Source organism: Lysinibacillus zambalensis, assembly GCF_040183165.1.
In the GTDB taxonomy this organism is placed as follows: Bacteria; Bacillota; Bacilli; order Bacillales_A; family Planococcaceae; genus Lysinibacillus; species Lysinibacillus zambalensis.
The window spans coordinates 230685-288355 of the sequence record NZ_JBEGDG010000003.1 but is presented as its reverse complement, the minus strand read 5'-3'; the positions used below and the strand labels follow the sequence as shown (position 1 = coordinate 288355).

Below are 57671 nucleotides of genomic sequence, written 5' to 3'. Positions count from 1 at the left end.
TTTTCAACAAGGCGAGACGATTCCATGTACGGCACATGCGATTGAAATTACAATGAAATGAGGTAAAAGCTATGGTAATGACATTTGTATTTGCATTTATTGTAGGTGGCATTATTTGTGCCATTGGTCAATTACTAATGGATGTTGGAAAATTAACGCCAGGACATACATTGAGTACTCTAGTCGTAATTGGTGCAATTCTAGACGGAATGGGCTTGTATGAGCCTCTCATTGATTTTGCAGGTGCTGGTGCAACCGTTCCAATTACGTCCTTTGGAAATTCTTTAACGCATGGTGCACTTGCTGAAGCAGAAAGGCATGGGCTTGTAGGCGTGTTAACTGGGATGTTTGAAGTAACAAGCTCAGGAATCAGTGCTGCCATTGTCTTTGGCTTTATCGGAGCATTACTTTTTAAACCAAAAGGAAATGTTGACTAGACGAATACCCCACCCATTTTTACAACCAAAACATATTATAGGTTGTAGAAGGGAGGGGTATTTTTATGGGATATCAAGGCTGGGGCTCGTATGGAGGGCACTCTGATGGTTGCTACGGAGGAGATTACGGCGGTTATTATGGCTGCGGATATTATGGCTATGGACATGGTCAGAGTTCAACGTTTGTTCTAATCGTTGTTCTATTCATTCTTCTAATCATTGTTGGTGCTACTATTATTTAGCTTCTTTCAGCTGAAAAAAGTTAAAGCTTTGTGCTAGCGCAAAGCCGATTCCGGACGCAATTATGCCGAGGCATAATTGATTTGACTAATGTGACAGTCGATAAGAGGCTTTAGCTTTTCTTCAGAGTGCTTTATTATCTGAATAAAGTTTAAAGCCTTCACTATTTTTCGAATGTTTTCATAAATTAATAATGGAAATAAATTTTAACTTTAACTTTAACTGATAGGAGGGGGAACATGAATCGCGGATTTTTTAATTCAATTGAACAAAAAACTGGAGTATCGATGGATGAGATCTTCGCATTAGCAAATGCAATTCAACATGCTGATTTTACAAGTGAAAAACAAGTAAGAAAAATCGTACGACGCGTAAGTAAGGTGTCCAATAGACAAATTACGCAAGAGCTTGAAGATAAGTTAGTTCAATCTATTATTCAAGATGGTGCTTCACTAGACTTCGATAAAATCACTAAAATGATGAAATAATTTGATATATTTAAAAGGTTGGTTAAATGGACTTTCATTTAAAAATCAACCTTTAAAGTTTTGTAGAAAAATAAAAAAGGTGTTACGATATGCCGTAGCATTTTCGTAACACCGATTTGTATTAAATCGTTTTTTCCATAGCGCGATGTGGGATACCAGCATCCATAAATTCGGGAGATGTTACCGCATAGCCAAGCTTTTCATAAAAAGGAATAGCATAACTTTGTGCGTGGAGTTTTAGCTTTTTCTTATTTATTGAAATAGCGTACTTTTCCATTTCCCTCATAATTAAAGCACCGAGTTTTTTGCCTCGCTGATCTTGTAAAATACAAACACGTTCAATTTTTGCAGCATCGTCCACGATATTGCGTAAACGTGCAGCACCTACAGGGGCATTGTCTTCGTACATAATAAAATGCGTTGCGGATGCATCCTCAGCATCACATTCTAAATGCAGCGGCACACCTTGTTCTTCAACAAAAACCTGTTTGCGAACTGCGAACGCATCCTCGTGCTCTTTTGCTGTTTCCACAATCTTAACGTTGTACAAGGATTACTCAGCTCCTGACAATCGGAATGTTTCATATGTTGTCCACGAGCCATCTTCCAATTGGTATAAAAGATGAATACGATCAATTGTATCTTTTTCGTCAACGCCTGTCATACGTAGTTGGCCAAAAATGTCATCATGCTCGGAAGCTGTCATTTTTTGAGCAATCGTGATATGTGGTACAAATACATGTTTTGACTCACCAAAAGGTACTTTTTCTTCAAGTGCTTGATGGAATGCTGTTAATTGTTCAGTTGGTTCAATGCGGAAATAAATCGCATTTGTTGTAGGGAAAAATGAACTTATACGTAATGCATGAATGTTTAAAGGTGCATAGTTGGCAACAAGTTCATCTAATTGCTTTATAATAGTTTGAATATCATCTTCTGTCGCATCAAAGCTGTCCTTTAATGTAAGATGCGGAGTAATTTTCGCATAATGAGGATCGTATCGTTTACGATACGTATTCGCTAAATCTTGCAATTTTTTTGATGGAAATGCCACAATACCGTACTTCATAGGCCATTACCTCCCGAAAGTAAACAATTTTTTATTTAAGTATAACAGAAATTTCCGATTTCGTAATTTGATTCGTCTATATTAATTGAAATTTTCAATTAATGCGCGACGAAGATCAGGTTTCCAATATTTCCATGTATGATTGCCATTAAATTCTTCATAGAATATAGAAAATCCTTTGTCTAACATGAGATTATGAAGCTGACGATTTGGTGTTAAAAAATCTTTAATGGTTTTATCCATTGTGACAACTTTATCTTCTTCTTTTCCAACAATATGGTAAATGGAAATTGCGCCTGGATCTTTAAAATTCTCTACGGCTTGCAAAACATCTTCATCAACATACGGTGATTGTAAAATAACCTTTCCGAAAATACTTGGATATTTTAATGCGGCCATTAAGGAAGCGGTAGCAGCCATCGAGTCACCGATAACTCCACGACCCATTCCCATTTGATAGGTTGAATATTCAGCGTCTAAATAGGGCACAAGCTCGTGTGCTAAAAAACGAAGATATGCTTCATGTTGCTCTCCACTTGGAATATATTTAAGACGTCGATCCTTTATGTCCTTATAAGGAACGAATGCAATGATTAAATTTTCGATTTCATAGTCATCGATAAGTTCATCAGCAAGTTTTGTAATACCTCCAAGCTGGAAATAATCTTTGCCGTCTGATGCAATTAAAATATTATATTTATATAGTGGAGAATAATTTGCAGGAACATAAATATAGAGCAATAATTCCTCCTGTAAAGCTTCACTATAGAACTTTAAATCTTGTACAGTTCCCTTATCCAATGATGACACTCCTTCTCATGTTTGTATCGAAATTGTACCATATAGCTAAAGTAAAGGTATAATAGGTTGGGCTAGCACTATTCTAGCAATCAAATCGAAGTGAGGGATAGTTATGCATGATAAAAATACTCGCATACACTCTGATGAAGTAGCGAAGGCAGCTCAAGCTGCACTCATTCGTCGTGGTGTATCGCTAGAGGATATTGCTAAAATCGTTTATGAAATGCAAAAATCCTATAATGAAGGTTTAACATTAGACCACTGTGTTCATTCTGTTGAGCGTGTATTACGTAAGCGTGAAGTTCAACATGCTTTATTAGTAGGAATTGAATTAGATGAACTTGCAGAGAAAAAGTTATTGTCGGCACCGTTACAGCAAATTATTGAATCCGATGAGGGTTTATTTGGTGTGGATGAAACAATCGCACTTGGATCTGTCTTTACATACGGTAGCATAGCGGTAACAACCTTTGGCCACTTAGATAAGCAAAAAATCGGTATTATTAAGAAGTTGGACACAGAACCAGGACATCATGTAAATACATTTTTAGATGATTTAGTTGGCAGTATTGCTGCTTCAGCCGCATCACGTATTGCCCATCGTATGCGTGATTTAGAGGAAGAGGGCGAGACATTTGCAGACATTGAACCCGAAGATCTAGGACCAAAACCAAAATCACATCATGAGATTTAATAAGTATTAATAAAGATAACAGAGCCTTTTCCATGAAGGCTCTGTTTACGTTGTAAATAAAATAGGGCTTTTTGGCAAAGCGAGGGGTTGATTTCCGTTCCGACTGAGCGCTTTCCTGGGGGCGTCCGATGAGCCGCTTCACTTCGCTGCAGGGTCTCATCTGTGACGCTGATCCCCGAGGAGTCGCTCAGTCTCCACTCCAATCAACCACTTCACGCAGCATGTACCTTATGACGCATCTCTCAATTTTAAAGTGATAAATAAAACGGGAATTACAGGATAACATTCTAAAAAATTTATTAATCATTTTTCAACAATATAAACAGAGCCTCCTCGATAATATGAGGAGGCTCTACCTATTTAATGTCTATGAATCGTTTTGTATACCGTAATTAATCGTTATAGGCTTTTAAATATTCTTTTACCTTTTTACTGTCTGCTTCAAGCTTCAATCCAGTATTAATGAGTGGTGAAACAGTGGATACAGCAGTTTTTTTATTGCCTTGATAGTAGCTAATAAATTCATCTTGATTAATAGAGTAAAGAATTGCTTTACGTAGATCTACTGATTCTGAAACAGGGCGACCAGATGTATTCATTTGTAGATATGATACGGCATTACTATCAGCAGTATTTAACGTTAGTTTCGTATCAGATTTTACAATGTCTAGCTTTGTTTCTGGTACTGACTGGAGAACATGAATCTCACCATTACGTAATGCTGATAATGCACTATCGTTATCAGCGATAAAACGAACATTAATTTTTGCGATCTTCGGTTCATATTCACTACCTACACGGTAGGCAGGATTTTTCACAAATTGTGCTTCATAATCATTTTTCTTTATAAGAATGTAAGGACCGCTAGCGTAAAGATGGTTGTTGTATGTTGCTGTGCCTTCCGTCACGGTAGCTTGATCACCATAGGCGATATCCTTGTCTGGATTATAGGCTGCTACATCATATGTGTTAATGCTTGTTACTTGTTTTTCAGAAACGATACCACCAGATTGGTGCGCTAAATAATTTAACACTTGTGGGAATGGTGTTGGTGTTGTAATTTTAACAACTTGGTATGCTCCAGTTGCATTATTCACAGTCCCTTTGTCTTTTGCTAATTGCGTTACAGAAGCAGGGAGGTTTTGGGATAATGCATCTAATACAGACTGATCAGAGCCTGCAACTTTTTTCTTTTGTAATTCAGCTAAGTCAGAAACGATTTCGACTGTTTCAATATTTTCATGAAGACTATATGTGCGATGGTCTGGAACTGACTTTGAATCTTTTGCACGATTTAATGAGAATACAACGTCTTCTGCTGAAACCAATTCACCTGTATCAACGGCAGCACCATCTTTTACAGCAGCGAAGTTAAGATCATCACGTAAAATGAAATAATATTCTTGGTTCCCTTCAGCAATAGCATGATTATAAGATAATGAACCATCAGAAACGACTTCATCTGTATCTGTTAAGTTTACAAGTCGTACATACATATTCGTATTTAATGTATTAATAGAACCGTCATTCCCTTTAATAGGATCAAGAGATGTTAGCGAATCAATTGTTTGATGTAAAATCAACGGTTCAGTTGCATTTTTGGATGAATCATTGAATTCGATATTTTCCCATACTTGCGCACGGGATTTTGGTAGATGTACAGTTTTTGGGTTTACTAATTCAGAGTATATGCCTTGATATTTATTTGAAATATATAAAGGCGCAATATAAGCTTGATCGAATACTAAAAGCTGTTCTAATTCTTTATATTTTGCAGCGGCTTCATCACCTGTCAACGTACTTGCTTCCTCGATAAGCGCATCTAAACTTGAATCAGATACAATACTATAGTCACCGCCCGTTTTAAACAAACCACGAACAGCATAATCAGGATTCCCTGTTACTGTTGTCCAGCTAGAAAGAGCTAAATCATAATTGCCAGCATCTTTTTGTGCTGAAAATGAACCATAATCAGGTTGAATATTTAGTTTAACTTCAAAGCCATTTTTAACTAGTTGGTCTCGAACAATATTCATATCTTCCTCAGAAGCGGCCATCCCTAATACTTCAACTGTCTTTTTACCTTTCTCTTTTGAATCTTTACTACCTTCTACTTCAGTTTTTGTCTGTACACAGCCTGCTAATGCTAAGATGGCAATGAATAAGAATACAAGTAATCTTTTCATGTAAGAACCTCCATTATTAATTTGATTTTGGATCTAAAGCATCTCGTAACCCATCTCCTAAGAAATTAAAGGAGAGAACGAGAAGCATAATACAAAGACCTGGGAAAATAGCGACATAGGAATGTGTTTCCAGGTACGTACTACCGACTTTTAGAATATTGCCCCATTCAGGAATGTGTGGCTCAATGCCAAGCCCTAAAAAACTTAAACTACTTGTTGAAATTACAGCACCACCAATAGTTAATGTTGCTTTGACAATCATTGGTGCTAACGAGTTAGGGACAATATGTTTAAAAATGATTGCAGCATCAGATGCTCCTAATGCTCTTGCTGATTCTACGAATTCGAAATTAGAGAGCTGCATTACATTAGCGCGCATAGTACGAGCATAAGTTGGAATGGCTCCAACACTTAGTGCGATGATTAAATTCATCGTATTGGCACCAAACGCTGCGATAATGGCAATAGCTAGTAAAATTCCGGGAATGGCATATAAAATATCAAGACTTCGCATGATTATGTTGTCAGTCGCTTTCCCGTAATAACCGGAAAATGCTCCAAGTGCTCCGCCGATTAATGCAGGTATAATTGTTGAGAAAAATCCGACAATAAGCGATATTTGTGCACCGAAAACAATGCGAGAAAATAAGTCACGCCCGTAATTATCGGTGCCTAGTGGATATTCTAATGAAGGTGTTTGTAACAGTGCCCCATAGTTATTTTCAATAGCGAAGTCATAGTCAAATGTCCAAGAGCTTGTTACGGACAAAGAAAACATAAGCACTATGAAAAATAATCCGAAGACGGCCATCGTATTGCGTAAAATCTTTTCCCAAATTCTTTGCCATTTTTCAATTGTAGAGGGATTTGCCTTTCGAGCTTTTTGAATAAGGCTATACCCTAGCAATGTTGCAAATAGATTGCCAGTCAATGAGGCAATAAGCAGCAAAATGCCAGGTAACAGCATCCATTTTGGCGCAGCCTCGGAAGTCACAAATTTTGTACATAGCATTAACATCACGATAAAAAAGATTGCAAGGAGTAAGAAAAGACCCATTGCAAGTAAATAAGTATCTGTGACGTACGCTTTAAATAAGTTCAGTGCTGAAATTCCGATAATAAAAAGCTGAGTGATCAATGCATAAGCAGCAAAAGTATATTCAGCTGTCTTACTTTTTGAAATAAGTAAAAAAGCAAAGGATGTAGAGAAAATATTACCTGAAACGATTGTCAATAACAGTGGATAACCAAGTAATCGAGTGCTTTTTCGTATGTCACTATAGCTTGCTAAATCCTGTTTAATGCGTAAAGTTAGGAAACCAACATAAGCTGTGGTAATTGCATAAATGACAAAAAAGATTAAGACGATTGGTCGCCAACTTTGAGTAGAAAAATTATAGCTATAAGCTAGAAATAATAAAGAAAATAGAAAGGAAAAGACAAGTGTAAAATGTGAATTGACATATTCCTGTGTTATCTTCAAAAGTAGTTTGACATGTAAGCTGTTTTTCACGGGTGATCCCCCCTTTAAGACTTCTTCATTTTCGAGCGAATGCGTGGATCGAAAAAGGCATACATAATATCGATGAATAAATTTACAATTGAAATTGTAATAGCAATATAGACGACCCCACCGAGGATAGCTGGAATGTCCGGAATAAACTGCTTATCAACAATATAGCTACCGATACCACTAATATTGAAAACTTTTTCTGTAACAGATGCCCCGCCTAACATTCCACCAAAAAGAAGTCCAATCACTGTAATAATAGGAATCATAGCATTGCGAATAGCATGCTTTGAAATCACTTTAAATTCATTCAAGCCTTTAGCTCTCGCTGTAATAATGTAATCCTCATGTATAACCTCAAGCATACTGGATCGGGTCATACGGGCAATGGAAGCCGTAATGGATGTTCCTAAGACGATAATTGGCATTATTAAAGAAAGCCAGTTTTGAGGATTATATGTAGCTGGGAACCATTGCAGCTTTAAGGCAAACGTTAAAATAAATAGTAAGCCTTGCCAAAAGCTTGGAATGGATAATCCAATCAAGGCAATGAACATAAATGTATAATCCAAATATGAATTTGGACGAACAGCGGAAATAATGCCGACCGGAATAGCAATAGCGATAGCCATTAATAGTGATAGGATTGCTATTTCAAGTGTGACAGGAAATTTGTTTACAATGCTATGTGTAATAGTTTCTTTCCCTGCAAAGGAAGTACCTAAATCAAATGTGAAGAGACCAGATAATGCATTCCATAATTGAGATAAATATGGCTGATCCAAACCATGAATATGATTAAAGTTAGCAATTTGCTCAGCCGTTGCCGCAACACCAAGTAAGTTTCTCGCTGGATCGAATGGCGACAAATACAAAATTGTAAACACTAGTGTCGCGACACCTACAATAACAATGAAACTTTGTAGTATTCGTTCAATGATAAATTGTAGAAATGGATTCGCACACAATAGAAGGACTACATAAAATAAAACAGCTGGTAAAAAAGTAAGAGCAACGAAATTTTTATTTTTAAGTTGCTGACTAAAAAATTGTAAATAGGATGGATCTTCTAAACCATCCTTTAATAAATCTTGCTCTACTAACTGCTGTATTTTTGATTCTGTTAATTTCGAAGCAGTTTCCTGTAATTGTTTTTCTGAGACAAATTCATGAAAGAACTTAGCTTTGGCTAATTCTTGCTCAGCAAATTTAAATTGCCATTGTGCGAACAAACCCTTCTCTTTGTAGTACTGACTTCGTAGCTCAAAAGCTTGTCGGTATTGATGTGAAGGTTTTCTTTTCCGATAAGATAAGTATGTAAATGGGTGTACTAAAATACTTAAAAGAAAGAGTAGTACATTGTAAGACTTATGGTGCATGAGCTTTTGATAAACTGAAAAAAAGAATACATGTTCCTTAGTTGTAGAACGATCTTTTGAAATAACCATGCATTTCCTCCAGACATAAATAAAATAATAGATTTCAAAATGTGGACAAAAAAACATCAACACACGCGTAGTAGCTGACTCATTTTTGTAAGGCCCTATTGAACAGATTGCAGGGTGAAAGATTCAACTTCTTTCAGTAGAAAGAAGTTAAAGCCTCCGGCGGATGTCACGGAAATCGGAAAGGAGTTCAATAGAGGATATTAGCCTAAAATCATCGCATCCATGCGATAACGGCTAACTGACCTGCATCGGTAAAAACACCACGTCCTGTGGCATTACCGAAATGACCGACATCGTGTCGGCCCTCACGCAGGCCTAAGCACAAAGCCGATTCCGGACGCAATTATGCCGAGGCATAATTGATTATAATTATATTGTATAATTCCTATCAGTATTGTAAAGTATGGATTATACAAATAATTAAGTCAATCACAAAATTTACAAAAGGATGGATTGAATGAGTGAAAAGCTTCTAGAAATAAGCGATCTTCGTGTATCTTTTATAACGGGAGAAACAGAATTTGAAGCCGTTAAAGGCGTTAACTTTCATTTAAATAAAGGTGAAACACTCGGAATTGTAGGAGAGTCAGGTAGTGGAAAAAGTGTAACGGCTCGTTCAATTATGCGTCTATTACCATCACCACCTTCATTTCTAAAGTCAGGAAATATTTTGTTTAAAGGCCAAGAAATTACTTCATTGAGCGAAAAACAAATGGAGACAATTCGCGGACAAGATATTAGTATGATTTTTCAAGATCCAATGACATCTACAAATCCAACTATTCGTATTGGAGATCAAGTAGCTGAAAGTTTAATAAAGCATCAGTCAATGTCCAAAGCTGAGGCTTATAAGCAAACAATAGAGTTATTAAAGCTTGTAGGTATTCGAAATGCAGAAGAACGATATAAACAATATCCGCATGAGTTTTCAGGAGGAATGCGCCAACGTGTGATGATTGCCATGGCACTTGCTTGTCAACCATCTTTACTAATTGCAGATGAACCGACTACAGCCCTTGATGTAACTATTCAAGCGCAAATCCTAAAATTAATGCGAGACATGCAAAAAAAGATGGGCACCTCAATCATATTAATTACTCATGATTTAGGTGTTGTTGCTGGCATGTGCGATCGAATTATTGTTATGAAAGAAGGGGAGATTGTTGAGCAAGGTACAACAGAGGAAATCTTTGAAAATGCTCAACATCCTTATACTAAAAAATTATTGAATGCTTTACCAAAGCTCCATGAGAAAAAGCAGCCTAAGCAAATTACGAATGTACAGCTTGAAATAGATAAAAATAAACCACTAATCGAAGTGACACATCTTTCAAAGGAGTTCGCATTAGGGCATGGTCAAACGGTAAAGGCTGTCAACGATTTATCGTTCCATATATACCCAGGAGAAACATTAGGTTTAGTAGGTGAATCGGGCTCAGGAAAATCTACGACAGGTCGAACGATTTTACAGCTTCATCAGCCTACGAATGGTGAAGTTTTATATCAAGGTGTACCAATTACAAGACTAACGAAAAAGCAGCTTAAAGCAATGCGGCGTCATATGCAAATTATTTTCCAAGATCCATATTCCTCGTTGAATCCTCGAAAAAAAATAGTAGATATTATTGGGGAAGCTCTAGATATTCATAAACTCGTTAAAACGAATGAAGAGCGTCATCAGCGTGTGGAGGAATTACTTGAACTTGTAGGCTTAAACAAAGAACATGCAATGCGTTATCCGCATGAATTTTCAGGTGGACAACGCCAACGTATTGGCATCGCAAGAGCTTTAGCAGTGGAGCCAAATTTTATCGTTTGTGATGAACCACTTTCAGCCCTTGATGTTTCTATTCAAAAGCAGATTGTAGACTTGTTAAAGGATTTACAGCAGCGCCTAGGATTGACATACTTATTTATTGCTCATGATTTGTCTATGGTTAAACATATTAGCGATCGTGTAGCTGTCATGTATGGTGGGAAGATTGTAGAGCTTGCAGAAAGTGAGGAGCTGTACGCCAATCCACAGCATCCGTATACACAAGCTCTATTACACTCAATACCAATTCCGGATCCTTCGATAGAGAAGAAAAAATATATGGATACCGAACATATAGACAAACAAACACACTATGAGATAGAAAATAGTCAGCTTGTTGAAGTTTCTCCAAACCATTGGGTTGCTGTTGCAACTACATAGCTTGAATGTAGTAGCCTGATATTTTACAATAGAAACATCGTGAAACTTTTAGGACTTTTGATGAGTTAAGGATTTCTTTTAGAAGCTTCCTTAAAGTGTAATGAAGATGAATAGTTGTGAGGGACCTACTACATGAAAATGCAAGATATAAAAACGTTAATTACGAGTGGTACAATCATTCTTGCCGTTGCATTGTATATGATTTTTGGCAGATCACCAGCTCAAGACAAGGATACAATATCTACTGACAAGAATGGAGCTATTTCGATTGAACATGTCGAAGAAAAAACAGGAAACAAACGCTTTGATGTAGATTATATTAAAGCATATGATGGTGATACAATTCAGGCGACAATAAATGGCAAGAAACAAAAAATTCGCCTATTGATGGTAGATACACCAGAGATGAATTATAACAAAGGTGAGGCACAGCCTTATGCTAAAGATGCGCGAGATTATACGATTAAGTTGTTAGAACACGCCAAAAAGATTGAAGCGGTTTACGATGTCGGACCAGAAACAGATAACTACGATCGTTTATTAGCTTATGTCTTTATTGATGATGTAATGTTGCAAGAATCATTATTAAAAGAAGGACTTGCAGCAGTGCGCTTTATCCATAAACCAAACAATACGTTTGAGGATGAATTTAGAGACATTCAGCAAGATGCGGAAAAAGAAAAATTAAATATTTGGTCACGTGAAAATTACTTCCAAAAAGATGGCTTCCATCCGGAAGTATTAAAATAAAGGTTAAAAAACAAGGGACTGTCCCAAAAGGCAATAAAAATGCCTTTTGGGACAGTCCTTTCTTTATTCAAAAATATAGTTGTAAACAAAGTGTATTTATTGAGTTCGTCAAAAGGCTTTTATAAGCAATGTAATAATGCTTTTCGTATTTTTTACTTTTGAAAAGAAAATACAATGAAAATTCGACTTTTTGAGTTTTGTGAATTGGAGAAACATGAGATTTGTGATTTAACAATCTCATGTTTTTTCATTTCAATAATAATTCAGCTTGAAAATACATATGTTTTCGTATATATTGTTCATAAAGTATATATACAATATTTAGCACTGTGTTTATAGACACACTTTAAGCAATGTAAATAAATCAATTAAAATGCTTTAAGGGGGAAATTCATATATTGAAATGGATACTTTATGTACTCACCGGCTGGTCAACGTTAGTCACTGGTCTGTTCCTAGCTTCTCTTTCCAGTAATCATTTGATTCAGGGTCTTGTGATGAGTGGATTGGTTATTCCTATTATTCTGTATTTATATCAGCATGTTTATCGACTGACTGGAGTTAAACCAAAGGCGCCGGTATATTCTTGGAAAAGGCTACATCATTTTATTTCTGGGGTTATCTTGGCGATTGCACTGGCTTCATTGGGCTTCTTCATAGGCAATTTTCAAGGGTGGATAGACTTTGAAAAATGGCATCCCTCCGAACAGTGGTTTATTGCTCTAACCTTGAATATTTTATTTGCTTTTTTTTATGAAGCTTTACCAGAGGAATTTGGATTGCGAGGTATGTTATATGATGTCTTACGCTATCGATTCACCGCTTGGTTATCCGTATTACTTCAAACCTTACTTTTTGTAGCATTCACTATAGCAGTTGGTCAGATTCAAGTGCTTTTTGGACTTGCTCCAGGTGTATCCATTAACGTCTTTTATATCATTTTAATTTTTAGCTTTGGAATATGTTTGCAGTTGCTCCGTCTATGGACAGGAAGTCTCTGGACATCAATTGGTTTTCACCTCGCCTACTTAGAAATCATGAGATTTGCTGTTTCGCCACATCTAAAAGGCGTACCTCCAATCATTACCTACCACGAATCAGTGCCTGAAATCGGCCTCTTAATCTCTATTTGTATGATGATTATTGGGGGCATCATTGTATCACTCGTTATATTAGGTGTGAAGCATTTTAGACGGAAAAGTACATGATTTGAACTAAATCGCTTTCATAAAATATGTGCTCCATGCTCAACTTCTCACACAATTGCGATATAAAACAAAAAAAGTCGATTCCATATAGTACTGGAAATCGACTTTTTTAGGTAAAATCTGCAAAGGAAATGGGTTTTGACGTTTAACCTAATTGTAAAGATAGAATCTTTATGTTCCTATTATCATCAACTAAAGTGCAGAAGGTATTGTTGTTTTAACTCTATTCTTCATATGTAAAATCGCTAGACGCGTTTATAAAACTTGCCATTTGTACTATTTTACATCTTTTGTCCATTCTGAAACTTTATCTTCATTGTCTTTTATCCATTTTTTTGCTGCCTCTTTAGGATCATCGCCTTTCATAATATCAAACATAACACGCTCAATATCTTCTGGAGTCCAGTGGAAGTTTTTTAGAACACTATACGCTTCGGGATCATCTTCTTTCAATCCGTTACGTGCAAATGTACCAATATATTCTTCAGTTCCGTATATACCTTTAGGATCGTCCAAATATTTTAAATCAAATGCGTTAAACTTCCAGTGTGGAGACCAACCTGTCACGATGATTTCTTCATTTTTCGCAATCGCTTGAGTAAGAGCTGCTGTCATTGCGCCTGCAGATGAGGTAACTACATTCCAACCTTCTAGGTTTTTATATTCTTTATAAGCATTTTCTGTAGTTGCTGTCATATTTGCTCCTGGATCAATGCCAGTGATCGTTTTACCAGCTTCATCTGTTAAATCTTCGATAGAATTTACGTCCATATAACTTGGGACAACTAAGCCAATTTTTGCACCTGCTAGGTTTTCACCTAAGTCGTCTATTTTATCCTTATACTTCTTAACTTGTGGGGCATGTGTTTGTGGTAGCCAAGCTGACACCATACCATCGACCTCTCCTTTAGCAAGAGCCTCCCACATAATTCCGTTATCCAGTGGTGTTAGTGTTACATCATATCCTAAATCTTCTAGAACTTGACCTACTACGTTTGTAGAGGCAATTTCAGTATCCCATTCAACATAGGCTAAGTTCACTTCATTTTTGTCTTTATTTTTCGTGCTTTCACCTTCTGAGCTACAAGCAGTTAATACTAACATGACTGCTAAAGCCAATCCTATCTTCAATAATTTACTGAATCGCATAAGATCTCCCTTTCTTTATTATAGGATGATATGTATCTAAAAATTAACAAGTAACAACTTAAAGTTATCAAAAGGTTGTTACTTTTGTCAAATTGACTTCAAAAGGATGATATATCAAATATGCATAGGGATAATCGCGTCAGGAATGGGCTTTGTACTTAGGCAGAAACGATGTCGGTCATTCAGTAATGCTACAGAAGCGGCGTATTTACCGATTCAAAAATTATTTTATGTAAATTCCTATGTGTGGGATACATTTCAAGATACTGAGGTAAATTAAATACTTTTTGAGTACATAAAGTATGGTTTTGAATGAATTTAAATTTGCAATAAAAAAGATTATCAAAATATGTTGGAAAACTAACAAAAATTGATTTTGACAATTTTATGGTTAGTGCGATAGTTTCGATGTCGAATTTAAATATAGGTATATATTCAAAAAAATCTTTGTAATAATTAATAACGTAACACGCGCACAATTTACAGCGTTCATATATTGAGCGCTTGCTTTATAAGGCTTACCAAGAAGAGAGATGTATCTTAATTTGATACATCTCTTTTTTTGCTTTAAAACGAGCGGGTGAAAGCCTTTTGTATATTCAGGAACTATTTGTGTAGCTCTCTTCGAAAGTGCTTAGGACGTTCTATTCTACAATAGCTTTGTAAAAGTCTGAGGGGGGTTCGCTAGTGAAATTTCAGGTAAAAGTGTTGAGAAACACCCACTTACGATGAAATCCAGTAGATGAGCTTGTATGTAGATGAAAAAATAGATTTTGACCCCCTAGAAAAGATAGGTGTTTTGAATGGATTTTATCATTATCAAAATATGTTCAAAAACGAACAAAAACTGATTTTGCTTGTTATAAAATGCCTGTTATAGTGTAACTATCGTTGAAAACAAGAGGCTTTTTTCGCGATTATATAAAATGAGTGAATTTGATGAAAATAAGCCGTATTTGTTGTTTAAAAGAGTTTATAAAGGGTTATAAAGGAAGCGGAATATTCAGTAACACCTTTCTGATTGGCAGCTTTTGATCTGGAGTAGTTATAAAGTATTGAAAATAATGCTCTATCGTGTTTAATGTCGTAAAAAACGGGAATAGAATGTATTGATAAGAAATAAATAAGCTTATCTAATTTCAAATAAATGGTTAATTTTTATGACGCAGCTAGGGTTTACTGGTGGAAGACATTGAGGTGTTTTTATGTATAATTTCTTGGATCGATTACCTTTGCAAAAGGTGAATGTTTTACATCATATTTACAATGAACAGAGGCTATTTTCAAGTTTAGAGTTATCCCAAATGATGGAACTGTCTGAAAGGACAATTTTGAAAATAGTAGATGAGATAGCAATTGATTTAGAGTTTATTACTGAATCTGCTGATATCCAAAAAGAAGAGCAAAAGTATTTTCAACTAAATTATAAAGATAATTTTTCAATGAAGACTGTTGAAAGATATTATTTAAAAAACTCGTTAACCTATAAAGCTTTTAACGAGATTTTTTACAATAAATTTTATGATGTCAATACGTTTGTTTTGGAAAATTTCACAAGTGTTGCATCCATGTATCGAAGAATAAAAAAAGTTAAGCCTTTGTTAGATCAGTTTCAATTGAAGTATACATCTTATGAAAAAGTCAGCCTTGAAGGGACAGAAAAGCAATTTCGTTATTTTTACTTCTTGTTCTACTGGAATTCGTATTGGGGAGAAGAGTGGCCATTTACGCTAGTTTCAAGAGAAGAAATACTAGATTTAATGAAGGAAGTAGACATAGCTTATTCCGAACAAGTTTTATATTGGCTGGCCATTTGTTTATCACGCGCAAAATTAGGGTGCCTAATCGAATATCATCCAATGTATGCAAACTTTACTAAACATCATCATAGCTATGAGCGATCATCGAAAAAATTAAAGCATATATTTAGAAAATTTACTGATTTATCAAATGAAGAAATTGAATTAGAAACAATGTTTTTATTTTCTATCATTAGCTGTATGCGTCGTTATCATAAAACGGATAATGCGGTAAGTTTATTGATGAACTTTGCACAGCACCATAATCAAGAATTGTTTGTACAAGCAACGTTATATTGGATGGAAACATTTATCGAGCATTTCACAGTTACTTTAGATGTAGAAGAATATGGGGCACTCTTTATAAATTTATTGCATCTTCATTATTTTATTTTATCCTTTGCTGGTCCAGCTACTTTATTTAAAGAAGATCTTTATCAAAAGAGATTGGAAATGCATGAAACGGCTCAAATAGAAATTATGAATCAGTTTTATGATCGTCTAATGGAAAATCAGGCCTTCGCTATCGTATTTGAACGCAGAGAAATATTAATTGGCAGATATCATAAATTACTAAAACAAACAATTGATATTGCCAATAGAGATACTATTAAAATAAAAATATTCTCAATGATAAATGATGATCCTTATCTATTCAGTCAAATAAAACGTCTTTTTATCCATGTTGAATTGTGTTCTAAAGATGAAGAGGCGGAGTTAATTATAACGGATCGCTTATACTTAACTATTAAAAAAGACATCAAAGATATATTTGTATGGAATTCAGTCCCTTCAAAAAGCGATTATGATAGGTTATCAAAAAGACTACAGGAAATCTATTTTACTAAATATCAACAGCAAAATAAGTTATTATTGAAAACTTTGCTAAGTGAAGTGTAAAGAAGATGTTGGAGGTTGATTCATGTTTTTGAAAAGAAAAAAAGAAAGAGATTCATATAAAAATGGATAACGTTGTAAATGAATGAGGTAAAGCATTTGAAGAAGTTACATTGTCGGCTAACCGACTTGCTAGTTGCTAAAGAATTAAACAATGGATAAGGGGTCTTCTAAATGTGTAAAAAAATACCGAAGGAATTAACATACTATTTAAAATTAGGTGATGCTGTTGTAATCATTGATGAAAATCAATTAATTATCGATGTGAATCAACAATACGAAACGATCACCGGCTATAAAAGAGAATTTCTTATTGGATTACCAGTAGAAAGTTTAAAATCGAGTGTAACGCCATTTGTTATGTATAAATCATTAAAAAATACATTAAAAAAAGGACAACCATGGTCTGGGACAATGGTTCATGTCAACAAATCATTAGAGCTAAGATACTCATTTATAACGATTACGCCAATTGTAATAGAAGGAATTACTTATTATGTAGGAGTCATGCGCTTAGCAGAACAACTTTTGATAGATGAAGTAAATCAGAAAAAAGTAGAGCAAAAGGAGCTATTTCAGTTGTTAGCTCTATTAAGTGAAATGCGCGATGTAAATATAGCAGAACATCTTTTGAATGTGCAAAATTTGGCTGAGGAATTATTGCTAAGCCTCTTTGAAGATAGAACTCATCATTTATCGTTAGAGTATGTTAGTAAAATTATAGAATACAGTGTTTTACACGACATTGGAAAATCGGGAATTCCCGAGTCAATCCTGTATAAAACTGGGCCACTAACAGTCTATGAGAAAAAAATTGTGAAGATGCATCCTCTTATGGGTATAGATGTATTGAATAAACTATCTAAAGAAATGAACAATAAAGTTTTTGCTGACAAAAAAATAGCTGAAAATATTATTAAATATCATCATGAAAATTGGGATGGAACAGGATATCCAATGGGGTTAAAAGGAGAGGAAATTCCTTTTGAAGCGAGGGTAATATCTATAGTAGATGTTTACGACGCTTTAGTTAGTGATAGAGCTTATAAAAAAGCTTGGACAAAGGAAGAAGCTCTTTCTTATTTAAAAGAACAGAAGGGTATTAAGTTTGACCCTAATTTAGTAGAAGTGTTTATTGAAAAAGTTATTCAAAAAGATAGTATTTTTCTATAATCCAATTCCGATATATAGGAGTAATATAATATTTGATTTCCGTAATTAAACATTTTTGTTAAAATTAATTAGGTCGACGAAAATTTTAGATGCCATTTATATAAGTTGATTTTCGTTACAACTAGGCGACTCATTGGGAATTAATAGCGGAACGAAAATCAACCTTAGGTTATGGCGATAAACCGATTTTATTATCAATTTAAATTAAATGTATTTAAGGTGGAGAGATAAATGAAGTTTTATAAAAACGTATCTTTGGTCGGGAAGTTCGGAATTTTAAATACCATTATGGTGATTGCACTGGTCATTATAGGGTTTACTGGCATAATGGGTGTTGAAAAAATGAATAATAATGCGACATCTTTATATGGTGAAAATTTAACTTCTATCTATTTATTAAGTAACATTTCAACGAATCAGCAAAAAATAACGAATCTAAAGTTCAAAATTTTCTTTCATTCGCAAGATATAGATGAAAAAGTTCAATATTATGAAGAAATAGCAACTATTGAAGAAGAAATAGGTCAATCCTTTAAAGATTTAAAAAAAGTAAACATGGGAAGTGAAGAAAAAAAGTTACTAAAGTATTTGGAAGAAGTAAATCAAAGTTATGAAGATATATTAGAATCCAGTTTTCAACAAGTTACCTCTGATGCGACAGAAGTGGATGCCAATGTATTATTAGAACCGCTATTTGAAAAAGAAAAGCAAAGAGATGATTTGATGGAGCAAATAGAAACAACAACTATCAAAAGTGCCGAATTGAGCAATGAAAAAAATAATGGTACATATAAGAGAACATTGTATCAAAACGGTATTATTATGGTTATTGCTCTACTGTTTAGTATAAGTATTCTAATCTACTTAAGTAGGTATGTTAAAAAAGCAATCTCCAATATTCAGGATGTTGTATCTGGGGTTGAAGATGGTGATTTAACGCGACATGCTGAGGTATTATATCCGGATGATCTTGGGAGAATTACGCAAGGTTTGAACAATTCTGTTACACATATTCAGGAACTTGTTTCTAATGTAAATAGTACCTCAACACAAATGGGAAGTTTAAGTGAAAATTTAAGTGCAACTATTGAGGAAATTACTGCTTCAATGAATGAAATTGATACTACCTCAAAGGAAGTTGCTATGGGAAGTACTACACTAAGTGCAACAACTGAGCAATTAAACGCGACTGCAATCGAAGTGCTTGATAGTACGGAAAAATTAAATGAGAAAACCAAATATAGTCTTAATTTCTCAGAAAAAGTAAAAGAGAGAGCTATTGATATTAAAGAAACAGCTATTCAAGCATTTAGTACAGCTCGTAATCTATATGATGACAAACAAAAGCTAGTTTTAGAAGCGATTCAAGCCGGACAAATCGTATCTGAAGTAAAAGTAATGTCTGACACAATAGCAGATATTGCAGATCAAACGAATTTGTTAGCATTAAATGCAGCGATCGAGGCTGCCAGAGCAGGAGAGCAAGGTAAAGGTTTTGCTGTTGTTGCTGACGAAGTACGAAAATTAGCAGAACAATCATCTGAAACCGTACAAAGAATACAGATTGTTACAAGTGACGTAGAAAAAGCATTTAAGAATGTGTCTACTAATGCTCAAGAGCTATTACACTTTATAGACGATAAAGTTACACCTGATTATGAGCTTTTCCAAAACAGTGGAATTCAATATGAAGAAGATGCTATGTACTTTAATACATTAATAACTGAAGTGACAACATTTGTAGGAACGATGAAGTATTCTATGCTAGAAATACAAAAAGCGATTGAAAATGTATCTACTGTCGCGATAGAGTCATCAGATCATTCAAATGAGATAGCAAATAGTATTTCAGAAACATTACAAGCTATACAGCATGTAGCAGAATCATCTGTTCAAACTGCTAGTATCGCTGAAAAAATTTCTCAACAATTAAATAATTTTAAACTATAGAATAGTAAATAGTATCCGCGTGGCAAGACGTTGAATAAGTTAATTTAAGTCTTCCACGTGTAATCCCGTTCCTCCGTAAGCAATTCCATTCAACGTATGAATGAACAAAAATTTTTTCCTTTCATATCATATGTGAGAATGGAATTTACGTTATTGAGGAGGAAAGGAATGCATTGGATAGCCATCATTCTTATTGGGATAGCTGCCAACTTAGATAATTTAGGAATTGGTCTCGCTTATGGTATTAAGCGAGTTAAAATACCCGTATTATCCAATGCGGTTATTGCCCTTATTTCAATGATCGTCACATACGTTGCAGTTACAGCTGGGAGCGTAGTTATTGATTATGTCTCTCCAGATTTCGCAAATTTAATAGGAAGTCTTTTGCTTTGTGTTATTGGGATATGGACTTTATTATCTAGTCGCTTGTCTAAACAAGGGATATTAGAAAACCCTGAAGTATTTGATGAGGATAAAAATTATATCATTTCATTTCGAGAAGCAATGACGCTCGGCTTTGTCTTATCAGCCAACTGTTTAGCCGGCGGAATAGCACTTGGAGCCAATGGTATTTCTGCAATATGGACAGTAATTTCTATCGGTTTCTTTTCGTTCATAACAGTAGGTGCGGGTGTTCACTTTGGAGGTTTACTGACAAAGACATTCATAGGAAAACACTCAACCGCTATTTCGGGGTGGTTACTAATTCTTATAGGGATCATTGAAATAATTTCTTGAATATACTAGATTTCTAGTTGAGATTAATGAATAGAAAGAATGCTTTTCTATTAAAAATAGGAAATATCACATGTTTTTCATGTGGTATTTTCTTTTTTTAAGGTAATTTTGACATATTGAGGACAAGTTTGGATTTGTGGTTGACATTCACTGGCATTAACACGTATTCTTGGTAATAGAGATTCAATTGAGAATGATTTTCATTTCAAAGGGTGCATTCAATCATGTTTTTATGGAATTGAATTTTTCTATTATTTTAGAGGAGGCGTACAACACATGAAGAAATTAATGATGTTCGTTATGCTTATAACTTTGTTTGTATGTAACTTTGCATTACAGCAAGCGTCTGCCCAACTAGCTGACGGCACACATTCGATACAATATCAGGTCAATAAACCTGAAAGTAACTCTGTATCCATTGCGAATGATTATTTTCTAAAACCAGCAAAGGTCACATTGAAAAATGGGACAGCTACTGTACAAATTACATTGAAAAATAGTGCATGGATTACAAAGTTCCAACCACCAGGTGGAGCAACTGTAGTTAGTGAAAATAAAGCAGCTGATACTCGTACCGTACAATTTACAGTGAAAGATTTAACGAAACCAGTTGTAACTGCTATGAAAATTGATATTGACGATATTAATTATCATCACGAATACAGCGTTTCACTAGTATTTGATGCGGCATCTGCAGGAAGCGCAACAGTAGCAAAAGCATCTGAAATGAAAACGACTGATGCTTCAACGAAAGCATCTGATTCGAAAACGACTAATGCTCCATCAAATTCTTCTGAAAGTCATGTGCCGAATCCACAAACAAGCGATGCAACACCATATGTATTGATTGTTGCATTAGTTGGATCAGCATTTTTACTTTATAGAAAAAAACTACAAACAAAAACGGAGGGTCAATAATGGCTAAAAAACGTCAATCACGCGCAACAAAAATAGTACTAGCTTCATTGTTAGCAGCTTCACTTTCAGTACCATCATTTGCATCTGCAAAGGTTGCTGAAGTAACGACTACAAATACTGAAGTAAAAGCAGAAGCTACTAAATCTGAGAATACTGGTACTATTGTAGATTTCCAAACTTTTAAGCCTGGAACAACAGAACCACAACCTGCAATTAGTTCTCATCTTGTAACACAAGGTACAATCGTTGAAAAGGATGGGAAATTTGAGGCGAAATTAACGGTAGCAGCAAAATCTGCCCCAATGATCGCAGGTTTACAAACGAAGCAAGGTGATAAGTTTGTAGATGCTACTGAAGTGAAAAATGCAGATGGAACAATTACATACAGTTTTCCAGTTGTAGCTGGAGAAGTATTATCAGCGAAAATTCACGTTGTCGTAGCTTCAGCTAATATGGACAAGTGGTATGATTTTGATTTAAAAGCAGTAGAAAGTGGTAAATCTGAAGAGGTTAAAGAAGAAGTCAAAGTAAATGAAGTGGCTGTCACTGTTTACAAAAACGGTACTTCTGAAGAGTCGATTATGAAGCAATATATTAATTCAAAAGTAGACGTATCAGTAGTAAATGGTAAAAACATAGTTACTATGACGTTCCCTCAAGGTCAATATGTTAAAGGATTTAAAGTAGAGGGAAAAGAAGCGACTTTAGTAAGTAAAGACGATGCAACAAATACAAGTAAGTACTCATTTGAAGTGGCAGACTTAAAGAAACTTGTGAATGCACAGCTGCATATTGTTGTAAATGAGCCAGACAAAGGCGTGAACTATGATTCGAATCACCAAGTTCAATTTAGTTTTGCTGTGGAAGGCGCAGTGAAACCAGTGGTGAATCCATTTAAGGATATTAGTAATGATGCTAACAAAGATGCAATTCTAGCATTATATAGCAAGGGAATTGTTAAGGGTCAAGATTACTTTAAACCAAATGACAATATTACACGCTCTCAATTTGCATTAATGATTGCTCGTTCATTAAATGTATCTTCAACAAAAGATGCTGGATTTAAAGATACAGCGAAACTTGATGCAGAACGTGTACAAGCAATTAATGCTTTAACTGAAGCTGGAATTGTTATGAAAGCTGAGAACTTTAAACCAAATGATACACTTACTCGTCAACAAGCTGCAGTGATGATTTACCGAACAGTAACGCATGTTGCAGGAAAAGAAATGAACTATGGTGATCCAAGTTTGTCTTATTATGCTGATGGTGCAACTGTTAAAAGTGAAGAAGCGAGAAAAGCATTTGCGTTTTTATATGCAGGTAAAATCATGACTGGATCTGTCGATGCTAAAGGTAAAACTGTTATTAATGCAAGCAGTCCATTAAAACGCGCACATATGGCAAAAATTTTAAATGGCTCATTACAATACATGAATAAATAATACGGTTACAGCAACTTCCTTTCTCACTTAATCGAGGAAGGAAGTTACTGTGTTCTTAAAGAATTTGGAGGAATTTACACAGTGATTAACAATAGAAAAATATTTCGAGTATTCGTGTTGAGTACTATTTTACTGATGTTTCTCCCTCCATTTGTATGGCTTCAGGCAAAAGCTGAAGAATCTGTATTAGAAAATGGGAGCTATCAAGTTGAACTAAGTTTTTCATCTCTAGATGGAGTGAAAGACAATATTTTTAGTGAATTGGCGACAATTGATGTGAAGAACGGTCAATATAGCTTGAATTTAACTATTAATCAGCCATTGAGTATAAGAGATATACATATCGAACAGCTGGAAAATGAGCTTTCGTCAAACGTTCAGACTGAAAATTTAGTTCAATTTGATGTCAAGGATTTACATCAGCCTATTATCATTAAAGGCAAGATGGCACTTTCATCCTCTGAAGAATATCTCCCTTTTTCCCAGGAGCTTCAATTACAATTAACAACCCTTTCAATAATTGGACCTAAGGATGAGGAAGTTATTCCGGAAAACGAAAGTAAAGAATCTCCTTCAGAAGAAATCTATGATAAGGAATGGTCAATGAATTACGTATTATTAGTAGATGGAAAAAACGAACAATCCATTATGAATACGTATGTAAATCCTGTTGCGAAAATAAAAGAAAAAAACGGTAAGTATTATGCCCACATGACAATTTTAAAATCTAATTGGATAACAGGATTAACTGTAGATCAACAAGGAAACCAAGTGGAACCAAAGCTTATTTCACTTGTAGACAATACTAGAATTGTTGAATTTGAAATTAGTAATTTTGAAAAGCCAATACGTATGTGGGTTAAAGTTGATATACCTGATATTTCTTATCACCATCAATATTTCGTAAATCTAAAGTTCGATCAACAGCAAGTAGCAAAGTTGTTAAATAAGCCTTCTACAAAAGAACCCTCTAAGCAAGTAGCGAGTGAAAAGCCACCTGTTATTGTTAAAGAGGAAGTAAAAAAAGCACCTGTTATTGTTAAAGAGGGAATGAAAAAGGTACCAGTGGTAACACAATATGAGACTGCGGTCAAACAGCCTCAGACGTCACGGCCACTGCCATCATTTCAGCCTGCATTAACTGTGCCTAAGGAGGAGCGGTTAGCATTTGATCGTACGCTTGATGCGCCTATTGAGGATGAGGAAGACGACAAGAAAGCTGATGTTAAAGAAGAAACTTCAAAAAAAATAACGAAGGATTCTAAAGTCGATCAGCAGCTTGCTCAGCTGAACATTGTAAAGATAGTATTGCTAGTAGTAACTTGTCTTTTATCGGGCTTATTGCTCGTTCGCCGTTTTAAAAATTCAAGAAAAGATGTGACGGAACAGAAATAAGTAGGAGATGACTTTATGCGAAAGAATTGGAAATGTAGGTTGCTCATAATGGCGCTTATGACATTACTTTTGGCAGTCGCTGGCTGTAGTGATGGAAATAAGCAACAAAAGTCAGAGACACCTACGGAAAAAGCACAACCATCAGCTGAAACAACTGATGAGAATGAACATCGTATTATTGCAGGAACCGTCGTTATTGCAGATATTTTAGATAAGCTTGAATTGGACGCTATAGCAGTGCCTGAAACAGAAAAAACATTAGCAAAACGCTTCAATGAACTGCCTACTATCGGTAATGCAATGGAGCCAGATATGGAGATTGTTAAATCATTAAATCCAACAGATGTGTTATCAGTTTCAACGTTGGAGTATGATTTACAAGATAAATTCGAGCAGTTAAAAATACCGGTACAATTTTTAAACTTTCAAAGTGTTGATGCTATGCTATCCGAGATTAAAACCCTTGGCGAACGCTATAATCGTATAGAACAAGCCGAGACGTTAGTGAATGGATTACAAAAAAATATTGATGCTGTCCAAACAGTTGCTGAGAACAAAGAGGGACCTCGTGTATTAATTTTACTTGGCATTCCGGGTAGTTATTTAGTTGCAACTGAAAACTCCTATGCAGGAGACCTTGTGAAACGTGCAGGTGGTATTAATGTGATGGAGGGGCAGGACGCTGAATACTTGTCTTCGAATACTGAGTACTTGCATAGCAGTAACCCTGATATTATTTTACGACTATCACACGGTATGCCAGATGAAGTAGTAAAAATGTTTGATGGGGAATTTAAAACGAATGATATATGGAAGCATTTTGACGCAGTAAAAAACGGCAAAGTCTATGATTTAGAGGAAGAATTGTTTGGTACTACAGCTTCATTACAAGTGCCACAGGCTTTAGGACAGCTAATGGAAATCTTCTATCGTAAATAGAAATTAGAAATGTCGCTCGTATCGCAAGCATAGCCTTGTTATAGAGCGCTTTTCTTATATATGTTTTAAGCAAAGTTGTAGATGTACATATAACATGATGGAATTTGAAAAGAAAAGGGAAGTCCGGTATGACAAAAAAAATTGTAAGCTTTTCAATTGTAATTGTATTATTACTTGTCTCAGCAGTTTATGCAGCAACAACAGGTAGCATTAAAATGGGCTTTTTTGAATTTATAGGTGCATTATTTGATGAAGGAAATAGTCAAATGGAGGCTATCCGGGATTTGCGATTTCCACGAATCATTGTTGCGTTATTTGCTGGTGCAGCACTTTCGGTTTCAGGGGTACTATTACAATCAGTGATGCGTAACCCTTTAGCGGATGCTGGGGTTATTGGTATATCTTCTGGAGCGGCATTTGTCCAGCTCTTTATTATTTCCTTCTTTCCAGCACTATTTTTTATGACACCTGTATTAGCATTTATGGGTGGGGCATTTGCCTGCACACTCGTCTTTGCGTTGTCATGGAAGTCAGGCTTAAGTCCGTTGAAGCTTATTTTAGTCGGGATTGCTATTAATGCAATGTTCACGGGGTTAACAGAAACTTTCATTAGTTTAGGTGGCTCATTGAATACTTCAGCTTCCAGCGTTATAGGTTCAAACTTAACGATGCGTACGTGGAAAGACGTATCAACAATTGTTACTTATGGTACTGTCGGATTACTAGCTGCCTTTGCGTTATATAGTTGGTGTAATCTCCTAGTATTACAAGACAAAACAGCAAAAAGTCTAGGCTTTCATGTAGCTCGTGCTCGTCTATTAATAGCTGCTGTCGCGGTACTATTATCAGCTGTTTCCGTTGTCGTTGCAGGAGTTATCTCGTTCGTCGGTCTGTTAGTGCCACATATTTCTCGTCGATTAGTTGGACATGATCATAAGGTGCTTATACCTTTTACAGCATTAGCTGGAGCTTTATTAATATTAGTGGCGGATACGATTGGTCGCACAATGGCTGCACCACTTGAAATACCAGCTTCAACCATTATGGCGATTATCGGTGGACCATTCTTAATATTCCTATTACGAAAAGAGTGAGGAAACATGGAAATACAAGATATTATCGTATCGCATGATAATACTCGAAATCATTTAGATGGTGTATCGACGACAATTAAAAAGGGCAAAATCACAACGATTATCGGTCCAAACGGCTGTGGAAAATCAACATTATTAAGTGTTATGTCTCGCAACAATATACCGATATCAGGGAATGCATCTTTAGAAAACAAGGATTTGGTACTGTACAAGCAAAAAGAGTTTGCAAAAAAACTCGCGATTGTCTATCAGCAAAATGATGTGCCAAAAGATTTAACAATAGAAAAATTAGTGAGTTTTGGACGTTTACCATATCGTACAATGTTAAAAAGAAATGAAGAGGAAGATGCCAAAGCTATTGAATGGGCACTTACTTGCACAAACTTACTAGAAAAAAGAGATACCTATTTAGAGGCTTTATCAGGTGGAGAACGTCAGCGAGTGTGGATTGCTATGGCTTTAGCGCAACAATCTGAAATTTTATGTTTGGATGAGCCGACAACATATTTGGATATTTATTATCAAATTGAGTTACTGGAGCTTGTAAAGGCGTTAAATGAGGAACATGGCTTAACAATCGTTATGGTACTTCACGATATAAATCAGGCGATTCGCTATAGCGATCAAATCATTCTGATGAAAGCTGGACAAATAATAGCTGAGGGAGCACCACGTAACGTTATTACAAGGGAAGTTATTAAAGAAGTCTATGGTGTTGAAGCTATTTTCAATGAGGATGAGCAGCATGGATTTTACATGGTCCCTCTTGGAATATAACTGGTGATACGATGAAAAAATGGAGATCTAAGTTTTTAACATTTATATATTTAGCAATATTCTTATACTCAGGCTTTGCATTAACCAAGTATTTATACACGTACTATGAGACTTCAAAATCACTGGAAGAAGCACAAACGATTTATCAATCAACATTGGCTTCTTTAGAAGATGAAGTGGAGCAAAGCTCATCAACGCCATTTACAATCCGTCCACAATTCAATGATTTACTATCGGTAAATAAAAATATTGTTGGTTGGATTTCTGCAGACGGGACAAAGCTCAATAATCCTATCCTACAAGCTGAAAATAATGATTTTTATTTAGATCGTAATTTTAAAGATCGAGAAAGTCGTGCGGGCAGTGTATTTATGGACTATCGTAATAATGTGCAGGATATAAACAAAAATACTATTTTGTACGGCCATGCCATGAAGAATAGTACGATGTTTGGGAGTCTTAAGAATTACTTAAATCAGCAATATGCAAACGAACATCCTGTCATTTATTTAGACACTCTGTATGAAGGCTATGATATCGAAGTGTTTGCTGCTTATGAAACGACAATTGATTTTTATTACATTGAAACAGAATTTACGAGCGATGATACATTCCTAAAATTTATAGATGAAATTCAAACACGCTCTGCAATCGAAATGAATGTAGAGATTGGACCAGAAGATAAAATTCTTACGCTATCCACTTGTAAAGATTCTGTCATGAGTGACGACCATCGTTTTGTCGTCCAAGGTAAATTAGTGAAACGCTGAGATAAGGAGCTTCCCATTCATGGGGAGGCTTCTTTTTTATTTATCTATTTCCAGGCTGGAGAAATCGCTCATGTAATACGAAGAACCGCTAAGGAAGAATAATCTCGAAAAATAAATTACTTAACTCAAAAAAAGTGATACCTCGAATTTTAAAAAAAATTTCAAATAATAACTTGACGTAATTAAATTATTAATGTACAGTAAGTTACATAAAGTAATTGATTACTTTTCGTAACTAATATGTACGGAAGAAGTAACTACAAATGTTTATCCGTTAAATTTTGGGGAACATAATTAATGTAGTTGCTTCATATTTTAACATATATCTCGAAATCGAGATAAAAATTATTTTATTGGAGGAATTTAAAATGGCAAAATGGAATATTGATTTAGGACACTCAGCAATTAACTTTCAAGTAAAGCACATGATGGTATCAAAAGTAAAAGGTGTATTCGATACTTATTCAGCAAATATTGAAGCGGCAGATCTTGCTGATTTAACAACAGCAAACATTAGTTTTACAATTGATGCAGCTAGCATTAACACACGTAGTGAAGATCGTGATAATCACTTAAAAGCAGCGGATTTCTTCGATGCTGAAAAATATCCAACAATCACATTCAAATCAACAAACATTACAAAAAAATCGGATGATGAATATGCGATTACAGGTGATTTAACAATTAAAGACGTAACGAAATCAGTAACATTTAATACTGAATTTAATGGTAAAGGTACAAATCCATGGGGCCAAGAAGTTTATGGCTTCGAATCTGCAACAACAATCAATCGTGAAGAATTTGGCCTAACTTGGAATGCTGCTTTAGAAACTGGCGGAGTTCTAGTTGGTAAAGACATCAAAATTACAGTTGAACTGGAAGTAAACCCAGCTTAACTTCTTTCAGCTTAAATAGAGGAACTCAGTCTAAGAACGCCAAGTCCTGTAGCAATTTATCTGTGCGAAAGCGAAGCGACAGCAACAAGGTATTATCTGTGCGAAAGCGACAGCAACAACAACAACAACAACAACAACAACAACAACAACAACAACACAAGACTGAGTGATCAACATCACGTTGGCCCAAAGCCGTTTCTGGATGCAATTATGCCGAGGTATAATTGAGTTTTGTAAAAAATGCTCGATACGTATCGGAGCTCTGAAAAACTTACGTTTTCATAAAAGCGAACCTTTTTCAGATTAAAATAAGGCACTTCTTGTTCAATTTTGAACAGGAAGTGCCTTATTTCTGTCTCTATTCCTTATTTATTTTCGTTTAGTAGCTTTAATATCCGTTTCAAATTAACAGCGAATATCGTTGTAGCACCTAGAATTTCCACGCTAAATAGACCCGCAGCCGATGCCGTACCATACCCGTGTCCGTTTTTTAATTCACTATTCTTCGCTTCTACTTTGTAGCGATTTGCGGTTAATTGCTTAAATGCTTCCGTATTTTGAAATGCCTCTTGTTCGGCATGTGTATCCGACTTAATTGTGACAGAATATGTTTTACTTTTTGCGCCTTCTTTATAACAGCCCTCTCTCATTGGACATACTTTGCATTTTTTAATGTCAAAGTAATATGTCTGACTTTGACTCTTACTCGTTCCTTTTTTACCCGTACGTGCTTTTTTTGTCGCGAGATGACCGGCCTTACAAACAAACATTCCAGCGTCTTTATTAAACTCAAACTTGTCTTCTTCTTTTCGTGGTCCTTGTGTAAGAATAGGATTCAACTTTGCCACGAGCGCGATTTTCTCTTCTTTTGTATATTCGATATTTGCCTTTTCAGAGTAAGCTGTGTCTCCAATAACTGTATTAATTTTCATACCTGCTTGTGTGCTTTTTTCAATTAACTCCTGAAGATATTTTCCATCGCTTTTTTCACCTGTTGTAATGACAGCCACTGTAATAATACGGTCATCACTCAACGCGATATGTGTCTTATACCAGAAGAAAGAAGATTCCGATGTCTTATACCCTTTTCGCGCATCCGCATCAGAAGACTAAAATGAATGGAAAATCAACAAGTTCATTGATTTGGCGAAGTATATTATCTTTTGGCACAGGGTTTCTTGATTTGAAATCATCAGGGGCACCACCTGCACATTAATTCTTTTATTATAAAGGAAAGCGTGACTAAAATAATACTGTGATACAATGCGTTGCTTGGAGAAGCATCGCTCGACTCCTGCGGGAAAGCGAGACAGACGAGACCCCGCACGAAGCGAAGCATAGGAGGAGGCTCGGCGCTCGCCCGCGGAAAGCGAGCGGAATGCTTCGGAAAACAACAGTAGAGTCACAGTGCCAAATGAAAAAAGCGAGGTATTCAACGATTTAATCGTTGAATACTTCGCAATGTGAGAAGATATAGACTTTTTCAGTGCCCTCATACGTATCGGGCACTTTTTTACATCTACATGAAAACCCCTTCCAAAAAATAACACGACAAATAAGTTACTTGCATAATTTTAGTAATTACTGCATATAAAACATCATATAGTTTTTGGGGGCGATGGGATGAATGTATTAGTGACAGGTGGATATGGTTTTATTGGTAGTGCAGTCGCAAGACGTTTTTCTAAAGAAGGTGCAAATGTTTATATTATTGATAATTTAAGTACAGGCCATTTACGTAATGTCGACTTTGAACATAAATCTTATCTTTTGAATGTAGAAGATGAAGTTTGTGAGCATCTTTTTAGAGAAACATCATTTGATGTGGTCATCCATTGTGCAGCGCAAACGAGTGTCCAAAAATCGATACAAGAGCCAGTAAAGGATGTTTTATCGAATATCGTAGGGCTTAGTCAGATGCTCTTCTTATCGTCAAAATATAAGGTAAAGCATTTCGTTTTCGCCTCGTCGGCAGCTGTTTATGGAGATAGTCACTATCCTCCAATAGAAGAAACAGATGTTAGTGAACCGATATCGATGTATGGATTAAACAAAAGTATTGGTGAGTCATACTGCGAAAAATGGCAAAAAGATTACCGTTTACCAACATTAATTTATAGATTTGCTAATGTTTTCGGTCCAGGACAACGTATGCAGAGCGAAGCAGCGGTTATTCCTTGTATGCTAAAAAGCAGTATAGAAGGAAAGCCCTTTACAATTTATGGAGATGGAGAGCAAACAAGAGATTTCATATATGTAGAGGACATTGCGGATGCTATTTATGCCGGTGTACAGGCTAGATTACAAGGCATTTATAATGTATCAACGAATGAGGCATGGTCGATTCATCAAGTCATTTTATTATTGCAGCATTTAAATCATCCTTTAGAAATTCAATATGCTCCTGCAAGAGAGGGAGATATTGAGCATTCGTTTTTAAATAATGAAAAGTTAGCAAAAGCAATAGGGTGGAGGCCAAAAATTTCATTTGCTGAAGGTATAGAGCGTACATTGCAAGCGTTACAAGATGAAAAGATAGTGGAAATATAAAAAATAAAGGCGATTTACTCTTTCATAAAGGGAAAATCGTCTTTTTATATTTTTAATTACTGATGAAAACTTATCCTTCATCCTAAAGTGTGCATTTTATTATTGGAATTACGCAGGGGCATTACCGAAATGTGTGGTTGATTTCCGTTCCGGCTGAGCGCTTTGTTGTTGCTGACGCTACGCTTTCGCACAGTTAAAATAATTGCTGACGCTACGCTTTCGCACAGTTAAAACATTTGTTGTTGCTGACGCTACGCTTTCGCACAGAGCAGAGCTTCCTGGGGGCGTCGGGGCAACAGGATGTTGGTCACGAAGGCGTTATCACAGGACGTGATGCCTTTAGCCTCAGTTCCTCTATTGCTAATCCCCGAGGAGTCGCCCAGCCTCCACTCTAATCAACTATTTACGTATCAGACGTTTTAACAAAAGTCATCCACAACTTTTGGTGATGAACCACTACACGGAGTCATAGGTGTTTTTTTACGGCTATAGTATAATTAATTTTTAAAAGGAATGTTGTGGAATTGAACGGAGGCTTGCAAATATGCTAGTAGATTTTAGAGTGAAAAATTGCCTGAGTTATAAAGATGAAACACTATTTTCAATGGTGGCGGGAAGCCGTATTCGTAAATTAAAGGACACACATACGATGAAATTTGACTCGTTACGCCTTGTAAAAAGTGCCTTTATTTTCGGACCAAATGGAAGTGGAAAATCGAACTTATTCACGGCCATAAAAATTTTACGTTCTTTATTGTTTAACTTTGAAAATCTGAATAATGTTAAACAACTACGTTTGCCCTATCAGCCGTTTAAGTTAGGAGGTCAGCAAGGGAAACCGACAGAATTTATGATTTCATTATTCCTAGATGGGGTACTGTACGATTATGAGGTTCAATATAATGTTTCACAAGTACTTTATGAAGGGCTAACTAAAACGACAAAATCTTTGAAAGAGCGGCTCTTTACTAGACAATGGGATGGGACAGAATATTTGTATGAAACTGCCGAAAGCACAGCGCAAGAGCTGACAAAATATACGCGTAATAATACAGCGTTCTTATCAGTATTAAATGTCTTTAATGACCCAGATGCTACGAAAATATTTGATTGGTTTTTACATAAAATATTGTTTTTAGATGAAGCGAATCGGTTATCAAGTCATCCACTTATTCGTAAACTTGAAGAAGAGCCCTTTAAAAAAGAAGTGATGAAGTTGCTAAAGGTTGCAGACTTTTCTATTCAAGATGTGACGGCAAGACGCGTTGAGCGTAGAGAGAAAAATACGATTGGCTATGATTTTGACACGCCAGAGGTTATTCAAGAAGTGGACATCGATTTGCACTATTTATCGTTCGATGAAGCAGGTGCGCCAATAGGGACAGAGACGATCAATTGGACGATGGATTCGAAGGGGACAGTCCGTATGCTGCATTTGGCATGTGTCATGGTAGATGCATACAATAAGGGGAAGACTATTTTTATAGATGAATTTGATACAGCATTTCATGTGTCCATCTGCGAATTTTTAATGGCCATTATGAACAGCAAGCGTAATATTACGAATCAATTTGTTGTCACAAGTCATGAAATTGATTTATTAGACCAGCCACTTCGTTCCGATCAAATATGGTTTGTGAATAAAAGCTTTAAAAATGAATCCGAGTTATACTCCTTATTCGATTTTGCAGATTTGCAGAAGAAACGTGGAGATATTTCCTATGCCAAGCGTTACTTAAAAGGAGAATTTGGGGCTACACCGGTTATTAATGAATATTTATCAGATCAATATTTAACTTCTTTCAACGGGTATCCAAACACCCCGCTAAAATAGAGGAATTCAGCCGAAGAACGCCAAGTCCGGTGGCAATTTATCTGTGCGACAGCCGAGGCATAATTGATAGGAAGTGGGAGGTGTCTGAGCAGTGAGAGTACGTCAGCAAGGGAATCGAACACTGCGTAAAACCATTTTAATTTATTGTGAAGGTGAAACCGAACGCATTTATTTTGAGCAACTGCGGATTTTAAAGCGCTCCAAACTGGTAAGTGTCAAAATAAAAAACGTTAAACGTTCGGCTATTAAGCTTGCTCAGCATGCCTATCGAGATTCAAGCTATCAATATTTTGATGAGGTTTGGATTGTTTTTGATAAGGATGATTTAACGGAAAAACAATTAGAGGAAGTGAATGACTTTTGTGAGGAGAATAATATTCATATTGCCTATTCAAATGAAGCGTTCGAATTATGGCTACTATTGCATTTTGAAGAGGTCGATATGTCTGAAAAGTATCCTCGTGCAGTATTAAATGACAAGATGGAGCAGCATCTTGGTATAACACGTTATATTCGTCATAAAGCGGATGAATCTGTCATTGCACCTATCGCACTTCGACATGAGGTTGCTATTAAAAATTGCACAGATATGATGGCACTTCGCAAGACGGAAAGCCGTGATAATCCTTATTGCAACATACATGAAATGATACAATACATATTTTAACTTCTTCAGCGGGTGTTCATAAACCTGCTGTTTTTATATTTCAACAAAAGAGGTGGGAATAACAATTATTAAAAGTATGACATATATTAAGTTGATCTTCGTTACGACTGGGCGACTTCTTCAATGCGACAACGTCAATTAAGATTTATTTATCCATGATTCAAAATGTAGATAAATAAATTTGTTGTATTGGGGAATAAATAACACCAGAAGCCATGACAATTGAACAGTACATATGAACGTTCTAAACCTATAAATGATTGAAAAGGGTATTTTGTATTTGTATGATTTAGTCTATCGAACTTGCCTTTTCTTTCTAAACACATTACAATGAAGTTAAGTTAATATAAGGTTTGAGCGATTGAGAGACCATTAAAAACATATGTACATTGCGTACATGTGCTTTTAGTGGTCTCTTTTTTTCGTTCTTAAAATTAAGGAGGAATTTTATTATGAGTACGGCTTCAGCAATACAACGTCAACAAACGATTGAAGAATTACAAAGTAAAGAATACGATTTATTGGTGATTGGTGGAGGTATTACAGGTTGTGGTATCGCACTTGATGCAATTGCTCGTGGACTATCTGTAGCGTTAGTTGAGATGCAAGACTACGCTGCTGGGACTTCTAGTCGTTCGACAAAATTAGTGCACGGTGGACTTCGTTATTTAAAACAATTTGAAATAAAAGAGGTTGCAGAATTAGGGAAAGAGCGTGCAATCGTTTATGAGAATGGACCACATGTAACAACGCCAGTTTGGATGCTACTTCCATTCCATACAGGTGGCACATTTGGTAAATTCTCAACGAATGTTGGTTTACGTGTTTATGATTTTTTAGCAGGGGTTAAACGTTCTGAGCGTCGATATATGTTAAACGCTGCGAAAACAATGGAAAAAGAACCTTTAGTCAAAGCTGAGGAATTACGTGGCGGTGGTGTTTATGTAGAATATCGTACTGATGATGCACGTCTGACAGTTGAAGTTGCCAAAGCTGCCATCGAAAAAGGCGCTACACTCATTAACTATACAAAAGCAGAAAACTTTTTATACAATGACGAAAAGAAAATTAATGGTATCGTAGCACTAGATTTGATTGCCCAAAACGCATTTAATATTCGTGCAAAAAAAGTTGTAAATGCTGCTGGTCCGTGGGTAGATGACGTTCGTACTATTGAAGGGAAACAAAATGGTAAGCATTTAATTTTATCCAAAGGTGTGCATATCGTTTTTGATGAATCTAAATTCCCACTACGTCAAGCTGTCTATTTTGATACACCTGATGGTCGTATGGTATTTGCAATTCCTCGAAATGGGAAGACATATGTTGGAACGACAGATACATTTTACGAAGGCGATGCGCGCGAAATGAATATTCATCAAGAAGATCGTGATTATATTATGAAGGCTATTCATTACATGTTCCCAAAAGTAAAAGTCACAGATGAAGATATCGAATCAAGCTGGGCAGGTGTTCGCCCATTAATTCATGAAGAAGGTAAAAATCCATCTGAAATTTCTCGTAAGGACGAAGTATGGGAATCTCCTTCAGGTCTTGTGACAATCGCAGGCGGTAAATTAACTGGTTATCGTAAAATGGCTGAAACAGTTTTAAATAAGATTGCACAAGATCTAGAGCAACGCTTTAGTATTTCATCAAAACCATGTCATACAAAGAATATTCGTATATCTGGTGGAGATGTTGGCGGCTCTGAAAACTTAGCTGCCTTCGTATCAAAACGCACAAAAATGGGTGTCGATATCGGATTATCGGAAGAGGAAGCAAAACATTTAGCGCATCATTACGGTTCTAATGTGGACACTGTTTTTGAATATGCTAAAGAACAGCATCCTATTTTACCTCAAGGGTTATACGCTCAACTACTGTATGGTATCCATCATGAAATGGTTGTTCATCCAAACGACTTTATGATTCGTCGTACAGCCTATATGTTCTTTAATATCGCCCTTGTTATACAATATAAAGGTGCAGTATTAGATGAAATGGCAAAACAATTAAATTGGTCTCCTGAACAACGTACACAATTTGAAAAAGATTTAAATTTAGAAATAACAAGAGCTACAACTGCATTATAATAAAAAGGAAGGTCGTCTTAATGGCGACCTGACTTTTTAACTTCTTTAAGCCTCTGGCGGATGTCTTAGAATCGAAAAGGAATTGTTAGCCTAAGATTATCGCATCCTTGCGATATCGGCTAACTGACCTGCGTCGGTAAAAACACCACGTCCTGTGGCATTACCGAAATGACCGACATCGTGTCGGCCCTCGTACAGGCCTAAGTAAAAAGCCGAAGCGATTATGCCGAGGCATTATTGATTTATATAAAGGGGAAATCAAATGAATTTCAATAATCAACAAATTATTCCCGCTGCACGAACAGTAAAGCAATTTGATGAAATATTAAATAGTCGATTCGAATACATTGTTCTATTAGAAGTGCATATTAGTTTGCTCATGTCAATAAAACGAGAGGCGGATCGGAACGGTAAAAAATTAATTATTCATGCAGATTTAATTCATGGCTTAAAAACGGACAACTTTGCAGCAGATTTTTTATGCAATGATATCCGTCCGGCAGGAATAATTTCCACGCGTTCTAATATGTTAATAAAGGCAAAAGCTCGTGGGATTATTGCTATTCAGCGTGTCTTTTTAATTGATACGATCGCGCTTGAAAAAAGCTTTTCAATGATTGAATCAGCAAAGCCAGATTATATTGAATTATTACCAGGTATTATTCCTTCTATGATTTCAGAAGTGCACCAGCGTACAAAAATCCCTGTTATTACAGGTGGGCTAGTTCGCACGGCTGAAAGTATAGAGGAAGCGTTATCAGCTGGAGCAGTAGCGATTACGACATCAAATAAGAAGTTGTGGGAAAATTTCCAAAAATATTGTTGACTATGTATATTATTTTCTCTACAATGTACATAAGTTAAAAAGCGCGTGGTTAGGAAAAGGAACCCACATTTATTCATCTGCATTGAAACGTGCAGCTTGTTTAAGTGTGGGTTTATTTTTTTGCTAGGTGTACTATTTACAAAGGGGGCTTTTTGTATGTCAACATTTACAGCTGAACTTGTCGGCACGATGATTCTTATTTTGTTCGGTGGTGGCGTTGTTGCAGGTGTATCACTGCACAAATCGAAAGGTTTTGGCGGTGGATGGGTAGTGATTACATTCGCTTGGGGTCTAGGTGTAGCTATGGCTGCATATGCTGTTGGTGGTATTAGTGGGGCTCATTTAAATCCTGCTTTAACAATCGCGCTTGCTACAATCGGTAATTTCCCATGGGAAGACGTGCCTATGTACATTACCGCACAATTGATTGGTGCATTTTTAGGTGGGGTACTCGTTTATTTTATGTATTTACCACATTGGAAGGGTACGAAAGATCCGGAAGCGAAACTAGCTGTATTTTCTACAATGCCAGCTATTAAACATCCGTTATCAAACTTAATTTCAGAAATGATTGGTACATTTATACTTGTTTTAGGTATTCTAGCATTAGGAACAAATACAATTACGGATGGCTTAAATCCATTTCTAGTTGGTATGTTAATTGTAGTCATCGGTATGGCATTAGGAGGTCCTACTGGTTATGCAATAAACCCTGCGCGTGACTTAGGTCCACGTATTGCGCACTTTTTCTTACCAATCCCAGGTAAACGTGACTCAGGGTGGTCATACGCATGGATTCCAGTTGTAGGTCCAATTATCGGTGGTACGTTCGGTGCCCTATTTTTCCAGCAAATTTTTGAGGGAGAAAATAATATCGCATTTTGGGTATTAGCTATTATCGTAGTTATTATTTTTATCAGTGCTCAAATGACAGTGAATAATATTAAAAGTGAAGAGTAGTAAGAAATTAAAAAAATTGGAGGTATGACCGATGTCAGAAAAAAAATATATTTTAGCTTTGGACCAAGGTACAACAAGCTCACGCGCTATTTTGTTTGATGAAAAAGGGAGCATTCTCCACGTTGCACAACAAGAATTCCCGCAATATTTCCCACAATCCGGATGGGTTGAACATCATGCAGAAGAAATTTGGTCATCTATTCTTTCTTGTATCGCTACAGTGCTTTCTGCAAAAAATATTGAATCAAACCAAATTGCTGGGATCGGTATTACGAACCAACGTGAAACAACTGTTGTTTGGGATAAACATTCTGGGGAACCAATTTATAATGCGATAGTCTGGCAATCACGCCAAACAAACGCTATTTGTGAGGAACTGAAAGAAAACGGTTACAATGACTTATTCCGTGATAAAACAGGTTTATTAATCGATGCCTACTTCTCAGGTACTAAAGTAAAATGGATTTTAGACAATGTTGAAGGTGCCCGTGAAAAAGCTGAAGCAGGCGATTTATTATTCGGTACAATTGATACTTGGTTAATATGGAAATTAACAGGTGGTAAAGTCCATGTTACTGATTATTCAAATGCTTCTCGTACACTAATGTACAACATTTATGATTTAAAGTGGGATGAAGAACTTTTAGACATTTTAGGCGTTCCTGCTTCTATGCTTCCTGATGTTCGTCCTTCTTCAGAAGTGTATGGCTATACGGAGGAAGCTCTGTTCTTCGGTTCTGCTGTTCCAATTGCAGGGGCTGCAGGTGATCAACAAGCTGCACTATTCGGTCAGGCTTGTTTCGAGGAAGGTATGGTGAAAAACACTTACGGTACGGGCTGCTTTATGTTGATGAATACTGGTGAAAAAGCAGTGAAATCAGAAAATGGCTTATTAACTACGCTGGCATGGGGCTTAAATGGCAAAGTAACGTACGCCTTAGAAGGAAGCATTTTCGTAGCTGGTTCCGCGATTCAATGGCTACGTGATGGCTTACGAATGTTCCGTTCTGCTTCAGAATCTGAGCAATATGCTGCGCGTGTAGAGTCAACTGAAGGTGTTTATGTAGTTCCTGCATTCGTTGGCCTAGGAACACCTTATTGGGATTCAGATGTACGAGGTGCTGTCTTCGGTTTAACTCGTGGTACTTCTAAAGAACATTTTGTACGTGCAACATTAGAAGCGTTGGCGTATCAAACAAAAGACGTACTTGGTGCGATGGAGGCTGATGCCAATATACCGTTGTCGAAATTACGTGTAGATGGTGGGGCTGTTGCAAATAATTTCTTAATGCAATTCCAATCAGATTTATTAAATGTACCTGTTGATCGTCCAGTCGTTAATGAAACAACAGCTTTAGGTGCTGCGTACTTAGCAGGTTTAGCAGTTGGCTTCTGGAACTCGACAGATGAAATTAGTGAGTATTGGAATTTAGATCGTCAGTTCACACCTGATATGGATGACTCACATCGTGAAGAAATCTATGCAGGGTGGAAAAAAGCTGTGGCTGCTGCTCAAGCGTTTAAATAAAGATAACTGAGTAGAGACGAAAAAACCTTGATAGGCTGATTTGAAGAGGATCCTGGTTGTTAGATAAAATCTAACTGGGGCCACTTCACTAGCCTATCAAGGTTTTGTTATAGGGAAATGTTTAAAATGTGTATAATAAATTCTTGATATGCACGATGACTATACAAGAAAAAAATAATAAGCATGAATTATGATTTTTCACTAACATTTGCGTTATGTGTAATAACACTCCATTCAAATTTGATGTCCAAACTAAACAAAAAAAAAGCCTCGATGTATGTATCATCGAGGCTTTTTTCTCTTTCAAGGATGTTTTAAATTACGATTCCTTCATGTTTTCAAATAAACGATATAAAAACAGAGAAAAATGTTCACGGCTTACTGGTTCGTTTGGCATGAAATTACCGTAACTACCCTTCGTAATGCCATTTGATGCTAAAATTTGAATATAATTATAAGCATAATGCTTTGACGATACATCGTTAAATTCTGTTGAAGTCCCCTTCATTTTTAAATCAAACGTATTCACTAAAATTTTCGCAAGCTGAGCACGTGTTAAGTTACTGCTTAAATCCATTTTTCCATTTGAGCCATCAACGATCCCTGCGCTATAAAACGGTAGAATAAGCGTATAATCCGCACTAAAACGTATTATATCTTTGAACTGAATCATTTCACGTATTGGTGTTAAATGTAAATCATTATAACGAGATAGCATTGTAAACACTTGTCGACGAGTAATCGAATTTGTTGGTTTAAACTGTCCATCAGTATACCCTTGAATAATCCCCATAGTTGATAGACTCATAATTTCGCTATAATAACGATAAGTTGTAGGCACATCGCTATACGTTACTTCATCAAATTGAATGGTATAATTCACTTCATTTTGTTGTTGCCAACGCGTAGACGGCTCAATTTTATAATTCCCTGCCTGTAACAGTGCCGTAATAGTATATAGCCCTTGCTGTTGCACATACTGATAATCTATAATTTGTCGATATTCCCCGCTTTCATTAGCTTTTTCAAGGATTGCGCTCATTATTTCCTTTGAATCGGTCGTAATTGTAAACTTCACCTTTTGATCATGATCTAAAGTAAAATAGTAATCATCGTTACGCCCTAAAAAGCCACGAATCTTTTTGCCAGCTTTAAGTGTCGTACCAAAAATACTATTTTTATAGGTCTCAGGGTGATCAATAGCTTCAGTCTTTACTATAAATTGATAAGTCGGATTATACCCAGAAGTGCTCGCACTCACTTTTAACGTATACGTTCCTGGTGGTAAAACTTCCGTATCCGATTTGGGGAAATCAGGAGTTGTCGTCGTCGCTAAATAACGATGACCTTTATTGTCATCAATATCTACATACAATAATTTAACTGAATCGAATGATTGCAGATTAAATTTTTCTGTTCGTAACGTTACTTTACTAGTTTTATCCAATGTAAACCTATAATAATCATCGAAAGCATCGATAGTCCCTACACTTTTAATTGGTGTATTAAGTGCAATTGGGTTTGCTTCCTGTACCTTATTGTTCGGTTCTACATCAATAGGCGACTTTAGTGGTGCAACCGTGTATGTCGCATTGTACGGTTTTTCCTCAGGTCCATCAATTCGTACATAATACAAACCGGCACGTAATTGCAGCTGTTGAACTGTTTTATTTTTTTCCCCGTCATCTTCCGTAGTACGGATAAAGGCAAAGCTTCGTCCGTTTTCAGAGCCATCATCTTGCAATAACGCAACTAAAATGGAACCTTTACTTGGATCATCAAATGTAAAGGTCACAAGTGAATCCTCATCTAACTGCATGCGGTAATAATCATAAGAATAGTCTGGTACTTTTTCAATTCGTGCATTTACGGGCCAAAACGGCGCATCTTTCATAAACTTATCAAAATAAGATATCCTGGACGCTTCCGCTTTAAAATCGACCGATAACACCATTCCTAAAAATACGCTTAATAATAACCATTTTTTCAATAGCGGTTCCTCCATGTTGAATATTCATTAATTATTGTACAGTATTATTATTTATTGGCTAGATTAACCGGAGAACAATTACTAAATACCTATATATGATTGTGAGTAGATAGAGCAAATTATATATGAAAGATACTCTGTTGATGAAGTTTATAGTAGCTATTGTGAAGAGTGAAAATTTATCTAGTACTTTTCATTGAGCGATGATTGCGATTGGCGTACATGGCAATAGTCGGAGTAAGAGTGTTAAAGGGTATTGCGATAAATCCCAGTCAAATCAGGGGCTGAAAATTTCAAATTTTATTGTAAAATAAGAAAAAATTGATATTATTCTTTCATAGAAATACCTTAAAGCATGTTTATTCTATAAAAACATATAGTATATATTGAGAATTATGAGTATTGGAATGAAAGGGGATTGCGTGGATAAATCTAAGTCGAATCAGGGCAAAAATTTAGATGAGAATTCGAAAGATCAGCAGCTAGAGCAGTTTCGTGTCGATAATGAAGAAAAAAAGATGACGACGAATCAGGGGCTAAAAGTTTCGAATGATGAGGATTCGTTGAAGGCTGGCGTTCGTGGGCCAACCATTATGGAGGATTTTCACTTTCGAGAAAAAATGACGCATTTTGATCATGAGCGTATTCCAGAGCGTGTAGTGCATGCGAGAGGTTTTGCGGCACATGGAGAATTTGAGCTGTACGAATCGATGAAAGAATATACTAAAGCAGGCTTTCTACAGGACCCTAATAAGAAAACACCTGTATTTGTCAGATTTTCAACTGTAGTTGGAAGCTTAGGATCGATGGATACTGCACGTGATGTACGTGGTTTTGCGACGAAGTTTTACACCGATGAAGGCAATTATGATTTAGTTGGAAATAATATACCTGTCTTTTTTATTCAGGATGCAATTAAGTTTCCTGACTTAATTCACGCGGTAAAGCCTGAGCCACACAATGAAATGCCACAAGCTGCCTCAGCCCACGATACATTTTGGGATTTTGTGGCGAACAATCAGGAAATTGCGCATATGATTATGTGGCATATGTCTGATCGTGCAATACCTAGAAGTTTTCGAATGATGGAAGGGTTCGGTGTTCATGCTTTCCGTTTCGTCAATGACAAAGGAAAGTCGAGATTTGTGAAATTTCATTGGAAGCCTGTGTTAGGTGTACATTCACTCGTTTGGGATGAAGCGCAAATTATTGCTGGAAAGGATCCGGATTTTCAGCGACGTGATTTATGGGAATCAATTGAGATCGGTGATTATCCAGAATATGAGCTTGGTGTACAAATGCTTGAGCCGGAGGACGAGTTTAAATTTGATTTTGATATTTTGGACGCAACTAAGCTTTGGCCCGAGGAGATAGTGCCAGTTAAAAAGATTGGAAAAATGACCTTGAATCGTAATGTAGATAATGTTTTCGCGGAAACAGAGCAAGTCGCCTTCCATCCAGGAAATGTTGTGCCGGGCATAGACTTTACAAACGATCCACTTTTACAGGGCCGGCTATTTTCTTATTTAGATACACAGCTAATTCGTCTGGGAGGACCAAACTTTGCAGAAATACCGATTAACCGACCTGTTTGCCCAATTCATAACAATCAGCGCAATGGCTTTAGTCGACAAACAATTAATGTAGGAAAAGTGAGCTATCATAAAAATTCTTTGGCCAACAATTCACCTTCAACATCAACGGCAAGGGAAGGCGGCTTTGTTCATTATGAAGAAAAGGTTGAAGGACGTATTACACGAGCACGTAGTAAATCGTTTGATGATCATTTCTCCCAGGCAAGACTATTTTGGAATAGTATGTCGCCCCCTGAAAGACAACATATCATTGACGCCTTTAGTTTTGAGGTAGGGAAGGTGAAAAGTAAATCAGTTCGACAGCAGGTTGTCGATATGTTTGTTCGTGTTGATAAAGCAATGGCGACGACTGTGGCCGATAATATTGGTGTTAATCGTCCAAAAGGAGAGCAAGTAAATGTCACGCTATCATCACCTGCACTTAGCCAGGCGAATACAATAAAAATGCCACAAACACTTAAAGTAGGCGTGCTTATAGGTGATGGATTTGATGCAAATGAAGTTGGAGAAATGCTGAAATCTTTAACAAGACAGGGTGTTCGATACAGTATTATTTCCGATAAATTAGGGGTTGTCACTAGTAGTGATGGTGTACAATTAACAGCAACTGACACATTTATAACTACTGATGCGGTACTATTTGACTCGTTATATGTTGTTGGCGTAAAAGCAAAAAATCAGGCAAAGTTCAATTCTTATATTGTTAATTATATCAATGAAGCGTATAGACATTACAAACCAATTGGTATTGCTACAACCGGAACGACATTTTTTAATATGTCCAATGCCAATGTCGGGCCAGGCATTGTGTTGGCTACTGGTGACAAAGACTTCGCTAAAAAATTTGTCAACGCCATAGCTCAACAACGCTTTTGGGAACGCAATATTTATTAACTAATATTATTTTGATCGTGTGTCTAGGGGATATCCGCGGGAGTGGAGTGAATACCCGCGGAAGGCGAGTGAATACCCGCGGAAGCAAAGCGAATACCCGCGGAAGGCGAGCGAATACCCGCGGAAGGAGGGTGAATACCCGCGGAAGGATGGCGAATACCCGCGAGCGGAGTGAATACCCGCGGAAGGCGAATGAATACCCGCGGAAGCAAGGTGAATACCCGCGAGCGGAGTGAATACCCGCGAAAGGCGAGTGAATACCCGCGGAAGCAAAGCGAATACCATGCACACAACGTATAATGAAAAACTCTCCTTTTTCTATTAAGAATAAGGAGAGTTTTTTTGCTTACTGCACGTAAAATTCAATTGTAGCGGATGGTTTGTACTCCGTTTTTTGTTCATTAGGGTTTTCTGTGTAAAAGTCAGTACTTCCTTTTACGATATAATGTCCTTTTGGAAAATGACCTTTCATTGTTTGTTTCATAAATTCAACGAGTTTAGGTTCTGAAAATTCGTTGTAACCGCCACCGCTTGTGTAGAACTCTTCGTATGGCACATTTCGCTCAAGAATACGTGTAATTAGTGGAGTATCCATTGCACTAGGTATTTCAAAATTTCGTGTCGTCTCCTGTAAATTAAATCGAAATGGGGAACCTCCATGGTAAATAGTTACGTTTTGTGCCGGACCTACATATGTGAGTTTAGCTGTTATCTTTATGGGTTCTCCCACTGTGAATGTAGGTTTTGCAATAGAAAGTTCATAAAGAAAGTCTTCCTGTTGTGTAGTAGCCGATTGTGAGTAGTTCTTACTTGGTGGGGGTATTAATGCGTCTTTGTCCTGACAGGCGGCAACAAATAGTAGCATAGAAAACAGCAGTAATAATGTTTTAGGCATACAATCCTCCTTTTACAGTAGCTGACGCTGGGGCAGACGAAATGTTACTAAAATTCTTGTAACATTTATGGCATTGCATTCAAATTTTGTAAATGCTATGGTGGTAAATGAGGTGATTTTTCGTGGAAAAATTTGATATTGCAATTATTGGTGCGGGGCCTGGGGGCTATGTAGCAGCTATACATGCAGCAAAAAGTGGCAAGAAGGTCGCTTTAGTAGAGCGCGATAAAGTTGGAGGGGCTTGCTATAATGTCGGCTGTATTCCTTCGAAAATTATGTTAGAGCACAGTAAGCTTATTCAAGAAATAAACCGTGGTAATGACTGGGGCATTGAAACTCCTACAGTAAACGTGAATTTTCCACGATTGATGCAACGTAAGGACGCTATTATAGACGAGCTTTTAACAAATATTGAAGGCTTTATTTTGAGCAAGCAAATTACTTTTTATCGAGGAGAAGCGGCAGTATCTAGTGACTTGACTGTAACCGTTGATAATGATGTATTTACAGCTACGGATGTTATTTTAGCAACTGGAAGTAAACCATTTGTACCACCATTTGAAGGATTAGAAACGTCTTCTTACTATACAACGGATACATTTTTTAGTCTTGAAGAACTGCCGAAGCAATTAACAATTATCGGTGGTGGTGTTATTGCAGTCGAGATGGCATTTAGTTTAGCGCCACTTGGAACAAAGGTGACGATGCTAAATCATAGTGAAGATATTTTACAGACGGAAGAGCCAGATGCGCGACCACTTATTCGTGAACAGATGAAAAAGCTTGGTATTGAGCTTGTAACGGATTTCCACTTTAAACATTTTAATAGCAATGAGATTCATACCTCTAAAGGAATTTATACATATGAAAATCTTTTGTTTGCAACAGGTCGACGTCCAAATACAGAGATAGCTCGGCAGCTTGATCTAGCATTTGATGGTCGATTGATTGCTGTCAATGAGCATCTTGAAACGAGTCAGCCACATATTTATGCGATAGGTGACTTAGTGGGTGGTTACCAGCTAGCTCATTCAGCGAGTGCAGAGGGAATGCACGTTGTGGAGCATATTATAGGGAATAAGCCCGCGCTGATTGATCAAACTTCGATTCCTCGCTGTGTTTATACACATCCTGAAATTGCGACATTTGGTTTGCTGGAAGAGCAGGCAGAAGAACCTTATACGGTTACGCAAATGCCTTTACATACAAACTCTAAGGCATTAATGGAAGGTAATACAGTAGGCTTTATAAAGCTTATTGCGACGAAAGAGGAAGGACATATTTTAGGGGCTTGTGTTGTTGCTGATGGGGCAACAGAAATGTTAAATGCTATTTTAGCTACTAAAAATGCTGGCGGCACTGCCAAAACTCTCGCAAATATGATTTTTCCACATCCTACAGTATCAGAGCATATAGGGGATGCGGCCAAAGCTATTTTTGGTAAAGCCATTCATCAATAAAGATTTCGAAAACTACATTCATCAGCGGAAGGCTACCCTTTTCGTTGAGGGAATGTATTTTTTTCTTTTCATTAAAGTATCCATAACAATACTGTAAAGCCTAATATCATTAGTCCAAAAAAATGGAGAGCGTTTTAAAAATAATAATATGATACTTTTAGGCGCGAATTTTTCGAAAATTAATAATACAACAGCTAATACCAAATCAATTAAAAAGAATGTTTCCGCCCCCGAAAAATCATCATCTTCTTCGTACTTTTTAAAAGCAATATAAAAAGCGTTCCCAGCAAAAAATAATAAAACTAATGAGCATGCAAACAGCATTAATTTACTCATACAATTACATCTCTCCTAATGATTCAGCTGCACAATAAAGGCCTCAATCCCTTCTTTGAAGCGAGTTTCTCTCATGTCATTGTACCAATAAAAGGCCACCTGCCAAATGTTTGTTCTTTTGCTGATTATAATAAGCATTCGTACAGGCTTCAAATAGCGGAATTTACTCTTAACAGAACAATCTAAAAATTCTGTTGACTTTGTGTTTTATTATGTTATGTTAATTCTATAAGAATACTTGGTTTTAAATTCGAGTTGACTAGAAGGCTTCTTTTTACGTAACGAATATTCTACGAATTAAAACATAGGAGCTTTTTATCTTGATGCTGTGAAGATTCATAAGGACTTAAGGAGGATGGGAAATGAGATTAGGATTTTGGTTACCGATTTTCGGAGGGTGGTTACGTAATGTAGAAAATGAGAATATGCCTGCGACATTTGATTATGCAAAACAGGTTATTCAAACAGGAGAAAAACTTGGCTTTGATGCGACGCTTATTGCAGAGCTTTATTTAAATGATATTAAGGGCGTGAATGCTGATGCGCTTGAGGCGTGGTCAACCGCAGCAGCTTTAGCAGCAGTTACTGAAAAGATTGAAATAATGGCTGCAGTTCGACCTGGCTATCATAATCCTGCGGTAATGGCAAAAGTAGCCGCAAATATTGATCAAATTGCTAATGGTCGTTTTACTTTAAATGTAGTTTCAGCTTGGTGGGAAGAAGAAGCAAAGCAATATGGTGGTTATTTTACAGAGCACGGAGAACGTTATGACCGAACAGAGGAATTTATTGATGTTTTAAAAGGTTTATGGACAGAAGAAACGTTCAGTTATGACGGTAAATATTACAAAATAGAAAATGCACATTTATCTCCTAAGCCAGTTCGAAAACCATACCCAAGACTTTACGCAGGTGGGGAAAGTGATCGCGGTAAAGAGGCAATTACAAAGTCATGTGATGCCTATGTGATGCATGGCGGAACAGTAGAGGAAGTTGGAGCTAAAATTAAGGAAATGCTTGATCGTCGAAAAGCAATTGGAAAAGGACCGTTCGAAACTTTCGGGATGGCTGCATATGTCATTGTACGTGATTCAGAAGAAGAAGCACTTTCTGAACTAGCCCGAATTACCAATGTAAAGGATGCGGCAGGGTATGCAGGCTTTAATGACTTCACTAGTAAATCAAAGTTAGAGCAACAAATTACACTACAAGATTATTCAGTTTCAAACAGAGGGCTAAGACCAAATTTAGTAGGCACACCTCAGCAAGTGGCTGAGCGCATTTTAGCTTATGAAGAAGTGGGTGTAAATCTTTTGCTCCTTCAATTCTCTCCACATCTAGAGGAAATGGAACGTTTTGCAAAAGATGTTATGCCTTTAGTGAAAATAAAATCAGCCATCATACAGTAAGGAGCGATACTATGACTGCGAAAATTTATATTATTCATGAAAATGATGAATGGACAATTCATTTAACAAATCGTTTAGAGGAACTAAACCTACCTTATGAGATTTGGCATTTGGCGAAAGGGTTGATCGACCTATCAAAAGAGCCACCACAAGGAATTTTTTATAGTCGTATGAGTGCTTCATCACATACGAGGGGGCATGAATTTGCACCTGAATTAACGGAGGCAGTGCTCGCCTGGTTAGAGTATCATGGTCGTCCGGTTATTAATGGAAGCCGTGCCTTAAGATTAGAAGTAAGTAAGGTCAATCAATATTGTGCACTTGAAGCTGTTGGCATTCAAACACCTAAAACGATAGCGACAGTTGGTAAATCGCAACTAATAGAAGCGGCAAGAACAATTGGTACTACACCATTTATTACGAAGCATAATCGAGCAGGAAAAGGACTTGGGGTACAACTATTTTATTCAGTTGAAGCGCTAGAAGCATATGTAAATAGTGATACTTTTGAGGCGCCTATAGATGGTATTACGCTTATTCAACAATATATAAAATCACCTGATTCTTATATAACACGATGTGAATTTGTTGGTGGTAAATTTTTATATGCAGTTCGTGTAGATACATCTGAAGGATTTGAACTTTGTCCTGCTGATAGCTGTCAAATAGTGGATCAATTTTGCCCAGTAGGGGAAACAGCAACTAAGAAATCAAAATTTCAAATTATAGACAGCTTTTCAGAGGAGCTTATAGGGCAATATGAAGAATTTTTAGAGAAAAATAAAGTAAGTGTCGCAGGGATTGAGTCGATTATCGATGAAGAAGGTAATATTTTTACATATGACGTGAACACCAATACAAACTATAATGCAGAAGCCGAAAAAGCTGTAGGAAAATATGGCATGTTAGCTGTGGCCAAATACTTAGGTGCTACATTACGTCAATATGAAAAGACATTGCAATTTTCGTAAAGTATTTTTGTAGTCACTATGTAAAGGAGAGTGGTTAGTTTGATAAAAGCAGTTATTATTAATGGCAGTAATTCGAGAAATTCACGCGTGACAGCTATTCATGATAAGGTGGAAAACTCTTTAAAGGTACAAGGAATAGGAGTACACACAAATTACGTACATGAACTGCCAGCTGAGGACTTAATTACGGCTAATTTTGCAAGTGAGGCCATCATTTCAGAAAATAAACAAGTTGAAGAAGCAAATATTATCGTACTTTTGACGCCTATTTATAAAGCCTCATATTCAGGAATACTTAAAACTTATTTGGACTTACTGCCGCAAAAAGCATTGCAAGGAAAAATTATCTTACCAATTGCTGTAGGTGGTTCTATCGGGCATTTACTCGCATTAGAATATGCATTAAAACCAATAGTAGCTGTATTAGGGGCTACAAATATCGCACATTCTGTCTACATTGTTGATAAACAAATTATTCGGCTTGAAGATGGAAGCTTTGCCATCGAGGAAGAAGCAATTAACCGACTTGATGTAGAATTAAAACAATTGCAGGAAATTGTATTGGTAAACTGAGGAGCCGCCTTTATATTCCGATCTACCTTCAATGAATTTATAATGACATCCACAACGTTTGGTGATGAGACATGAAGTACAAAATAGCGCATTATAGGAAATAACCACCTCCTATAACGCGCTATTTTTTAATTAGCTTCAGGTTCTTCTTTTTTCTCAATCGGTGCTGTAGAAAGATATAAGAAAGCCTCATCTTGCAATAGCAATACTTTTTCTTCACAAATACCGTGCGCTAATGGTCCAGAAAAAATTGACTCCCACCAAGTTCCTGTTGATATTGTCATTCATCTACGCCCCCGTTTCAAATTTTCAATATGTAGTTGTAAGTTTCTTGAAGTCACAAAACCGTCTACAGTTCTAACATTCTTTACACATCCCTCATTTAGAAAGAGGAATTTTGGTTGTCAATGTTGTATCGTATAGACAAAGATAGTTTGTTTCGAAATGAAAAAACTATGTATGCCATTTTAAAAAAAGGGGTGCTTTTATTATGAATTTTACGACACAAGATGTAGAAAATATGATTACAGAGCAACGTCAATTTTATTTTTCTCGAACGACGAAGAGTACAAAATTTCGAAAAGAGCAATTACTAAAACTCAAGAAAACGATTTTAAAATATGAAAAAGAAATTTTGAATGCTCTATATTTAGATTTACGTAAGAGTGAGTTTGAGGCATATGCAACAGAAATTGGCATTGTATTAGATAGTATTTCTTATATGGTAAAGCATGTTGAAGAGTGGATGAAACCTGAAGCTGTAAAGACACCGATTCAATATCAGGTGGGAAAAAGTTTTATTGTAAGAGAACCATTTGGCGTAACATTAATCATTGGTCCTTTCAATTATCCATTTCAACTTGTTATGGAGCCATTAATCGGTGCAATTATTGGTGGTAATACGGCTATTGTAAAACCATCAGAAACATCTGTGCATACAGCAGCAATCGTTAAAAAGATAATTGAAGAAACATTTAATCCTTCATACGTGCGTGTTGTAGAAGGAGAGAAAGATGAAGTGACGGCACTTATTCATGCGTCCTTTGACTATATATTTTTTACAGGGAGTGTGGCAGTCGGCAAAGTTGTGGCAAAGGCAGCGGCAGAACGATTAACACCAATTGCCCTCGAACTTGGTGGGAAAAGTCCTGCAATTGTCGATCAAACAGCCAATTTAGAAGTAGCCGCGAAAAGAATTGCATGGGGAAAATTCACAAATACCGGACAAACTTGTGTAGCACCAGATTATATCCTTGTCCATAAAGAAGTCTATGACCGATTTATGAAAATATTGAAAGCAACTATTCGATCTTTCTATGGTAAAAATGCAATAAAAAGCCCTGACTACGGCCGTATTGTCAATCTAAGACAATTTGATCGGCTACAGCAAATTATTGTAGAAGAACGTGATGCCATAACATTTGGTGGTAGAACAGATCGTGATGATTTGTATATGGAGCCTACTATTATTGAATATGTGAAATGGTCAAGTCCTTCGATGCAGGATGAACTATTTGGTCCCATTTTACCTGTGATGATGTATGATGATTTACCGCTAGCCATTCACCAAATTCGTCAGTTACCAAAGCCTTTAGCGGCGTATTTTTTCTCCGAGCATGAGAAAGCTATTCAGTACTTTTTAGAGGAACTACCATTTGGTGGCGGGTGTATAAATGATACGATTACACATGTTGGAAATTTACATTTACCATTTGGCGGTGTCGGGTCATCGGGGGTAAAAGCATACCATGGGAAAGCAAGTTTTGAAAACTTTACTCATCCCAAATCAATATTAAAAAAATCTTCTAAGTTAGAGACGAATGTTCTCTTTCCCCCTTATAAACAAAAGGTTAAGCTTGTGAGAACTATAATGAAATAGTAAAAGGAGGTGTCGAATCATTAAAGATTCTTGACACCTCACTTTTTTTAGGGGAAATGTAGTTGTCGATAAATGTCGTTTTTTTATAAAGTAAGTACATTTCGAGCATTTAAACCATATATAAGCTGTTTGGAGGGAAAGCACGGGTTGAAAATTTTTAGAGAGCGCAGAAATGGAACGAAGGCTAAGAGCAACTGATAATGCTCTTTTGACTAGCTCGATGGTACAACTGCGCCTTGCTTCAAAGAGTTCATCGATGTTCCGAGTAGACACTCAGCCGGATGGAAATCAACACACCCGATGATAATGAGCGAAATTTTATTGAAATATTAAAGATATATTAAAATGATAGCGTTTTCATCGGAAAAACGTCCTAACAAGCATTTTCTTTATGGGCGAATAAGTAGTAAAATAAATTCAATAGATTGTGGGGGACTCATCTTGTCATTTATTGTCGAATAAACAACGAATGATGAAATGAATGTAGAGATTGAATGGAGGACTATGAAATGTATGCAGAGGAATTGTTGAATGCATTACCTTTGAAAAAAATAATTGGAGTGCTACCTGATCAAGTAACTGATATTGTAATTGATTCACGTAGTGTGCAACCAAATAGTATGTTTGTTTGTATTAAAGGTTATACGGTAGATGGTCATAACTATGCACAGAAAGCTGTTGAAGGTGGCGCAACAATTGTTGTGACAGAACGACAGTTACCATTAGAAGAAACGATTGCGCAAGTCATTGTGAAAGATACGGATCGAGCAGTTGGCTTGTTAGCTGCAAAGTTTTTTGACTATCCATCAAAAGATATGGCGATGATTGGTGTAACCGGAACAAATGGAAAAACATCAGTAACAGGAATTATTCAAAACATCATGCATGGTATGGGCGAAAAATCCGCGCTATCAGGGACAATCGGCTTTAATTTAAATGGTATTTTATATGAATCAGCCAATACTACAAGCGATGCATTATCGACACAACAAATGATATTCCGTGCAAAAATGGAAGGTTGCCGATTAATGACTATGGAGGTATCTTCACACGGTTTAGCACTTGGACGTCTAGCTGGCGTAGAATATGATGTAGCTATTTTTACAAATCTTACACATGATCATCTTGATTTCCATGGAACGATGGAGGAATATGGGCATGCGAAAGGCTTATTATTCTCTCAACTCGGACAAGACTTAGAAAAGAATAAATTTGTCGTATTAAATGCCGATGATGCTTGGTCAGAACGCTATGCAGCGATGACACCATTTCCAGTATGGACATATGGTTTGAAAAATGAAACAGCAGATTTCCGAGCTATTAACTGTGAGTATCATGATTTCATGACTTCTTTTGACGTTGAAACGCCAGAAGGAATATACCGTGTGAAAATGCATTTACTTGGGGAATTTAATATATACAATGTACTTGCTGCTATGGTTGCTTTTTATGGACGTGGTTATTCAATTGAAACAATTATTGAGCAAGTTGAGCAAATACCACCAGTAAAGGGACGTATGGAGAAAGTTTGCTCAGATTTACCGGTGCAGATGTTTATTGATTATGCACATACGCCTGATGCAATTGAAAAGGCGATTTCTTCAGCTCAACCATATAAAAAAGGTAAGCTTATTTTCTTAGTTGGCACAGGTGGCAATCGTGATAAATCGAAACGTCCAACAATGGCAGAAAAGGCATCAGCTGCTGATTACGTTATATTAACGACAGATGACCCGCGCTATGAAGAATACGATAGTATTACAGGTGATCTTGCCAAAGGGATGTTACATGAAAATTATGCATGTATAGGCGACCGTGCTGAAGCCGTGCGCCATGCTATTGAGGTTGCTGAACCAGGAGATATCATTATTTTTGCTGGTAAAGGACATGAAGATTATCAAATTATTGAGAATACTAAATATCCACATAGTGATGCGGATATTGCAATAGAAGCTGGCCAACTAAAATTTGTATAATATATGATCTCCAATTAGGATGTTAGAGTGTACGATAGTGTGAATAAAAGCATGTAGTCATGCGATAAGTTCACCATACTTTGAAACCCCTTTTAGTCTAAGGGGTTTTCTTTTTGGGTTAACATGAAGGTGAATGTATGGAAAGAAAATGATCTTCATCGGAGTGTTTGATGAACTATCTACATTGGACCTAGCTAAGTATTCTTTGGGGAATTCATGTAAAAAGGTTGTAAGAAAGGCAAGTCTTCTTTTATTATTAGTAAGTATGAAAAAAGGAGAATGACGAGATGAATTCAAATTTAGAAAAAGATATATTATCACGTCGAACTTTTGCCATTATCAGTCACCCTGATGCTGGGAAAACGACGATTACAGAAAAGCTTTTACTATTTGGTGGTGCGATTCGTGATGCCGGTACGGTAAAAGGGAAGAAAACAGGTAAGTTTGCAACATCTGACTGGATGGAGATTGAAAAACAACGTGGGATTTCTGTAACTTCTTCAGTTATGCAATTCGATTATAATGGATCACGTGTCAATATTTTGGATACTCCAGGTCACCAAGATTTCTCGGAGGATACGTATCGTACATTAATGGCGGTGGATAGTGCTGTCATGGTTGTAGATGCTGCCAAAGGTATTGAAGCACAAACTTTAAAGCTGTTCAAAGTTTGTAAAATGCGTGGTATTCCAATTTTTACGTTTATTAATAAACTTGACCGTCAAGGGAAGGAGCCACTTGAGCTGATAGAAGAGCTTGAGGAGGTATTGGGCATTAACGCTTACCCAATGAACTGGCCGATCGGTATGGGTAAAGAATTTTTAGGTATTTATGATCGTTATAATAAACGTATCGAGCAATTCCGTTCTGATGAAGGAGAACGTTTCTTGCCAATTGATGAAAATGGGGAACTTGCAGTTGAGCATCCGATGAAGGTGACTTCTTATTATTCACAAGCAATGGACGACATTATGTTGCTTGACGAAGCGGGTAATGAGTACTCAGAAGAAAAAATTCGTCGTGGTGAATTAACACCTGTTTTCTTTGGTTCTGCTTTAACAAATTTTGGTGTACAAACATTCCTTGAAACATATTTACAATTTGCACCGACACCACAGCCTCGCATTACTGAGAATGAATTATTTATTGATCCAGTTGAGCATGAGGAGTTTTCAGGCTTCATTTTCAAAATTCAAGCGAATATGAACCCTGCACACCGTGACCGTATTGCCTTTGTGCGTATCGTATCGGGTAAATTTGAGCGTGGCATGAACATGACTTTATCTCGTACAGGTAAATCATTCAAAGTGACACAATCTACACAATTCCTAGCGGATGACCGTGAAACAGTAGATGAAGCAGTAGCTGGTGATATTATCGGTTTATATGACACAGGTACTTATCAGATTGGCGACACAGTCGTAGGTGGTAAAAAGACATTCCAATTTGAAAAACTACCACAGTTCACTCCGGAGCTATTTGTGCGTGTAACTGCGAAAAATGTTATGAAATCTAAGCAATTCCATAAAGGGATTTTACAATTAGTGCAAGAAGGCGCTATTCAATATTATAAAACATTGCATACAGAAGAAGTTATTCTTGGAGCAGTTGGTCAATTACAATTTGAAGTTTTTGAGCATCGTATGAAAAATGAATATAATGTTGAAGTGAAGATGGAGCCAATTGGTTCGAAAATTGCAAGATGGATTGAAAATGAAGAGGATGTTAAAGAATCAATGTCTTCAGGTCGTTCAATGCTTGTAAAAGACCGTTTTGATAATCTTGTTTTCTTATTTGAAAATGAATTTGCTATGCGTTGGTTTGCAGATAAAAACGAAAACATTAAATTGTATAGCCTTTTATAATAAAAAGCAAAATTGTCAGGGTGATTTCCGTTCCAGTCTACCTGCTTTCCAACGGGAGTCGAGTAGCATTCCACTCCAATCAACAATAGCGTAGAGCTTTTATCATTTTTAGGCATTTCAAAAGTGAACAAACTAACACGAATCGACATGTTGCGATTCGTGTTTTTTTACAAGGAAAATTAGAGCTATATGTAGAATATATACAATATTAGGAAATGTAAGGTTAGGCATCATAACGTGTGGTTGATTTCCGTTCCAACTGGGCGCTTTGTTGTTGCTGCCGCTACGCTTTCGCGCAGAGCAGAGCTTCCTGGGGGTGTCCGATGAGCCGCTCCGTTAGCACTACGCTTTCGCGCAGAAAACATCCGCTGCGCTCCAGGGTCTCGGGCCAACAGATGTCTTTTGCGCGAAAGCGTGAGTGCAACGTAGCGGCAGCGGCGGGTTTTGTTTTTGTTTGTGCGAAAGCGCAGCGACAGCAACGGCACGATGTTGGTCACGAAGGCGTTATCACAGGACGTGATGCCTCTATATTGCTAATCCCCAAGGAGTCGCCCAGTCGGAACGGAAATCAGCTTAAATAGGGTATTCGTTATAACCTCTTTCAGCTGGTATCCAAACACCGCTGAAAGAAGTTAAAGCCTCCGGGCGTAATTATGCCGAGGCATAATTGATCAAATTGCAATTCCTAATTTTCGCGTTGTGCTATATATTAAACCTATAATACATGGAGGAGTTTTCAAATTTATAAAATATTCGCCTTTTCGGGTATTATAGAAGGGAAGAGATGGAAAAGGAGCTTGTAAAGTGAATATTAGTAATTTTTCTATTAAAAGACCTGTTTTTACAATAGTTACAATGATATTAGTCATTATTTTAGGTGGCGTTTCATTATTAAAAATACCAATTACGCTTATTCCTGAGTTACGTCCACCAATTGGCATCGTTGTTACCTCTTATCCTGGTGCAAGTCCGACCGAGGTTAATGAGAAAATAACGAAGCCCTTAGAGACAACGCTTGCCACCTTACCAGGGATTAAAAAACTACAGTCTACCTCTCAAGAAGGATCCAATTTAATTGTTCTCGAATTTGATTGGTCAATCAATATTGAAGATGCTCAGCTCGATATTTTACAACGCATCGACATGACCCCTTTACCGAATGATGCTGAGAAACCTAGCTTTTTAAAATTTGATCCATCTCAGTTTCCTATTATACAACTTTCACTACGGGCGGAAAATGACCATGTAGATGTGCGTTTACTGGCAGAAGCTTTGGAAAAGGAACTTCGTCGAACTGCTGGGGTCGCGAGTGTAAATATTTCCGGTAAGCTAGTCGAAGAAGTTCAAATAACTTTAGATGAATCGAAGTTAGTTGAAAAAGGATTAACTCAAGCAGATGTTATTCAAATTATTCAATCGAACAATGTTTCTCTTCCTGGAGAACCCGTATTAACAGCAGATGGAAAGATGTTAACAACTCGTATTTTAAGCACATTAAATTCACCTGAAAGTATTGCAGATTTAATCATTTCGGTAAATCCACTAGATGGTAAAGCATTAACCGTTGGAGAAGTAGCAACTGTTGAACGCGCGGAACAAAAATCTATAACTACGACACGTGCAAATGAGCATCCTGCAGTATTAATGTCTGTATTACAGGAATCGGGCGCTAATACGGCAGAAGTATCTAAAGCTTTCAAAAAGGCTTTAGATGAATTATTGACGAAGAAGCAATATGAAGGAATCGTTGCAGACGTGCTAGTGGACCAAGGTAATTACGTAGATTTAGCGATTAGCAATATCGGAACTTCTTTACTTTTAGGTGGATTATTCGCAATGTTCGTGTTATTTGTCTTTCTGCGAAGTGTGAAAAGCCCTATTATTATTGGAATTGCGATTCCATACTCGGTTATTGTTACATTTGTTTTAATGTTTTTCGCCAATTTCTCACTCAATATTATGACATTAGGTGCGTTAGCACTTGGCATCGGTATGCTTGTTGATAATGCTATCGTTGTAATTGAAAACATTGAACGACATTTAGGACTTGGCAAGGACCCTATCGAAGCAGCTAAGGAAGGGACAAAGGAAGTGGCACTTGCAATTACGGCGTCCACGCTCACAACAATTGCTGTATTCATTCCTGTAATGTTTATTAAAGGATTAATAGGGCAAATTTTCACAGAATTTGCTTTAACTATTTCCTTTAGCTTAATCGCTTCTTTAGTCGTTGCGTTAACGGTTGTCCCAATGCTTGCAAGTCGTCTTTTAAAAATGAAATCAATCAATGTTTATGAAAAACGAAATGAATCATCCTTTTACAAGAGCTACAAAACATCAATTATTTGGGTATTGCGTCACCGTATGCTTGTACTAATCTCAACAGTTGTCTGTTTTGG

At 36.6% G+C, this 57671-nt stretch carries 48 protein-coding genes and 1 pseudogene (2 of these 49 cut by a window edge); 36 read left to right on the top strand and 13 right to left on the bottom strand.

Annotation, left to right across the window (positions count from 1 at the left end; translation table 11 throughout):
- The 4 genes from ABNX05_RS07015 to ABNX05_RS07000 form a co-directional block, all read left to right on the top strand.
- On the top strand, nucleotides 1–61 hold the 3' end of the coding sequence (locus tag ABNX05_RS07015; protein ID WP_349659076.1) for a stage V sporulation protein AD. 935 nt of this gene lie to the left of the window's left edge; the window shows 61 of its 996 coding nt (coding positions 936–996); the start codon falls outside the window, past its left edge; the stop codon is at nucleotides 59–61.
- A 16-nt stretch (nucleotides 62–77) separates the two neighbouring features.
- Nucleotides 78–437 (top strand): stage V sporulation protein AE, encoded by a 360-nt coding sequence (gene spoVAE, locus ABNX05_RS07010; protein WP_349659103.1) that lies wholly within the window; start codon nucleotides 78–80, stop codon nucleotides 435–437.
- 65 nt (nucleotides 438–502) lie between these two features.
- Nucleotides 503–679, top strand: coding sequence for a YjcZ family sporulation protein (locus tag ABNX05_RS07005; RefSeq protein ID WP_079559577.1), 177 nt, complete (start codon nucleotides 503–505; stop codon nucleotides 677–679).
- Nucleotides 680–916: 237 nt separating this feature from the next.
- The gene (locus ABNX05_RS07000; protein WP_079559578.1) at nucleotides 917–1165 is read left to right on the top strand and encodes a stage VI sporulation protein F; all 249 of its coding nucleotides are present in this window, start codon (nucleotides 917–919) and stop codon (nucleotides 1163–1165) included.
- Between the two features lie 121 nt (nucleotides 1166–1286).
- Here ABNX05_RS07000 and ABNX05_RS06995 read toward each other — a convergent pair whose 3' ends face one another.
- The 3 genes from ABNX05_RS06995 to ABNX05_RS06985 form a co-directional block, all read right to left on the bottom strand.
- Nucleotides 1287–1715, bottom strand: coding sequence for a GNAT family N-acetyltransferase (locus tag ABNX05_RS06995; protein WP_349659075.1), 429 nt, complete (start codon nucleotides 1713–1715; stop codon nucleotides 1287–1289).
- Nucleotides 1716–1718: 3 nt separating this feature from the next.
- Nucleotides 1719–2234: a YjcG family protein gene (locus ABNX05_RS06990; protein ID WP_349659074.1), complete on the bottom strand. Its 516-nt coding sequence runs from the start codon at nucleotides 2232–2234 to the stop codon at nucleotides 1719–1721.
- Nucleotides 2235–2315: 81 nt separating this feature from the next.
- Nucleotides 2316–3035 carry an alpha/beta hydrolase gene (locus tag ABNX05_RS06985; RefSeq protein WP_349659073.1) on the bottom strand — a complete coding sequence of 240 codons (720 nt, stop codon included), beginning with the start codon at nucleotides 3033–3035 and terminating at the stop codon, nucleotides 2316–2318.
- Between the two features lie 112 nt (nucleotides 3036–3147).
- Here ABNX05_RS06985 and ABNX05_RS06980 point away from each other — a divergent pair, with 112 nt between their 5' ends.
- Nucleotides 3148–3729 carry a phosphatidylglycerophosphatase A family protein gene (locus ABNX05_RS06980; RefSeq protein WP_349659072.1) on the top strand — a complete coding sequence of 194 codons (582 nt, stop codon included), beginning with the start codon at nucleotides 3148–3150 and terminating at the stop codon, nucleotides 3727–3729.
- Between the two features lie 392 nt (nucleotides 3730–4121).
- Here the strand turns inward: ABNX05_RS06980 and ABNX05_RS06975 are convergent, their stop codons facing one another.
- The 3 genes from ABNX05_RS06975 to ABNX05_RS06965 are packed head-to-tail and all read right to left on the bottom strand — an operon-like array spanning nucleotide 4122 to nucleotide 8873.
- Entirely contained in the window at nucleotides 4122–5915 is a 1794-nt protein-coding gene (locus tag ABNX05_RS06975; protein WP_349659071.1) for an ABC transporter substrate-binding protein, read from the bottom strand.
- 16 nt (nucleotides 5916–5931) lie between these two features.
- On the bottom strand, nucleotides 5932–7428 hold the full coding sequence (locus ABNX05_RS06970; protein WP_349659070.1) for an ABC transporter permease: 1497 nt from the start codon (nucleotides 7426–7428) through the stop codon (nucleotides 5932–5934).
- Nucleotides 7429–7442: 14 nt separating this feature from the next.
- The gene (locus tag ABNX05_RS06965; RefSeq protein WP_349659069.1) at nucleotides 7443–8873 is read right to left on the bottom strand and encodes an ABC transporter permease; all 1431 of its coding nucleotides are present in this window, start codon (nucleotides 8871–8873) and stop codon (nucleotides 7443–7445) included.
- A gap of 457 nt (nucleotides 8874–9330) precedes the next feature.
- Between ABNX05_RS06965 and ABNX05_RS06960 the strand changes: the two genes are divergently transcribed.
- From ABNX05_RS06960 to ABNX05_RS06950, 3 genes are all read left to right on the top strand, one after another.
- Nucleotides 9331–11070 (top strand): ABC transporter ATP-binding protein, encoded by a 1740-nt coding sequence (locus ABNX05_RS06960; protein ID WP_349659068.1) that lies wholly within the window; start codon nucleotides 9331–9333, stop codon nucleotides 11068–11070.
- A 132-nt stretch (nucleotides 11071–11202) separates the two neighbouring features.
- Nucleotides 11203–11820: a thermonuclease family protein gene (locus ABNX05_RS06955; RefSeq protein WP_349659067.1), complete on the top strand. Its 618-nt coding sequence runs from the start codon at nucleotides 11203–11205 to the stop codon at nucleotides 11818–11820.
- A 398-nt stretch (nucleotides 11821–12218) separates the two neighbouring features.
- The gene (locus ABNX05_RS06950) at nucleotides 12219–13028 is read left to right on the top strand and encodes a CPBP family intramembrane glutamic endopeptidase (protein WP_349659066.1); all 810 of its coding nucleotides are present in this window, start codon (nucleotides 12219–12221) and stop codon (nucleotides 13026–13028) included.
- Between the two features lie 276 nt (nucleotides 13029–13304).
- On the opposite strand, the gene ABNX05_RS06945 is transcribed toward ABNX05_RS06950, so the two are convergent.
- On the bottom strand, nucleotides 13305–14177 hold the full coding sequence (locus tag ABNX05_RS06945; RefSeq protein WP_349659065.1) for a glycine betaine ABC transporter substrate-binding protein: 873 nt from the start codon (nucleotides 14175–14177) through the stop codon (nucleotides 13305–13307).
- Nucleotides 14178–15382: 1205 nt separating this feature from the next.
- Between ABNX05_RS06945 and ABNX05_RS06940 the strand changes: the two genes are divergently transcribed.
- From ABNX05_RS06940 to ABNX05_RS06885, 12 genes are all read left to right on the top strand, one after another.
- Nucleotides 15383–16876 carry a helix-turn-helix domain-containing protein gene (locus tag ABNX05_RS06940; RefSeq protein WP_349659064.1) on the top strand — a complete coding sequence of 498 codons (1494 nt, stop codon included), beginning with the start codon at nucleotides 15383–15385 and terminating at the stop codon, nucleotides 16874–16876.
- Nucleotides 16877–17047: 171 nt separating this feature from the next.
- Nucleotides 17048–18046: an HD domain-containing phosphohydrolase gene (locus tag ABNX05_RS06935; RefSeq protein WP_349659063.1), complete on the top strand. Its 999-nt coding sequence runs from the start codon at nucleotides 17048–17050 to the stop codon at nucleotides 18044–18046.
- A gap of 231 nt (nucleotides 18047–18277) precedes the next feature.
- Nucleotides 18278–19996: a methyl-accepting chemotaxis protein gene (locus ABNX05_RS06930; protein WP_349659062.1), complete on the top strand. Its 1719-nt coding sequence runs from the start codon at nucleotides 18278–18280 to the stop codon at nucleotides 19994–19996.
- Between the two features lie 168 nt (nucleotides 19997–20164).
- Entirely contained in the window at nucleotides 20165–20734 is a 570-nt protein-coding gene (locus ABNX05_RS06925; RefSeq protein ID WP_349659061.1) for a manganese efflux pump, read from the top strand.
- 276 nt (nucleotides 20735–21010) lie between these two features.
- Nucleotides 21011–21652 (top strand): heme uptake protein IsdC, encoded by a 642-nt coding sequence (gene isdC, locus ABNX05_RS06920; protein WP_349659060.1) that lies wholly within the window; start codon nucleotides 21011–21013, stop codon nucleotides 21650–21652.
- A complete protein-coding gene (locus ABNX05_RS06915) occupies nucleotides 21652–23097 on the top strand; it encodes an NEAT domain-containing protein (RefSeq protein ID WP_349659059.1) in 1446 nt (481 codons plus the stop codon). Before isdC ends, ABNX05_RS06915 begins: the two co-directional genes overlap by 1 nt.
- A gap of 81 nt (nucleotides 23098–23178) precedes the next feature.
- Complete coding sequence (locus ABNX05_RS06910; RefSeq protein ID WP_349659058.1) at nucleotides 23179–24492, top strand: NEAT domain-containing protein; 1314 nt, start codon at nucleotides 23179–23181, stop codon at nucleotides 24490–24492.
- A 15-nt stretch (nucleotides 24493–24507) separates the two neighbouring features.
- The gene (gene isdE / locus ABNX05_RS06905; protein WP_349659057.1) at nucleotides 24508–25431 is read left to right on the top strand and encodes a heme ABC transporter substrate-binding protein IsdE; all 924 of its coding nucleotides are present in this window, start codon (nucleotides 24508–24510) and stop codon (nucleotides 25429–25431) included.
- A gap of 128 nt (nucleotides 25432–25559) precedes the next feature.
- Entirely contained in the window at nucleotides 25560–26525 is a 966-nt protein-coding gene (locus ABNX05_RS06900) for a FecCD family ABC transporter permease (protein ID WP_349659056.1), read from the top strand.
- A gap of 6 nt (nucleotides 26526–26531) precedes the next feature.
- Nucleotides 26532–27302, top strand: coding sequence for an ABC transporter ATP-binding protein (locus ABNX05_RS06895; RefSeq protein ID WP_349659055.1), 771 nt, complete (start codon nucleotides 26532–26534; stop codon nucleotides 27300–27302).
- A gap of 11 nt (nucleotides 27303–27313) precedes the next feature.
- On the top strand, nucleotides 27314–28072 hold the full coding sequence (gene srtB, locus ABNX05_RS06890) for a class B sortase (RefSeq protein WP_349659054.1): 759 nt from the start codon (nucleotides 27314–27316) through the stop codon (nucleotides 28070–28072).
- Nucleotides 28073–28440: 368 nt separating this feature from the next.
- Nucleotides 28441–28968, top strand: a complete 528-nt coding sequence (locus ABNX05_RS06885) for a YceI family protein (protein ID WP_349659053.1) — start codon at nucleotides 28441–28443, stop codon at nucleotides 28966–28968.
- A gap of 365 nt (nucleotides 28969–29333) precedes the next feature.
- Here ABNX05_RS06885 and ABNX05_RS06880 read toward each other — a convergent pair.
- Nucleotides 29334–30077: pseudogene (locus ABNX05_RS06880) on the bottom strand (transposase); the annotation flags it as partial.
- Between the two features lie 514 nt (nucleotides 30078–30591).
- Here ABNX05_RS06880 and ABNX05_RS06875 point away from each other — a divergent pair.
- From ABNX05_RS06875 to glpK, 7 genes are all read left to right on the top strand, one after another.
- Nucleotides 30592–31518, top strand: a complete 927-nt coding sequence (locus ABNX05_RS06875; RefSeq protein WP_349659052.1) for an NAD-dependent epimerase/dehydratase family protein — start codon at nucleotides 30592–30594, stop codon at nucleotides 31516–31518.
- A gap of 544 nt (nucleotides 31519–32062) precedes the next feature.
- A complete protein-coding gene (locus ABNX05_RS06870) occupies nucleotides 32063–33352 on the top strand; it encodes an AAA family ATPase (protein ID WP_349659051.1) in 1290 nt (429 codons plus the stop codon).
- Between the two features lie 91 nt (nucleotides 33353–33443).
- Nucleotides 33444–34019: an RloB family protein gene (locus ABNX05_RS06865; protein ID WP_079559607.1), complete on the top strand. Its 576-nt coding sequence runs from the start codon at nucleotides 33444–33446 to the stop codon at nucleotides 34017–34019.
- Nucleotides 34020–34471: 452 nt separating this feature from the next.
- Nucleotides 34472–36115 carry a glycerol-3-phosphate dehydrogenase/oxidase gene (locus ABNX05_RS06860; protein WP_349659050.1) on the top strand — a complete coding sequence of 548 codons (1644 nt, stop codon included), beginning with the start codon at nucleotides 34472–34474 and terminating at the stop codon, nucleotides 36113–36115.
- A gap of 262 nt (nucleotides 36116–36377) precedes the next feature.
- Nucleotides 36378–36941: a glycerol-3-phosphate responsive antiterminator gene (locus ABNX05_RS06855; protein ID WP_349659049.1), complete on the top strand. Its 564-nt coding sequence runs from the start codon at nucleotides 36378–36380 to the stop codon at nucleotides 36939–36941.
- A 156-nt stretch (nucleotides 36942–37097) separates the two neighbouring features.
- Nucleotides 37098–37901, top strand: a complete 804-nt coding sequence (locus ABNX05_RS06850) for an MIP/aquaporin family protein (RefSeq protein ID WP_349659048.1) — start codon at nucleotides 37098–37100, stop codon at nucleotides 37899–37901.
- 31 nt (nucleotides 37902–37932) lie between these two features.
- Entirely contained in the window at nucleotides 37933–39429 is a 1497-nt protein-coding gene (gene glpK / locus ABNX05_RS06845) for a glycerol kinase GlpK (protein WP_349659047.1), read from the top strand.
- Between the two features lie 319 nt (nucleotides 39430–39748).
- On the opposite strand, the gene ABNX05_RS06840 is transcribed toward glpK, so the two are convergent.
- Nucleotides 39749–41419, bottom strand: a complete 1671-nt coding sequence (locus ABNX05_RS06840) for an S-layer homology domain-containing protein (protein ID WP_349659046.1) — start codon at nucleotides 41417–41419, stop codon at nucleotides 39749–39751.
- Between the two features lie 407 nt (nucleotides 41420–41826).
- Between ABNX05_RS06840 and ABNX05_RS06835 the strand changes: the two genes are divergently transcribed.
- Nucleotides 41827–43908: a catalase gene (locus ABNX05_RS06835; protein WP_349659045.1), complete on the top strand. Its 2082-nt coding sequence runs from the start codon at nucleotides 41827–41829 to the stop codon at nucleotides 43906–43908.
- A gap of 346 nt (nucleotides 43909–44254) precedes the next feature.
- Here the strand turns inward: ABNX05_RS06835 and ABNX05_RS06830 are convergent, their stop codons facing one another.
- On the bottom strand, nucleotides 44255–44803 hold the full coding sequence (locus ABNX05_RS06830) for a hypothetical protein (protein ID WP_349659044.1): 549 nt from the start codon (nucleotides 44801–44803) through the stop codon (nucleotides 44255–44257).
- A gap of 122 nt (nucleotides 44804–44925) precedes the next feature.
- Here ABNX05_RS06830 and lpdA point away from each other — a divergent pair, with 122 nt between their 5' ends.
- The gene (gene lpdA, locus ABNX05_RS06825; protein WP_349659043.1) at nucleotides 44926–46263 is read left to right on the top strand and encodes a dihydrolipoyl dehydrogenase; all 1338 of its coding nucleotides are present in this window, start codon (nucleotides 44926–44928) and stop codon (nucleotides 46261–46263) included.
- 21 nt (nucleotides 46264–46284) lie between these two features.
- On the opposite strand, the gene ABNX05_RS06820 is transcribed toward lpdA, so the two are convergent.
- Complete coding sequence (locus tag ABNX05_RS06820) at nucleotides 46285–46599, bottom strand: hypothetical protein (protein ID WP_349659042.1); 315 nt, start codon at nucleotides 46597–46599, stop codon at nucleotides 46285–46287.
- A gap of 362 nt (nucleotides 46600–46961) precedes the next feature.
- Here ABNX05_RS06820 and ABNX05_RS06815 point away from each other — a divergent pair, with 362 nt between their 5' ends.
- From ABNX05_RS06815 to ssuE, 3 genes are read left to right on the top strand one after another with little or no spacing between them, the layout of a single operon-like run.
- Nucleotides 46962–48008, top strand: a complete 1047-nt coding sequence (locus tag ABNX05_RS06815; protein ID WP_349659041.1) for an LLM class flavin-dependent oxidoreductase — start codon at nucleotides 46962–46964, stop codon at nucleotides 48006–48008.
- A gap of 11 nt (nucleotides 48009–48019) precedes the next feature.
- Nucleotides 48020–48979: an ATP-grasp domain-containing protein gene (locus tag ABNX05_RS06810; RefSeq protein ID WP_349659040.1), complete on the top strand. Its 960-nt coding sequence runs from the start codon at nucleotides 48020–48022 to the stop codon at nucleotides 48977–48979.
- Between the two features lie 39 nt (nucleotides 48980–49018).
- Nucleotides 49019–49552 carry an NADPH-dependent FMN reductase gene (gene ssuE / locus ABNX05_RS06805; protein ID WP_349659039.1) on the top strand — a complete coding sequence of 178 codons (534 nt, stop codon included), beginning with the start codon at nucleotides 49019–49021 and terminating at the stop codon, nucleotides 49550–49552.
- 128 nt (nucleotides 49553–49680) lie between these two features.
- On the opposite strand, the gene ABNX05_RS06800 is transcribed toward ssuE, so the two are convergent.
- Complete coding sequence (locus tag ABNX05_RS06800; protein ID WP_349659038.1) at nucleotides 49681–49836, bottom strand: hypothetical protein; 156 nt, start codon at nucleotides 49834–49836, stop codon at nucleotides 49681–49683.
- 206 nt (nucleotides 49837–50042) lie between these two features.
- On the opposite strand from ABNX05_RS06800, the gene ABNX05_RS06795 reads away from it, so the two are divergent.
- From ABNX05_RS06795 to ABNX05_RS06785, 3 genes are all read left to right on the top strand, one after another.
- Entirely contained in the window at nucleotides 50043–51431 is a 1389-nt protein-coding gene (locus tag ABNX05_RS06795) for an aldehyde dehydrogenase (RefSeq protein ID WP_349659037.1), read from the top strand.
- A 509-nt stretch (nucleotides 51432–51940) separates the two neighbouring features.
- Entirely contained in the window at nucleotides 51941–53407 is a 1467-nt protein-coding gene (locus ABNX05_RS06790) for a UDP-N-acetylmuramoyl-L-alanyl-D-glutamate--2,6-diaminopimelate ligase (protein ID WP_349659036.1), read from the top strand.
- A 287-nt stretch (nucleotides 53408–53694) separates the two neighbouring features.
- Nucleotides 53695–55272 (top strand): peptide chain release factor 3, encoded by a 1578-nt coding sequence (locus ABNX05_RS06785; RefSeq protein ID WP_349659035.1) that lies wholly within the window; start codon nucleotides 53695–53697, stop codon nucleotides 55270–55272.
- Between the two features lie 230 nt (nucleotides 55273–55502).
- Here the strand turns inward: ABNX05_RS06785 and ABNX05_RS06780 are convergent, their stop codons facing one another.
- Nucleotides 55503–55637 (bottom strand): hypothetical protein, encoded by a 135-nt coding sequence (locus ABNX05_RS06780; protein ID WP_349659034.1) that lies wholly within the window; start codon nucleotides 55635–55637, stop codon nucleotides 55503–55505.
- Nucleotides 55638–56076: 439 nt separating this feature from the next.
- Between ABNX05_RS06780 and ABNX05_RS06775 the strand changes: the two genes are divergently transcribed.
- Nucleotides 56077–57671, top strand: partial view of an efflux RND transporter permease subunit gene (locus ABNX05_RS06775; RefSeq protein WP_349659033.1) — the 5' portion only. The gene runs 1450 nt beyond the window's last position; 1595 of the gene's 3045 nt are visible here — the first part of the coding sequence; the start codon lies at nucleotides 56077–56079; the stop codon falls past the right edge of the window.

What these genes read in the sequence shown, in the direction of transcription:
- spoVAE (WP_349659103.1), top strand. Translation starts at nt 78, where the DNA reads ATGACATTTGTATTTGCATTTATTGTAGGTGGCATTATTTGTGCCATT.
- ABNX05_RS07005 (WP_079559577.1), top strand. Translation starts at nt 503, where the DNA reads ATGGGATATCAAGGCTGGGGCTCGTATGGAGGGCACTCTGATGGTTGC.
- ABNX05_RS07000 (WP_079559578.1), top strand. Translation starts at nt 917, where the DNA reads ATGAATCGCGGATTTTTTAATTCAATTGAACAAAAAACTGGAGTATCG.
- ABNX05_RS06990 (WP_349659074.1), bottom strand. Translation starts at nt 2,234, where the DNA reads ATGAAGTACGGTATTGTGGCATTTCCATCAAAAAAATTGCAAGATTTA.
- ABNX05_RS06980 (WP_349659072.1), top strand. Translation starts at nt 3,148, where the DNA reads ATGCATGATAAAAATACTCGCATACACTCTGATGAAGTAGCGAAGGCA.
- ABNX05_RS06975 (WP_349659071.1), bottom strand. Translation starts at nt 5,915, where the DNA reads ATGAAAAGATTACTTGTATTCTTATTCATTGCCATCTTAGCATTAGCA.
- ABNX05_RS06965 (WP_349659069.1), bottom strand. Translation starts at nt 8,873, where the DNA reads ATGGTTATTTCAAAAGATCGTTCTACAACTAAGGAACATGTATTCTTT.
- ABNX05_RS06960 (WP_349659068.1), top strand. Translation starts at nt 9,331, where the DNA reads ATGAGTGAAAAGCTTCTAGAAATAAGCGATCTTCGTGTATCTTTTATA.
- ABNX05_RS06955 (WP_349659067.1), top strand. Translation starts at nt 11,203, where the DNA reads ATGAAAATGCAAGATATAAAAACGTTAATTACGAGTGGTACAATCATT.
- ABNX05_RS06945 (WP_349659065.1), bottom strand. Translation starts at nt 14,177, where the DNA reads ATGCGATTCAGTAAATTATTGAAGATAGGATTGGCTTTAGCAGTCATG.
- ABNX05_RS06940 (WP_349659064.1), top strand. Translation starts at nt 15,383, where the DNA reads ATGTATAATTTCTTGGATCGATTACCTTTGCAAAAGGTGAATGTTTTA.
- ABNX05_RS06935 (WP_349659063.1), top strand. Translation starts at nt 17,048, where the DNA reads ATGTGTAAAAAAATACCGAAGGAATTAACATACTATTTAAAATTAGGT.
- ABNX05_RS06930 (WP_349659062.1), top strand. Translation starts at nt 18,278, where the DNA reads ATGAAGTTTTATAAAAACGTATCTTTGGTCGGGAAGTTCGGAATTTTA.
- ABNX05_RS06925 (WP_349659061.1), top strand. Translation starts at nt 20,165, where the DNA reads ATGCATTGGATAGCCATCATTCTTATTGGGATAGCTGCCAACTTAGAT.
- isdC (WP_349659060.1), top strand. Translation starts at nt 21,011, where the DNA reads ATGAAGAAATTAATGATGTTCGTTATGCTTATAACTTTGTTTGTATGT.
- ABNX05_RS06915 (WP_349659059.1), top strand. Translation starts at nt 21,652, where the DNA reads ATGGCTAAAAAACGTCAATCACGCGCAACAAAAATAGTACTAGCTTCA.
- isdE (WP_349659057.1), top strand. Translation starts at nt 24,508, where the DNA reads ATGCGAAAGAATTGGAAATGTAGGTTGCTCATAATGGCGCTTATGACA.
- ABNX05_RS06900 (WP_349659056.1), top strand. Translation starts at nt 25,560, where the DNA reads ATGACAAAAAAAATTGTAAGCTTTTCAATTGTAATTGTATTATTACTT.
- ABNX05_RS06895 (WP_349659055.1), top strand. Translation starts at nt 26,532, where the DNA reads ATGGAAATACAAGATATTATCGTATCGCATGATAATACTCGAAATCAT.
- srtB (WP_349659054.1), top strand. Translation starts at nt 27,314, where the DNA reads ATGAAAAAATGGAGATCTAAGTTTTTAACATTTATATATTTAGCAATA.
- ABNX05_RS06885 (WP_349659053.1), top strand. Translation starts at nt 28,441, where the DNA reads ATGGCAAAATGGAATATTGATTTAGGACACTCAGCAATTAACTTTCAA.
- ABNX05_RS06875 (WP_349659052.1), top strand. Translation starts at nt 30,592, where the DNA reads ATGAATGTATTAGTGACAGGTGGATATGGTTTTATTGGTAGTGCAGTC.
- ABNX05_RS06870 (WP_349659051.1), top strand. Translation starts at nt 32,063, where the DNA reads ATGCTAGTAGATTTTAGAGTGAAAAATTGCCTGAGTTATAAAGATGAA.
- ABNX05_RS06860 (WP_349659050.1), top strand. Translation starts at nt 34,472, where the DNA reads ATGAGTACGGCTTCAGCAATACAACGTCAACAAACGATTGAAGAATTA.
- ABNX05_RS06855 (WP_349659049.1), top strand. Translation starts at nt 36,378, where the DNA reads ATGAATTTCAATAATCAACAAATTATTCCCGCTGCACGAACAGTAAAG.
- ABNX05_RS06850 (WP_349659048.1), top strand. Translation starts at nt 37,098, where the DNA reads ATGTCAACATTTACAGCTGAACTTGTCGGCACGATGATTCTTATTTTG.
- glpK (WP_349659047.1), top strand. Translation starts at nt 37,933, where the DNA reads ATGTCAGAAAAAAAATATATTTTAGCTTTGGACCAAGGTACAACAAGC.
- ABNX05_RS06835 (WP_349659045.1), top strand. Translation starts at nt 41,827, where the DNA reads ATGAAAGGGGATTGCGTGGATAAATCTAAGTCGAATCAGGGCAAAAAT.
- ABNX05_RS06830 (WP_349659044.1), bottom strand. Translation starts at nt 44,803, where the DNA reads ATGCCTAAAACATTATTACTGCTGTTTTCTATGCTACTATTTGTTGCC.
- ABNX05_RS06820 (WP_349659042.1), bottom strand. Translation starts at nt 46,599, where the DNA reads ATGAGTAAATTAATGCTGTTTGCATGCTCATTAGTTTTATTATTTTTT.
- ABNX05_RS06815 (WP_349659041.1), top strand. Translation starts at nt 46,962, where the DNA reads ATGAGATTAGGATTTTGGTTACCGATTTTCGGAGGGTGGTTACGTAAT.
- ABNX05_RS06810 (WP_349659040.1), top strand. Translation starts at nt 48,020, where the DNA reads ATGACTGCGAAAATTTATATTATTCATGAAAATGATGAATGGACAATT.
- ABNX05_RS06800 (WP_349659038.1), bottom strand. Translation starts at nt 49,836, where the DNA reads ATGACAATATCAACAGGAACTTGGTGGGAGTCAATTTTTTCTGGACCA.
- ABNX05_RS06795 (WP_349659037.1), top strand. Translation starts at nt 50,043, where the DNA reads ATGAATTTTACGACACAAGATGTAGAAAATATGATTACAGAGCAACGT.
- ABNX05_RS06790 (WP_349659036.1), top strand. Translation starts at nt 51,941, where the DNA reads ATGTATGCAGAGGAATTGTTGAATGCATTACCTTTGAAAAAAATAATT.
- ABNX05_RS06785 (WP_349659035.1), top strand. Translation starts at nt 53,695, where the DNA reads ATGAATTCAAATTTAGAAAAAGATATATTATCACGTCGAACTTTTGCC.
- ABNX05_RS06780 (WP_349659034.1), bottom strand. Translation starts at nt 55,637, where the DNA reads ATGTTTTCTGCGCGAAAGCGTAGTGCTAACGGAGCGGCTCATCGGACA.